Below are 57,671 nucleotides of genomic sequence, written 5' to 3'. Positions count from 1 at the left end.
GGTCTGGTATCGGTTAGTATCTGGGGCACGAAAATGATGTAGAGCGATGGAAGTGATGCTGAAAATAGCGATCAATGGATTTGGGCGCATCGGTCGCAACGTGTTGCGTGCGGTGTACGAAAGCGGTAAGAGTCAGCAGATAAAAGTGGTCGCCGTGAATGAACTGGCGCAACCCGACGCGATGGCGCATCTGCTTCAGTATGACACCAGCCACGGCCGTTTCGGCAAGAAAATTTCCAATGATCAGGAACACATCTATGTTCATCATGACAGTGGTGAATTCGATTCGATCCGCATTCTGCACCTGAGCGATATTGAACTGTTGCCGTGGCGTGATCTTGACGTCGACATTGTCCTCGACTGTACCGGCGTCTTCGGCGCTCAAGCGGATGGTCAGGCCCATATTGCCGCTGGTGCGCGTAAGGTGTTGTTTTCCCATCCGGGCGCCAGCGATCTCGACAACACCATTATCTATGGGGTGAACCACGATACGCTGCAAGCGACGCACAAAGTGGTGTCCGCTGGATCTTGTACCACCAACTGCATTGTCCCCATCATCAAAGCGCTCGATGACGCGTTTGGCATTGATTCCGGGACCATCACCACGATTCACTCGTCCATGAATGATCAGCAGGTCATTGATGCATACCATACCGACTTACGCCGTACCCGGGCAGCCAGCCAGTCCATTATTCCTGTAGACACCAAGTTGCATAAAGGAATTGAAAGAATCTTCCCGAAATTTTCCAACAAGTTTGAGGCTATTTCGGTGCGGGTGCCCACAGTCAATGTCACTGCCATGGATTTAAGCGTCACAATTAATACAAATGTGAAAGTTAATGACGTAAATCAAACCATAGTTGACGCTTCTCAGTGTACATTACACGGCATTGTTGACTATACTGAAGCTCCGCTTGTTTCCATCGATTTTAACCATGATCCGCACAGCGCGATCGTCGACGGTACCCAGACCCGGGTCAGTAATGGCCGACTGGTGAAAATGCTGGTCTGGTGTGATAACGAATGGGGCTTTGCGAACCGCATGCTGGACACAGCGCTCGCAATGCAGGCCTCAGAAAATCCGAGTGACTGAGGCGTGGAGAAATATTTATTTTTAACCTTGAAATAAATAAGCCGTATCTCCATATCAAAAGTAGTTTGAAGAATTTACAAGTTCGGCAGGGTGGCCGGGCTTTCCAAAAACTTTAATTATTTATTATTTGAGAGGACACAACATGTCTGTAATCAAGATGACTGACCTGGATCTTGCAGGTAAACGCGTATTCATCCGTGCTGATCTAAACGTGCCAGTAAAAGAAGGCAAAGTGACGTCAGATGCTCGTATCATCGCATCACTGCCAACGATCAAGCACTGTCTGGAAGCGGGCGCGAAAGTAATGGTGACGTCTCACCTGGGTCGCCCAACGGAAGGTGAATACGCAGAAGAGTTCTCTCTACAGCCTGTTGTGAACTACCTGAACGACGCTCTGAACTGCGACGTGAAACTGGCGAAAGACTATCTGGATGGTCTGGAACTGAACGCGGGTGAACTGGTCGTTCTGGAAAACGTTCGCTTCAACAAAGGCGAAAAGAAAAACGAAGAAGAGCTGTCTAAGAAATACGCAGCCCTGTGTGACGTATTTGTGATGGATGCATTCGGTACGGCTCACCGCGCTCAGGCATCGACTCACGGTGTCGGTATGTTTGCGCCTATTGCTTGTGCAGGTCCTCTGCTGGCGAACGAACTGGATGCACTGGGCAAAGCGATGGACAACCCAGCACGCCCAATGGTGGCTATCGTTGGTGGCTCTAAAGTGTCAACCAAACTGACGGTGCTTGAGTCACTGTCTAAAATCGCTGACCAACTGGTTGTTGGCGGTGGTATCGCCAACACGTTCATTGCCGCTGCCGGCCACAACGTTGGTAAGTCTCTGTACGAAGCCGACCTGGTGGATACCGCGAAGAAACTGATGGAAGAGTGTGCCATTCCAGTTGCCACTGACGTAGCGTGTGCCAAAGCGTTCGATGAAAACGCAGAAGCTGAAATCAAACACGTTTCTGAAGTGCAAGACGACGACATGATCTTCGACCTTGGCCCAGACTCAACCGCCGCTTTGGCTGAAATCCTGAAAGGTGCGAAAACCATTCTGTGGAATGGCCCGGTTGGCGTATTCGAGTTCAAGAACTTCGAAGCCGGTACCAAAGGCATTTCTGAAGCGATCGCCGCTTCTGAAGGTTTCTCTGTTGCTGGTGGCGGTGACACGCTGGCTGCGATTGACAAGTTCGGCATCAAAGCGGACGTGTCTTACATCTCGACTGGTGGCGGTGCGTTCCTTGAGTTTGTTGAAGGTAAAGTACTGCCAGCAGTAGAAATGCTGGAAGCACGCGCTAAAGCGTAATGAATCAATGAAAGCGGGGGAAATCTCCCGCTTTCTTGTTTGCTGCACGCAGGGGGCTTCTCTGCTAGAATAGCCCTAGTTGTGAGCAAACGTTTGCAAGAATTTAAACTTAACAAGTTTTATTTTTAAAACGACAGATAAATAGGACTCTATCCATGTCTAAGATCTTCGACTTCGTAAAACCAGGTGTTATCTCTGGTGATGACGTTCAGAAAGTATTTGAAGTTGCTAAAGAGAACAACTTTGCACTTCCAGCGGTTAACTGTGTAGGTACTGACTCTGTAAACGCAGTACTAGAAGCAGCAGCGAAAGTTAAAGCACCAGTTATCGTTCAGTTCTCTAACGGTGGCGCAGCTTTCTTCGCTGGTAAAGGTCTAAAACTTGAAGGTCAAGAAGCACAAATTCTGGGTGCAGTAGCGGGTGCAAAATTCGTTCATACTGTGGCTGAAGCTTACGGCGTGCCTGTTATCCTGCACACTGACCACGCAGCGAAGAAACTGCTGCCTTGGATCGACGGCCTGCTGGATGCTGGTGAAGAGTACTTCGCGCAAACTGGTAAGCCACTGTTCTCTTCTCACATGATCGACCTGTCTGAAGAGTCTCTGGAAGAAAACATCGAGATCTCAGCTAAGTACCTAGAGCGCATGGCGAAAATGAACATGACTCTGGAAATCGAACTGGGTTGTACTGGTGGTGAAGAAGACGGCGTAGACAACTCTCACATGGACGCGTCTGAGCTGTACACTTCTCCAGAAGACGTAGCTTACGCGTACGAGAAACTGAACGCGATCAGCCACCGTTTCACTATCGCAGCGTCTTTCGGTAACGTTCACGGCGTTTACAAGCCAGGTAACGTGGTTCTGACTCCAACTATCCTGCGTGATTCTCAAGCGTACGTTTCTGAGAAATTCGGTCTGCCAGCGAACTCTCTGAACTTCGTGTTCCACGGTGGTTCAGGCTCTTCTTTGGAAGAGATCCGTGAGTCTATCTCTTACGGTGTTATCAAAATGAACATCGACACTGATACTCAGTGGGCAACTTGGGATGGTATCCGTCAGTACGAAGCGGACAACCACGATTACCTGCAAGGCCAAATCGGTAACCCAACCGGTGAAGATGCGCCAAACAAGAAATACTACGATCCACGCGTATGGCTGCGTGCGGGTCAGGCGTCTATGGTTAAGCGTCTGGAGCAAGCGTTCGCAGACCTTAACGCGGTTGACGTACTGTAAGGCGTTGACTTAACGCATTCAAAGCCCGCGGTAACGCGGGCTTTTTTGTGCCTGTGATATACCAAATATGCAAAAAATCACACTTAAAGCTCGCCACGCTATGGCGAAATGGAAAAACATTTCTTACTCTTGTAACACGTGCGAACTAGACTCGGTCGAAATGTCTTGATTTACAACTCTTTGCAAAATTCTTACTTTGCAAAACGTCACTTTTAAGATATCGTGCCAAAATTCTGACGCATGTTTGGCAAACTGATCATTTGCTCGCCCATTCCCTGGGTGTATTGCAGCACATTTAATAAAAATTCTATTGTTAGAGGATACGTATATGGCAGGGGAATCTGCGGAGGTTCAAACTCCACTTATTGATGGTTTGGCAAGTGCTGAATCATGGCTGACAAATAACTCTGATCTGCTGATCCAGTACGGAGTTAATATCATTTCTGCACTGCTGATCCTGTTTATCGGTAACCTGATTGTGAAAGCAGTGGCGGGCAGTGTCTCTAAAGTCCTGAAGAAAAAAGACATGGATCCGGCTGTTGTCGAGTTTGTACATGGCCTGGTTCGTTACCTGCTATTTGTGATCGTACTGATCGCGGCATTGGGTCGTGTTGGCGTACAAACTGCTTCCGTGGTTGCGGTTATCGGTGCGGCAGGTCTGGCCGTTGGTCTGGCCCTGCAAGGTTCCTTGTCTAACTTTGCGGCGGGCGTACTGATTGTCGCTTTCCGTCCGTTTAAATCTGGCGACTACGTTGAAGTCGCTGGTGTGGCGGGCTCGGTGGATTCTATCCAGATTTTCCAAACGATCCTCAAAACACCAGACAACAAGATGATTGTTCTGCCAAACTCTGCCGTTATTGGTGGTGCAATCACCAACTATTCTCGCTACGACACTCGTCGTGTTGATTTCCTGATTGGTGTGTCTTACAACGCGGACCTGAAAAAGACCAAACAAGTGCTGCGTGAAGTGGTTGAAAGTGACCCTCGCGTTCTGAAAGATCCCGCAGTGAATGTCTCTGTGCATGCGCTGGCGGATTCTTCCGTGAATCTGGTAGTACGTCCTTGGGTAAACAGCGCAGATTACTGGGCAGTGTACTGGGACCTGACTCAAGCGATGAAAGAAGCGCTGGACGAAAACGGTATCGAAATTCCATTCCCGCAAATGGACGTTCATCTGAACAAAGTCGACTAAATAGACGATGCATTAAAAAGCGAGGCTCCGGCCTCGCTTTTTTTATCTCTTTAGCACACGTTATATTTCATACAGTGGGTTTGGCAGCGCCTGTAAGACGTTGGCCAGTTCGGCACCGGAAATGCCAAAGGTCATGTCCGGATAGCCGGGGGTATAAAGCACCTGCGGATGCTGGTAGAGACGGGTATCGACGATCACGCTGACCTGTTCTGGCATCCCAAATGGACACACAGCACCAGGCACACAGCCGAGCTCGCGGGTCATTTCGTCATCGCTGCAGATGGATGGACGCTTGCCCGTTGCGGCCTTGATGGCTTTGGTGTCGAGTCGCGAGTCTTTGTCGGTCAGATACAAGGCGTAATCACCGCCTTTAAGTTTAAGAAACAGGCTTTTGCTGTGCGTGCCACTCCAGCCCAATTCTCTGGCTACCCGCTCATCCGTGACAAAGTCCAGAATGGGTTCATGCTGCCATTGTGCATATCGGATGTTGAGCTGTGTCAGCAAACCAACGTTGCTTTGATAGATCTTTTCCAGTGATGACATATTAACCCCAATATTGCGTAATCAACTCTTGGCTGAGTGAGGCGGCGATAAGCAGCATCATACCCGCCACCGCCAGATCAATTCCTTGCTTCACTCGCGGTTTTGATAATGTCGGCCCGAGTTTGGCGGCACCGATCGACAGGCTGTAGAACCAGACAAACGACGCGATGATGGTGCCAAGCGCAAACGCGATTCGATCATGCCCTGCAAATTGTCCGCCGATTGAGCCGAGAATCACCACGGTATCGAGATAGAGGTGCGGATTTAACACCGTTACTGCCAGAGCGCCGAGAATGACGGTGCGCCGTCCTCTGGCCATCGCTTCCGACGGGCTCGTATCGTTGCCGCCTGAACTGAAAGCACTTTTTAGTGACAAGCCGGCATAGAGGGTAAGAAACGCAATGCCGCCGAGCGTCACCAGAGTCAGCAGGGTTTCATTCTGCGATAACAAGGCACCACCACCGAATATACCGAGAGAAATAAAGAACATGTCCAGTACGCTACAAACGGTGGCTGTGGTCAAATGATGGTGGCGATTAATCCCTTGATTGAGCACATACGCATTTTGCGCGCCGATAGGAATAATCATGGTTGCTCCTAAGCCAAACCCTTGTAACATCAACCAAAAATTCACTTTTTTCTCCTTTCATCATGGTCTTTGTTGTGAATGCCTGCCACCTTAAACCGGATATCTTTATAAGTATAATTAATGATTTTAATCTATTATAAGTTTGTCTAATTTTATGGGAGCAGGGCCATGCGCGGGTTGGATTACAAATGGATAGAAGCGTTAGAGTCGGTGATCACGCAGGGCAGCTTTGAGCGAGCTGCCGATAGTCTGTATATCTCGCAATCGGCGGTCTCACAGCGTCTTAAGCAACTGGAAAAGTTTCTCGCTCAGCCAGTGTTGATTCGCGAGCAGCCGCCAAGAGCCACGCCGGTGGGAAAAAAGCTGCTTGGCCTCTATCATCGCATCCAGTTGTTAGAGAGTGAACTGATGCCGGAATTGACCAATCAGGAGCATGAGCGGCCGCTACCTGTGTCGATTGCAACCAATGCAGACAGTCTGGCGACCTGGTTGCTACCGGCACTGTCGCCAGTGATGAAACAGCGTCATGTCGAGTTGCATCTGGTGGTGCATGGTGAAGCCCGCACCATTGAAAAGCTGAAAAATGGCGAAGTAACAGGGGCCATCAGTCTGGAAGCAAACGCGTTGCCGGGTTGCAATGCGGTGTACCTTGGCCGGATGGACTATGTGTGCGTCGCCAGTCCGGAATTCTGTCATCGCTACTTTCAAGCGGGGGTGAATCGGGAGACGTTACGCCGGGCGCCGGCGGTGTCGTTTGATCAGCACGACGATCTGCATCATCAGTTTCTCAACCAGCACTTTAATTTGTCGCCAGATTGCGTCACCAACCATAGAGTGGCCAGCTCAGAAGCGTTTGTGAAACTGGCGTTGTCCGGGGCGGCGTATTGCCTGATCCCCAAATTGCAGATTCTGGATGAGTTGCAAAGCGGCGCGCTGGTGGATTTGATCCCGGGCTTTTTGATCCCTTACCGGATTTACTGGCATCACTGGCAACTGGAAACCGGGATCCTGCAAACCATCTCGGAAGCGATCACCGGCTACGCAGCGCAGATTTTACCCAGATAGACGTCGGTCAAAGTTGTGTCAGATCGTCGTTTAAAAGCTAGTCAATCCGGAGTAAAAAACTATGATGTATGGGAATCAGTTAGATAAGGTGAACGTATAACTATGAAGATGGTATCTCGCTTTGTACTTGTGATCTCCGGATTGTTCAGTGCGGTAGCGTTGGCGGAAGCGCCAAGCTTTCCCCATCTGGTGACCACAGGTTATGGAGAAATTGTAGCCAAACCGGACATGGCCGAGTTTTCGGTGCGAGTGGTGGAGTCCACTATGACCGCAGAGCAGGCGAAGCAGGCAGTCGATAAAACGGTCGACAGCTATCTCAAAAGTCTCGCCGATCTGGGGGTGAAGCCCGAGAGCATCAGCAGCTCGAATCTGTATCTCGCACCTCAGTACCACTATCCAAAATCGGGTAAGCCGGAGTTGGTGGGCTATCGAGCGTCGCGCAATATCACCGTGACCGTCGATGATCTGGCCAATTTAAATCAATATTTGGATCTGGCACTGAGTGACGGCGTTAACCAAGTGGATCAGATCAAACTCAAAGTGCGCGATGAGAGCAAATATCAGGCTCAGGCGCGTCAGGCGGCGATTAAAGATGCCATGAACAAAGCCGCGTCTTTGGCGCAGGGCTTTGATAAAAAACTTGGTGATATCTGGCGCATCGATTACAACACGCCGAATGTCCAGCCTGTGCTGATGCGCTCAATGGCGATGGATTCCGCGCGCAAAGAATCGAACTCGTACCAAGACTCGACACTGGTGATCCATGACCGTGTCGACGTAATTTATAAATTAAAAGATTAACTTCTTACCGGGTACGATTTAACCCTACAGTTTTTGCTGGAATGAGAACCCACTATCAGTTTTGACGATTGATAGTGGGTTTAATTTAGACACCGATTCCAAGTAGTATAATCTTTTCCGTTTTTGCTGGAAGAGACGATAGCGTAATGAAGTACACCAAAATCGCAGCCTATTTGCTGGTGACGTGTTTTGTTTTCGCCGTCATTGTTTCCGCCTACTACTATCATCGTTACCTGACACTGCAACACAGCGTGGTGGAAAAAACCGCCCAGGACGCCCTCAATCAACTGACGTACAGTGAACGGGAATACGACACCCTCAAAGGGCAGTTGCGCTCGACGGTCAAACTGCTGGCCAACAGTCAAAGCATGTTTGATTACGCGATTTTACCCAATACTGAGCACCGCCAGGTGCTGGAGAATATTTGGGAGTCGGTGGCCACCAGTCAGAAATGGTATAAGCAGATTCGCTACATCAGTCGAGCCGGAAAAGAGCTGATCGATGTGGGCTACACCCGCAACCCCGGACATTCTTTTGTGCGCAATGCACTTCAGAATAAAGCCTCCCGTGATTACTTCAAATATGCTCAGTCGCTGGAAGCCGGTGAGGTGGCGCTTTGGGGGATTGATCTGGAAACCCACGACGGGGAATTGGTCGTGCCCTATACGCCGGGGTTGCGTCTGATTTCTCCGGTTACAGTATTGGGGAAACGCATGAGCTATCTGGTGCTCAATGTGGATGTGAGCTATCTATTTTCACGCATGAACTACTCCCCGGACAGCGACTTCAATCCGGAATTGCTGAATCAGCAAGGCTACTACCTGTCGAGTGACAACAAGAGCAAGTTGTTTGGTCATATCCTGAGCGAGCGTCAGCAGTACAATGTCGCCAACCTGTTTCCCGCCGTGTGGCAAAAGATGCAACAGCAGCCCTACGGCTACGCCAGGGAGCAGGGCGGGATCATCGCGTTTCGTCGGATTGAGCTGGTGCCGGGAAACAGCATGTATCTGATGGCGCATGTTGATCGGCAACAGATCCTGCAACGCCATGCGCGTGACTTTGACGACTTATTGCAAGAAGCGATTTTTGTCTTGATGATGGTGCTGTTTTTTGCGCTGCCCATCGCTTCGGTAGGGTTGCATTACCACCGGCGTAACATTGAAAGCCAGCTTGCCCGTGCCGCACTGAGCGGCATGTCCGCCGTGATGATTTCTGACGCGCACCACAGTGTCATTATGACCAACGATGCGTTTACCAAACTGACCGGACGTACACAGAAACAGGTGCAGGGCCGCAATGCGCTCAAAGTGTTGTTTGGTGAAAAGCGGTTGGAGTCGATGCTGAAAATTGTTGACCGGGTTGGTCAAGAGCGCCGCTGGGAAGGTGAAGTGGAGTTCGATATCAACGATCAACCAGGGCCGGTGACGGCCATCATGCGGGTTCAGGCGGTGTTGTCGGAAAACGGCAAAATCAGCTATTACATCACCTCGCTGGTCGATATTTCCGATCGCAAAGCGCTTGAGTTTCAGCTACGTGAACTGAGTGAGAAAGATGAACTGACCAAGTTGTGGAACCGACGTAAGTTTGAAAATGAGCTTAAGCGCCACGCTTTGATGGTGGAGCGTTACCCGGAACGCAATCGGGTGTGCTTAGCATTGATCGACATCGATCATTTCAAGCGCATCAATGATCAAAAAGGGCACGATGAAGGCGATCGAGTGATCCGAGCGGTTGCAGAGGTCATGACAGACACGCTGCGTCAAACCGACTTTATTGCCCGGATTGGTGGTGAGGAGTTTGCGGTGATCATGCCGCACACCACGCTTGAAGAAGCTGAATCCGCATTAAACAGGCTCCGTATTGCGGTTGAGCTGGATGCGCGCATTAACACCACCATCAGCGCCGGGTTTACCGATCTGACTCACGATAATACTCGTTGTTACAAATGGGCCGATGTAGCGCTGTATGACGCCAAAGCGTCAGGCCGCAATCAGGTCGCGTACTGTTTGAGCAGCGAAGAGGTGGCGTAAAAGTACAGTTTGATTGCTCTGGAGGTTCAAGCGAGATCGAGCGCGCGCTCCAACTGCTGTTTATGATCAGTCAGTTGTTGCTCAAACAGAGCGGTCGCTTGTTCGGTGTCTTTGGCCAGTGCGGATTTCATCAAACGCTCATGGGTGTCGATATCGAGTCGGGGAGTGAAATGACGCTGATGCATGGCGTACGATTGATAGCGTTTAACCTGATTAAACGTCTGATTGAAAAACTCACACAACCGCTGCGCGCCCGCACCATCCAGCAGAGAGTGGTGAAATACCTGGCGGCGGTCTTCAAGGGAATGCCAGTCCTCATCGCTGTGGTTTTGCAAGCGGGACAAATGGTGGAAAGCGGTCAGTACTTCCAGCTCCCAGCTTTCATCGCCGTGTTGAATCGATTTGGCGAGCAAAATGCGCGATAGCACACTCAAAGTATCGAATAAGTCGCTCAGGTCGTTTTTGCAGATCGGGGCCACCCAGCAGCCTTTTTGGGGTTCTAGTGTGACGTACCTGGACCAGGACAGCTGGACCAGCGCTTCCCGGATCGGTGATGCCCCCACACAATAACGCTCCTTTAAATCGGCAACGACCAGCTTTTGTCCTGGTTTCAGTTTACCAGCCAGAATGTCCGTACGGATGATTTTTGCGATTTTGTCAGCTAACGTCGGGCTGGGCATACCGGCATTCCTCAAAATAAACGGTAAGTTAATGGTATGAGGTACTTATAAATATTTTTAATGATATAGCGTTCTGAATATGCCAGCAAGAGAGAGAAATAAAAAAAGAGGGCCATAGCCCTCTTTTATGTATCGTTATGTATCTATTCGCGTTTTATAGAACGTGAACCGATGCAGTGTTGGTGGTACCAGACGCAACCAAGGCACCAGAAACCATCACTACGATGTCGCCTTTGTTACCCAGGCCTGACTCCAGCGCCAGCTCTTTACCACGGATGTAGAATGCGTCAGTACTGTCGATGGAATCAACAACAACTGGCATTACACCTTTTGTCAGAACCAGCTGAGCGGCGGTCTTCTTGTTGGTAGTCAACGCCAGGATGTTGGCCGTTGGGAAGTATTTACGTACTGAACGTGCTGATTTACCGCCTTCGGTTGCCACTACGATCAGTGGTGCCGCAAGTTTCTCAGCGGTGTCAACTGCACCTTTACATACAGCTTCAGTGATGCGCAGTCGTGGGCTGTCCAGACGAGAACCCAGCTCGGCTTTCAGAGCAGAGTCAGTGCGGTTTGCGATTTGTGCCATGATGGTCACAGCTTCTACCGGGTATTTACCTTTCGCGGTTTCACCAGACAGCATCACTGCGTCAGTACCGTCCATGATTGCGTTAGCAACGTCACCGGCTTCTGCACGTGTTGGACGTGGGTTCTTGATCATGGAATCCAGCATTTGAGTCGCAGTGATAACCATCTTACGTGCACGGTTACATTTCTCGATCATCATCTTCTGCGCGAAGATAACTTCTTCTGCTGGAATTTCTACACCCAGGTCACCACGTGCAACCATGATACCGTCAGACAGCTCCAGGATGTCGTCGAAGTTATCAACACCTTCCTGGTTTTCAATCTTAGAAATGATGTGGATGTTCTGGCCGCCGTTTGCGTCCAGTACTTCGCGGATTTCTTTCACGTCAGAGGCTTTGCGGATGAAAGAAGCAGCAACGAAATCAACGCCTTGCTCACAACCGAACTTCAGGTCGTTCTTATCTTTCTCAGCCAGTGCTGGCAGATTTACCGATACGCCTGGCAGGTTCACACCTTTGTTTTCACCCAGTGCGCCGTTGTTCAGCACTTTACATTTTACTTCGGTGTCGGTGGTTGAAATCACTTCCATTTCAATCAGGCCATCGTCAACCAGAATGGTGTTGCCCGCAGACAGGTCAGCCGCGAAACCAGGGTAAGTAACAGCCACAGTGTCTTTATTGCCGATCACAGAGGTGTCGGTAGTAAAAGTGAATTCCTGGCCTGCAACCAAATCAACGTCTTCGCCATTTTCCAGTTTTATTGTGCGGATTTCAGGACCTTTAGTATCCAACAGGATAGCCAGTTGCTTACCTGTTGCTTCCATTACTTTACGGAAGTTCGCAATACGAGTGCCGTGCTCTTCGTAGTCACCGTGAGAGAAGTTCAGACGCATTACGTTCATGCCTGCGTTAACCAGCTCGGTCAGTTTCTCTACAGATTCAGTTTTAGGGCCAATCGTACAAACGATTTTGGTCTTTTTCATGGAAGATACTCTCCGCTAAATATAGTTACAATTTGAAACTTGGTTTTGGTCACCAGAGTGGGGGCCGATTGGGCTGACATTTTGGGCCTGTCAGCGTGATTTTGCTTCGGCAGCGCAGCACTCCAGAACTGAAAGTCTTTCATCAAGTTTAGTCATTTTATGACCACGCTGATGGGAATTTATTCGGTAGTTTTGTGACTAACCCCACTTTATATGAGGAAAGTTGCAAAAAAATAACGGTCAATTCTGTAATTTATTTTCTTTTCGGTGGCGAATTCTACCACCGAATCGCCGCAATATCACTGTTTAAGAATTGTCTTAGGACAAGGTTTTAGCGGGAAATATTAATTTTTTGGATCGAAATAAATGGACAAAAAAGTTTCGCTTTGATTATACTTTGTTTCGATTTGAAACTTATAATTTAAAATTAAATGTCGAAACGAAACACTCAACTGCGCCGCCACGCGATTTCAAACTTAGTGAACGACAAGGGTGAAGTCAGTGTGGAAGAATTATCCAGCCGATTCGAAACCTCTGAGGTCACGATTAGAAAGGATTTGGCTTCGCTAGAGAAAAATGGCCAGCTACTGCGTCGTTATGGTGGTGCCATTGCATTGCCGAAAGAAGTCGTAAGCGAGGAATTAAGTAAAAATGTTTCGACTCGAAAGGTGGAGTTGGCCAAAGCCGCCGCAGAACTGATCCGCGATCACAATCGTTTAGTGATCGACAGTGGCAGCACGACGGCGGCATTAATTCAGCAACTCGATCATAAACGCGGTCTGGTTGTCATGACCAACTCACTGCATGTCGCTAATGCGCTTAATGAGTTGGAAAACGAACCGACATTATTAATGACTGGCGGAACTTGGGATACGCACTCAGAGTCCTTTCAGGGCCAGGTGGCCGAATCGGTATTACGCTCATACGATTTTGATCAGTTGTTTATCGGCGCGGATGGTATCGATCTGGAGCGCGGTACCACGACGTTTAATGAGTTGGTAGGCCTTAGCAAAGTGATGGCCGAAGTCTCACGTGAAGTCATTGTGATGATTGAATCCGAGAAAATTGGCCGCAAGATCCCTAATCTGGAATTAGGCTGGCAGAACATCGACGTGCTGGTGACAGACAAACAGGCCAGTGACGAGCAGGTAGCACAAATCGAATCTCATGGCGTACGAGTGATCCGCGCCTGACCCTATTACCCTGTTTCCCCGACGTTCCGGCTTTTGCTTGCTGCCGGTTGGGGAGATAAAGAAATCAAACACGGAGAACAAAACATGTGTGGAATCGTAGGTGCAGTAGCACAACGAGATGTCGCTGAAATTCTGGTAGAAGGTTTACGCCGTTTGGAATACCGCGGGTATGACTCCGCTGGTGTTGCCGTAGTAGATGGCGACCATCAACTGACCCGAGTGCGTCGCCTGGGCAAAGTTCAGGAACTGGCGGATGCTGTGGAAGAAGCGCAGGTACTTGGCGGTACTGGTATTGCGCATACACGTTGGGCGACACATGGTGAGCCCTCTGAAGTGAATGCTCACCCACACATGTCCGGGGATATTGCCGTCGTACACAACGGCATCATCGAAAACCACGAAGAACTGCGCAGCCTGCTGCGTGATCGTGGCTATGTGTTTGAATCCCAAACCGACACCGAAGTGATTGCCCACCTGGTGGAGTGGGAACTGCGTACCTCAGCCAGCCTGCTGGAAGCGGTACAGAAAACCGCCAAACAGCTGGAAGGTGCGTACGGCACCGTCGCGCTGGATCGTAAAGATCCGTCTCGCATAGTGGTGGCTCGTTCTGGCAGCCCGATCGTGATTGGTTTCGGTGTTGGCGAAAACTTCCTGGCTTCGGATCAACTGGCTCTGCTTAATGTCACCCGTCGCTTTATGTTCCTCGAAGAAGGGGATGTCGCGGAAATTACCCGCCGCGAAGTGACTGTGTTTGATGCGAACGGTGAGCCCGTTGAGCGTGAAATTACCGATTCCAATGCAGAGCACGATGCCGGCGATAAAGGTCAGTTCCGTCACTTCATGCAGAAAGAGATTTACGAGCAGCCAACAGCGCTGATCAACACGATGGAAGGCCGTATCAGCGCCGATTCTGTGGTCACAGAGAGCATCGGTGTTAATGCGGTTGAGATCCTCAATAAAGTGGAACACGTTCAGATTGTCGCGTGTGGCACCTCTTACAATGCGGGTATGACGGCGCGCTACTGGTTTGAATCTCTGGCGGGCGTGAGCTGCGATGTGGAGATTGCTTCCGAGTTCCGTTATCGCAAATTTGTTACTCGTCCAAATAGCTTGCTGATCACGTTGTCTCAATCGGGCGAAACGGCCGATACACTGGCGGCACTACGTTTGGCTAAAGAAAAAGGCTACATGGCGGCGATGACGATCTGTAATGTCGCAGGCTCATCTCTGGTGCGTGAGTCTGACTTTGCGTTTATGACTCGTGCTGGGGTGGAAATTGGTGTTGCGTCGACCAAAGCGTTCACTACTCAGTTGTCAGCACTGCTGATGCTGGTGACCGCTCTGGGTAAACAGAAGCAATTGATCGGTAAAGCGCAAGAGAAAGAGATTGTTGAAGCACTGCACGCACTGCCTCAGCAGATCAATGCTGCCCTGTCGTTTGAAAAAGAGATTGAAGCGTTGGCGGAAGACTTTGCTGACAAGCACCACACGCTGTTTTTGGGGCGCGGAGAGTTCTATCCGATCGCGATGGAAGCATCATTGAAGCTCAAAGAAATCTCTTACATTCATGCCGAAGCGTACGCCGCAGGGGAGCTGAAACACGGCCCTCTGGCATTGATTGATGCCGATATGCCAGTGGTAGTGGTCGCACCGAGCAACGATCTGCTTGAGAAGCTAAAGTCGAACATCGAAGAAGTGCGTGCACGTGGCGGCTTGTTGTACGTGTTTGCTGACAAAGATGCTGGTTTTGAAGCGGATGAGAACATGAAGATCATCACCATGCCACACGTGAGTGAAATTACGGCGCCGATCTACTACACCATCCCAATGCAGCTGCTGTCTTACTATGTGGCCTTGATTAAGGGCACCGATGTCGATCAGCCTCGTAACCTGGCGAAAGCGGTGACGGTGGAGTAACTCGCCAAACCTCCATCCTTAGATAAAACCGCCGACTGGACAGCATTCAGTCGGCGGTTTTTTTATAAAGATAGAGTTTTCGGTGTTTAATAAGCCTCAACTTCTTTAGTTTCGATAACTTGGTTAACCGCCTGGGTAAATGCCGCGTGCAGTTCGGGCGTGGCTTCATAGGCAGAGGTATACTGTCCTTCCATGGAAAAACGAGTGCTTTCATCGAACGGATAGGCAGCTAAATCGGGCGTTAGAAAGTACGTGGTCACATTATTTTTATGACTTGCGACGCTGCGCTTTTCGTCGAGATATAAGATGCCATCGATAAATGGTGTGATCTCCACTTTGGGCCGATTGACCACGCCTACCATTTTAAACGACATCAGTAGACCCGCACCGGCGCCAACAAAGGCCATCGGCCCCACAAACATCACAGCCACCACTGAAATCGCCACTCCGACGTAGCCGGAATAGCGCAGTGCGGCATAGCACGCATCAGGTACTAATTCTAAATCGCTGACAATAATGCCTTTTTCGGTTAGGGTGACTGTTTGTTGAATGTTGGGGTTACCTGCGTAGTAAATATATACACCTAGTGGAGCGATAAGAAATAGCACTAACAAGATGTACATCCAGCCACCCAGTGAGCCAATCCAGATCAATATAACGGCGGTGATAGAGCACAAACAGATAGTAAGGTAATCTGTAAAAGGCTCTTTAATTAGTTCAAACTGGTGCAGCACATCTGAATCCAGCACCGCTTGTTGCTGCTGTTGTTTGTATTCGTCACTAAGCGTTGGCAATGCGGTTAATAATGTAGCCACTAAATGATGTTCCTAAGATCTAAGATGGTTCTGTTATTTGTTTTTTAGTAAGGTTCGACTTCTTTAGTTTCGATAACTTGGTTAACCGCCTGGGTAAATGCCGCGTGCAGTTCGGGCGTGGCATCGTAGACGGAAGCGTACCGTCCTCGTGTTGAAAAGTGAGTGTTTTCATCGAACTGATAAGGCGTTAAATCGGGCAGTAGAAAATAGCTGGTTACGTTATTTTTATAGGTTGCGACTCTGCGTTTTTTATCAAGGTATGAGATGCCGTCTATAAATGGCGTCACCACCATTTTTGGCCGATTGACCACGCCTGCCATTCTAAACGACATCAATAGGCCCGCACCGGCGCCGACAAAGGCCATTGGCCCCACAAAAATCACAGCCACCACTGAAATCGCCACGCCGACGTAGCCGGAATAGCGCAAGGCGGCGAAGCACGCATCAGGTACTAATTCTAAATCGCTGACAATAATGCCTTTTTCAGTTAGCGTGACTGTTTGTTGAATGTTGGGTTTACCTGCGTAGTACAGATAAGTGCCCATCGCACCAACAAAAAAGAGCACCATAACAAACTGAATCCAGTCTCCTAACGTGCCTACCCATAATGCCAATGCTGCGCCGATTAGCCAGATGGTAATGGTGCCATAGTCAGGTAACGGTTCTTTAATCAGTTCAAACTGATACAGCACGTCTGAATCCAGCACTGCTTGTTGCTGCTGTTGTTTGTATTCGTCACTAAGCTCTGGTAATGCTGCCGTTGATGTCGACATTAACTTGGCTGGTACGTTGCTACTTTTCGAGTATTAACAATCTGATTTAAAGCCTTCATAAAATCAGCCTGCGATTCAGAGTCGGCATGGTACACCACTTCATGGAATACCCTCATCTCATTATGCGCTTCATCGCTCAATTGATAGGGATCGATATCAGCCGATAAGTAGTACGAGGTAAGGCCGTGCTTAAACCTGAGTTCTCCTCGCTCCTCCAGATAACCTATCCCCTTGATAAATGGCCTGATTTGCACTCTAGGTCGATTGACCACGCCTGCCATTTTAAACGACATCAATAGGCCCGCTCCGGCGCCAACAAAGGCCATCGGCCCCACAAAAATAACTGCGATAACAGAAATCGCCACACCAACATAGCCGGAATAGCGCAAGGCGGCGAAGCACGCATCGGGCACTAGTTCTAGATTACTAACAATAATGCCTTTTTCAGTTAGCGTGACCGTCTGCTGAATGTTGGGGTTGCTTGCATAATAGAAATATACGCCCATTGGAGTAATAAGAACTATCATTAGCAGGACATACATCCAGCCTCCTAATGAACCTACCCAGATTAAGAACGCTACTAATGCAACACCTAAACAGTTAGAAATGTAGTCTGTAAAAGGCTCTTTAACCAGTTCAAACTGATACAGCACGTCTGAATCCAGCACCGCTTGTTGTTGCTGTTGTTTGTATTCATCACTAAGTTCTGGCAATGCGGTTAATAATGTAGACACTAAATGATGTTCCTAAGATCTAAGATGGTTCTGTTATTTGGTTTTTAGTAAGGTTCGACTTCTTTAGTTTCGATAACTTGGTTAACCGCTTGGGTAAATGCCGCGTACTGTTCAGGCGTGGCATCGTAGACTGAAGCGTACCGTCCTCGTGTTGAAAAGTGAGTGTTTTCATCGAACTGATAAGGCGTTAAATCGGGCAGTAGAAAATAGCTGGTTACGTTATTTTTATAGGTTGCGATTCTGCGTTTTTTATCAAGGTATGAGATACCGTCTATAAATGGCGTCACCACCATTTTGGGCCGATTGACCACGCCTGCCATTTTAAACGACATCAGTAGGCCCGCTCCGGCGCCAACAAAGGCCATCGGCCCCACAAAAATCACAGCCACCACTGAAATCGCCACGCCGACGTAGCCGGAATAGCGCAAGGCGGCGAAGCACGCATCGGGCACTAGTTCTAAGTTACTAACAATAATGCCTTTTTCGGTTAGTGTGACCGTCTGTTGAATGTTGGGATTGCTAGCGAAGTAAATATATATGCCTAATGGAGTCATAAGAAACAGCATTAACAAGATATACATCCAACCACCCGTGAACCCAACCCAGAGTAAGATAGCTGCTATGACTGTGCACCAACAGATAGTGATGTAATCTGTAAAAGGCTCTTTAACCAGTTCAAACTGATACAGCACTTTTGCTTCCAACACCGCTTGTTGCTGCTGTTGTTTGTATTCGTCACTAAGTTCTGGCAATGCTGCCATTGATGTTGACATTATCTTGGAACCTCTATTTCAATTATGGTGTGTTGACTCAGGTTGATTGCGTCCAGTTTTACCATCTCCTGAGTTTCATTAACACCGGCGGCAAACTGTGTCTGATAAATACTGCTGCTTGTTGCGTCCGAGTTGATCTGATAAGGGTTGTCCATATCTTTCAATACAAAAAGCCGAATTGTGGGTGGCTCTGTGCTCGCGTGGTAGCTGACCGTTTGACGAATTGGGCTGGGCAACGCGAGCTGATACGAGTAAGTACTCGGTTCATTCGGGTCTTGTTGCCATTGACCAGCCGCAATCTCGTGCGCACTGAACGGTTGTGCGGCTTTACCTGCTGGTTTCACCTCGATGCCCAGTGCGATGGTGTCTCCGGCATAGGTATTAGGCAGGGTGAAGGTTAGTCGCTGCTCAATCTCTACTTGTGTCGTGGTGTGATAAGGCGAGGTCAGCGGGATCACGTTTCGGCTGAGTACCTGAGTGTGTACTGACGGCTGATTGATCAAGGTAATCAGATTGAAGAACTCATCTTCAGCGCTCAAAGCTGGATCCGGCTCCTTGCCCCACACCGAATGTTTTAGCCATTTTTCTAACGGTGTTTTTTCCGTTAGCAGCAGCATTACGGTAACTAATCCATACAGAGCGGCGCCCCAGAAGTTGGCTGCCAGCATCCATCCCTGCAGCACATTACCAACGGCTAGTCCCGAGAAACGTGAGATTAATGCTCTGCTAGCCAAGATTCCCCAGCTGCCCCCCTGAGTAGCCAGCGCGAATGTTTTTGCGCCAAGTAATGTTCTTTCTGTGCTGTCTTTGGATTGATTAAAGTCCTCAATGCTCTGCCAGCCTTCTAGACCTGCGGCAATGACGCCGGCCACACCCGCAATGAAAGAACGCGCGATATATTGTTCGGCATGAACAGCTTGCGCTAAGGTTGTCCCTTGGCCGGATTTTATCTCGTTTAGCGATAGTTTCAGCAGCTCAACGTCATTATTGAATTTATTTAGCGACAACCCTTTTAAGTTGGAACCTACCGCATTAATAAACCAGGCGGTGCTGTAGGCCAGAGTCAGCTCCTGGCGGCGAGTGTCCGGGTATGGCACAGATTCGACGATCTGTTGCAGCGACATCATCTGATTAAACACATTGATCAGGTTTAAGCTCGAGACCACAAAGTCCATACGGCCTACGTTATCCCACTTTTGCGACAGGTTTTGCGCTTTGCTGGAAAACACATGTTTGCCAACCTGGTGGTCCTGATAGGCCTCGAAGACCAGTGGGGTTTCATCAATAAACTGGCTGACCCTCTGGTTCAGGTCTTTGAGTTCTGTGCTGGTTTTCACGTACTCTGGTGAGCCTTTCATTTGCGTTTTTAAGGTTTTTTGCAATACTCCGGCTTCGATTGACATGTGATGATAGATATTGGTGCCAAATCTGTCTGCGTGTGACAATTTATTGAGTTGCACTTTGCCCCCTCTGAGATAGAGCTGCGCCCATACGGCCATGGCCATGCTTCTTCGGGCTGCAAGACCGGGAAGTTTCATCACACGATTTAGAATTCTGAAACGCAGCATCTGCATGGCATGCAGAGCTTTATCTCCTTTGACGGCGGTCGCTTTTTTGGCGTTCTCGATGATGGTATCCAGCGAGACCAGCAACCCTTTGGTCATGGTGAAGAGGGGAGAGTTCGGGTCATCAAAGCCAATAATATCGTTAAAGGCGGACATAAAGCCCCCAATTGGGATTCGGCTGTTCTCCGCAAACTGTGAGAAATCCAACTGGCTGATCAAGTTTTCTGTTTGAGCGTAAATTTCACTGGAGAAAAAGCTGGTTGTCAGCCCCAGTAAGTTTTCAGGGGCAATAATAAGTTGATCAATGTGCTCATGGAGTTCAGGGCAAGATTGCGAGCTGAGATCGAGATCGTTCAGGATGCAATCGAGCAGGGTATTTAAGGTTATCTGATGATCGTGCTGAGCGATGTCGATCCCCAGGCGGAGCGGATCATTGCCCAAGGTTTCCAGAGCGCTGATCAGGATAGGAACGTCACGCAATATCCCCGTTTGCGCCAAGGCTTGGGTTTCAATATAGGTTTTGTAGTACTTATCCAGTCCTTTCCAGTCAACCTGACGATGTGCTTTGCGCCGCTGGGTGTATTCATCCAGACGTTTTTCTAGCAGTGCAGGCGCAATGCCTTTTGCTGCTAAGCGGGCTTTGGCTTGCGGGTATGCGAGTACTGTCGATTCCGCTTCTGCCCAAATGGCCGCTTTTGCGTCACCACGAGGCGCATTGGCTTGGGTCATTTGGGTTTGGAAATAGTGGTATTCCAGGCAAGTATCGATGTCCTGCTCCACTTCAATCCAGTCTTGCGGGGGAATGACACTCATGCTCTCCGTTGGCAGAGAAATACGCACCAGAGAGCGGATGGTTTCCGCAATGACCGTTTGACGACGGGCGGCGTCGTCTTCAATCGTGAGCTGCACCGACTGCGATAAGCGCAGATACAGGTCGACGATATCTGCCATGGGATCATCCAGAGCGACCAGGTCATGAGCTGCGTGACTGGGCACCTGGTATTGATAATTTTTGAGGTTGCGCGATACCAGAGGTGCGACTAATCCGGTGGGATCCTCTTCTTCGAGCTGTGTGGTAGCGCAGCTCCAGTCAAACTGGGTTAAGTCGCACTGGCCCACATCGGCGACGCAGGTTTCAATCTGATCGATTGGGGTGCGGTGCGTTCCGGCATTGACGTCGCGTAGCCAGTCATTTCGGGCTTGTTCATTACTTTGATAAAAATCGACGATGCGATCAGTCCAGCGCTGGCTGGCGTACCCCAGATAATACGGACACTCTGTTCGGATCATCAGGTGGGATTGCGGAGCTTCGGGTTCCGCTTCCAGCCGCGCTGCTGCATCATCACCTTTACAGCGATAAAATTCGCCCTCACGCACCTGATACTCTTCGAGTTGCCAAGCGTCACCTTCAGGGGGCTGGTGCAAGGTATACAGCCATCCATCACGCAACTGACGTAACGTATACGGGACTTTATCCGATACAAACACACCACCTGAAAAGTTTTGTTTGTCTTCAATCGGGTGGACACCTTCAGCCACCTCTTTCTCTAAACTTTCAGGGACGATATTGTCGATGGCGTATCGGACCGGCGCGATCGCAGCAAAACTGTTCTGGCTCGATTGTGCGACGCGAACCACAGGAAAGGTGGCCTGTTCGCTGATGGAGCCCATCGACAATATGTCTTGGATCAGCAGGGCGGTGTTGCTCTGGTAGCCGACGTCTTTGCCGTGGTTATATTGGCTAACGGGTTCGAGATACAACACACTGCCGGCTTCCGGCTGAGCATCATCGCCGCGCCAATAGGGGTTCAGCGTTTTCAGATCTTCGACGGTGATGCTTTGTTGTTCCGCGACCTGATCCAGCGTTTCTCCCGGCGCTACGATGTGTTTTTTTCGTTTGGCTTGCCCTTCGGTAAGTGGGATTAACTCGCCCATATCCAGTTGTATGCCATGCTCGTCAAGAAAGGCATGGTCCACCAACGCCACTGCGTTGTCATCCAATGGCTCTTTGCTAAAAAGCAGATACTGATTATCAACGGTTTGCCCATTTCGCTTCCACAACGCAAGGATAAAATCGGTTTCGCTGGCGTTGGACGGTGCGCTGTTCATGCTACCCGCCACACTTTGGGTGGCCACAAAGCGATATTTTTTATTGCCCCCGAAGCGGTATTCGTTCAACAGTTTGTCGTCTAAAAAGTGATAGAGAAAACCTTCGGTCGGCAAACCGAGCTGAGAGCCCACTTGGATGGCTGGCCGGAGAGGAATAAAGGCCTCTTGTATCGTCACGCTGTCTTTTGGATGAGGTATTACGTTATCTAATTGAAATGGAACAACGTGATGCTTACCGACCTGAAGGGCTTTGGCTTCTTCCACTTCGATGCTGCAGGCGTAGTGGGTTGTCTGCTTAACTGCCTGTTGACGCCACTGCTTGATCGCCGGCTGACCGGAAGAAGATTTAAGCAACATTTCAAGGTTAGGGGCAACAGACTGTTTAAACAGCGGCTCTTGGCACGCAAACTCAAGAGTGTAGGCAAATTCAGGTTCAGTTTGAGTGGTTTCAACCGGTGTTGAATGACGATGAACCGGCGCCGTGTCGGTAAGAGGTTTATAGCCCGCTTGATAGACTTTGCGGGTCTTTGACATTTTTAGAGACATAACAACTGAATATGAGCAAAAAATAGGCCCAAATTGTACCCGCAAACGGCGGATTCATACTCTAGTTATATGCACTTATTTGCTCTTCTTTTTCGCTAAGCTGCCAGTGAAAAGCTCATTGATAGAATTAAAACCGCCATATCGGCGTTTCGAACGTATTGATGGCGTTGTCTTCAGAGTTGTCCTCGCTGAGCGAGACGATGTTTCCGATATAAGTGACCGGTCAGCAGAATGCTGATGATACTTAGAATACTGATGAAGAATGTGGGGCGGGAACTGGCGATCTTGGTGCTAAAGTTGGCGTCACTCGAGTTACAAGCCACCCGAACTGGGTGGCTTTCTTTAAGCGGTTCAGCGGGCGTGCTGGCTGAGATACTCAGATGCGGCCAGCGGTCCCATATAGCGGGCGAGTGTTTTCTCGGCGACGGTGCGAAGATCAACCACAATCAGTCCGTCGAGCGCATTGTTGAACGCAGGATCGACATTGAAACACACCAGTTTACCGTTCAGACCCAGATATTGACGCAGCAGTACAGGGACGCCTTTGCCGTCATCAATGCGGGCAATGACCCGAGACAGAAGCTGCAAGTCGCCAAGCGCCGTCAGTAGACTGGTGTTCCATGAGCTGGCATGGCTCGGCAGTGGGTTAGACGCCTCAACGTAGTGGGCACTGTCGGCATCGTAATGATGCAAGGTCATGGTCTGAGCCAGCAGTTGACGGGCTTGCTGACTGTAATCATTACTGATGCTGACCGGCCCGAACAGGTGGGTAATGTTCGGGTGGCGTGAGACGTATGTCGCTATGCCTTTCCACAGCAGCAATAGGGCACTCATGCTGCGCTGGTACTCAGCCGCAACCACGGAGCGGCCCATTTCAACCGCCGTCCCCATTTTATTCAGAAACCGCTGATCGTAGTGGAATAAGGTGCGTGAGTAGAGACCATCCAGACCTCGCTTGGCGGACACCTGTTCAACCAAACCGAGGCGATAAGCGCCAACCAGACACCGTTTGTCGCGATCCCAGACAAACAGATGCAGATAATCCTCATCGAATTCATCCAGGTCGAGCGCCAGTCCGGTGCCTTCACCGACCGCTCGGAAATTCAGCTCACGCAGGCGCCCGATCTCATGCAACAGAGAAGGAATATGTGCGGCACTGGTGCAGTAAACGTCAAATTCGTTGCTGCTCAGCAGGTGGTGTTCCGCTGGGAGATTATGGATATCCTCCAACCAGGCTTCGGTGGCTAACGCCGGCGCGACGGGGTGTGGCGGCGATGCTTCGACCGTTTGTGTGCTGTTCACCGGGGCGGGCTGGAGCAGGTAGGTATTCAGGCGCAGGTAATTGACGACCTGGGTATCACTCAGGCCATTAACCTCTTTGTACTTGATGGCGTCGCCGACGGCGATCCCGATTGGTTGAGATTGTTTGTTGAGCAGCTCACGTCCGAGCATCAGGGTACGCAGCAACGGGTGGATTTTCCCGGCCATATAAAAGCGTTGCGAGTTCTGGCCGTTAATGAAGACGGGAACCGTAGTGGCTTTGTGTTTACGAATCAGTGCGCTAACAGAGCGGCTCCACTCTTTGTCTTCCAGTTTCTGGGCTTTGCGGTCAACCAGATGCGACACTTCGCCAGCCGGGAACATCAGCAGTAATCCACCTTGTTCAAGGTGTTTGTTGGCGCAGCGCAGCGCTTTCATGTTGGCTCGGTGGGCGGATTCGCCATCAAAGACATCCACACCAATGAACAGTTTGTCCAGTTCGGGAACGGTTTTAAGATATTGATTAGCAAGGATCTGTACGTCGTCGCGGAGCATCAACAACAATTCCGCGAGGATCACACCTTCGACGCAACCAAGTGGATGATTGGCAACCACAATCGTGGCCCCTGAGGTGGGGATTTTATCCAGACTGCCGCGCGTGATCTGATAATCGATGCCTAGCACATCGAGCGTAAAACGCAGGAATGCCTGGGTGTCGCCACCGGCTGGCCGCTGAGCGTAAAATTTGTCGAGCTTGCTCAATCCGGTTGCCCATTCAGCGATGTTTTCTCCCCAACCAAACGGCGTTTTCCTTGGCAGACGAAAAGGGCTGGTGATATCCATAATGACCTCAGTTTGATGTACTCTGGAGAGAATCTTATGGCGATTAGATGTCAGTCAGGCTTCAGTTTGATGAGAAAAGCATGATAGAAAAGTGACGATTTGATGAACATGCGTTACGGCCTGAGATATCAAACTGAATTAATATGTAACAGCCAGGCCGGTGCGCCTTTAAATTACGTATCGCTCACAAAATGTACTAATTTCATACCGTACTGAAAGTATACCTGCTAGCTTAGATTTTGCGGGTACACGCACAATAACAAGTCAATTGAACCTTTGCTTAATGTTGCTCTGGAATAACGGGAACCGGATCGGTTCCCGTTTTTTGATCGCACACAGTGTCATCAAATCATATCTTGGGTGAGCAGTGGATCATCTATGGAATCGGTTGTATAAATGATGAGGCTGAATCAGGAGTTCTATTATGAAAGCAACAGACAACCGCACCGCTCTTATCCTTGGCATCAGCTTGATCTTAGGTTTGGCGGTACTGGGCTACTTTGTTCAACAGACGGCGTTAAGTTACCGTGGTTTTGAACGTGTCGTGACCGTTAAAGGGCTGGCCGAAAAGGAGTATCCGGCCGACACTGTCATCTGGCCGATTCAATTTTCCGTTGCTGGAAATGATCTGCCTGAACTTTTCGCTACCCTCGACAAACAGTCACAGGCCATCAACGCATTCCTGGTGTTGCAGGGGATCGACAAAACCGGTATTTCGTTCTCTTCACCGACGGTGATCGACAAAAAAGCTCAGCAGTACGGTGGCGAGAGTAGTATTGAATTCCGCTATCTCGCTTCTCAAACCATGACGGTTTACAGCCAGCAGGTGGACTTAGTGCGTCAGGCTATCACTAAACTGGGGGAACTGGGTAAACAGGGGATTGTGTTCAACCAGGATCCGTACAGCAATCCCATCGAATACAGTTTCAATGGCCTGAACAAAATCAAGCCTGACATGGTGGAAGAAGCCACGAAAAACGCGCGTGAAGTCGCGCAGAAATTTGCCCGTGATTCGCAAAGTTCGCTCGGCAAAATCAAGCGCGCTTCGCAAGGACAGTTTTCGATCGTCAGCCGTGACAGCAATACTCCCTATATCAAAAAAGTCCGGGTGGTTTCCACCGTCAGTTACTACCTGAATGATTGAGTTTCGGCCAAGCGAGGTGACGTGGATTAGTGCTGAGACGCTATTTTTGTAGCAAAGATAAGACTTTTTTCGTAATTGATTAAAAATTGCCCGCATTGGCTGGATTGTGGAGCAAAACGATTTCGCCGGACAAAGTCGGTGATTTATTATGCAGCCCAATCTGTTCGGGAAAGCATTTTCGGATCGGCTCCGAGCCGATCCGCTCACTTAATAATAATCATAATTTCCCGCCACACTGAAGTATTTACCCATCTAGGGAATAGTAATAATGTTGCAATTTCATAAACTTATGATTGCACCTCTGCTCTTCTGGACATTGCTGTGTTCGTTCCAGATCCAGGCTGCGGGTGCAGAGCCAAAAGACAAATTCCTCCAGTCTCTGGAAGGCATCGAGCGTCAGGTTTACGCCTTGCCGCAAAAATCGCTGGCGCAAATTGAGCAGTTGGAAGAAGACTCACTACTGCAAAACCAGCCGAGAGAGTTGCTGGTGCGTTACTACCTGGCCAAATCGACGGTACTGGAACTGCTGGGGCGACAAAAGGAGAGTTCAGCGGCGGCAAAGAAAGGGCTGAGCCTGGCGCCAAAACAGAGCCGTGAACACCTGTTGCTTGAGTTGCATCAGATTCAGGCGATGATGGGCAAAAACGACATCAACGAAGCCGTCTCTTCATTGGATACGCTACTGAAAACGTCACGTGCGAATGGTGATAAGCAGCTGGAATCGGAAGTGCTGTTGGTCAAAGGGCGCTACTACGAAGTTCAGGGGGATTTTAAAAAGTCCTATGCAGCGATCATGTCTTCGCTTGAGGCGGCAGAGTCTTCCGGTGTACAAGGACAGGTAGAGCGTGCTGCATTAGGGCTGGGTGATGTACTGGTCAAAATTCAGGGTTATGGCCGCTCGGAAACGGTGCTGAACCAGGCGTACCGCTATTTCAAAGAGCGGCGTATGTCGTTCAATGAGTTGCTCAGTGTGCTGACCATTGCCAAATTGCACAAAGCGCAGTTCCAGTATGATAAAGCGATTGACGCCTATCAGGACGCGCTCAAACTGGCGCAGATCATCGGCGATGGCCGTTTTCGTTTCCGCATCAACCTGGAGCTGGCTTCTCTGTACCGCGAGACCGATAACGACCGGAACATGCTGCGCCACCTGAGACTGGCGGAAAACCTCCAGTATCGTGAAACGTCGAGTGCCTATCTGGCGACTTTCAGGTTGCTGCAAGCGCAGTATATGCTGGAGCAGAAGAAGTTTGACGAGTTGCTGGCTATGATCACGCCAATGCTGCCGGAGATCATCAAGAGCCCGCACATTCAGCAGCAGCAACTGGAGCTGCTCAAAGTGGCAGCCCAGGCCTACGCTGGCGCGAACAACTTTCAGCAGGCGTACCAGTCTTATGGTCAGTATCACAATAAATTCATTCAGTTCAGCAACGATCGCGAGATGGAAAAACTCGAGCGTCAACAGATCCTGTTTGAGCTGGAGCGACTGGAATATGAGAACCAGGATCTGAACTGGAATAACGTTTTGCAACGGATGGAACTGGAGAACAATCGCCGGACTTTCTACTTGCTGGGGGAAATTGTGATTGCACTGTTGGCTGTGATCCTGTTGCTGGCAGTCGTGTTCCTGGCCGTCAACCGTTCGCGTATCCGTATGCGTCGTTTAGCGAAAACGGACACGCTGACCGGTTTGTTCAACCGTCGTTTCCTGGAAGAGTGGTTTATGCAGCCGATCACGGAACAGGCTACACCTAAGCCGGAAGTGAAACCACAATCGCTTCCGGGTAAAGTGACGTACCACTTACGTCAGCAATGGAAACGCGTCCAGTCAGGTTATGCACAGCTCAACAAGTGGCTGGAACGTAAACTGGACAAAAAAGTGGTGGTGAGAAAACCGGAAACGGGGCCCATCACGATGGTGATGATCGATGTCGACCACTTCAAACAGGTGAACGATACCTACGGACACGTGTTTGGCGACGTGGTTTTGACTGGTGTGGCTAAAGTACTGGAATCGTCGGTGCGAGATAGCGATATTGTCGCGCGCCTCGGCGGAGAAGAGTTCGTTGTGGTGCTGCCAAAAACCGATCTGGAAGAATCCGTGGCGTTAGCAGAACGCCTGCGTGAGGCGGTGGCTCAACAAGGATTCGTGACTGAGAGCGAACAAGCCGTCAATGTCACGTCGAGCTTCGGTGTATTGACGACCCATCAGGTGGACATGGAGTTTGAGGCGCTGTGTAATCAGGCCGACAAACTGCTGTATGAAGCCAAGGCCAGTGGACGAAACTGTGTGAAAGCACTACAGCTAAGCTGATAATGTGAGACAAGCCCGCCGAATGATGTCGCGGGCTTTTTTATGGCTCTTTATGGTCGTGCTTTGATGTGGGCTGCGCATTGTCGTTGTCATCTGCTGACGGGTCTTTACGGCTTGAAAACAGGTTCAGCAGTTTATCCCACCATAAACGCATAGTCGCAAGACCCGCGACGACCGTCGCGATAATCGCTTGCAGGATCACGCTGCCCGTACCGGGATCCAGATACGCTTGTGCCGGAAAACTTGCCATCAGGGTCAAGGCCACTAAGCCCAGTTTGTGGTGCGTGCGGGAAAGCATAAAACACTCCCTATCTGGTTATTGATAAAAAAGAGATTAGTTCAACTGTAGTCAGGCGGCGTTCATTCAGCAAATGCAGATTAGGCTATAGTTATGAGTATTCCAGCTCTGAGTGACCTTAAGTGACGATGAACTATGCAGAATATTGAAGTGGATGACTCTTCTTTCCGTGACAGCAGTGGTTTTGTGTTTCGCTATCAAGGGACGCTGTATCGTCAGGTGAACCAATGCTTTGCCAATGCCTTTGATGCTTATCTGGATAGTGGCCTGCATCAGGCTCTGACGGAGCGCAACTATCTGGTCCGCCATCGCGAGCAGCAACTGGACGGTTATCGCTCTGATCTGGCACACAAAATCCTGAAGCCAGAGCGTATTCCCTACATTTCGTATCCGTATGAATGGTGCTTTGGCCAACTTAAAGACGCGGCGTTGTTGACACTCGACATTCAGTTGCTTGCACTGGACTACGGGTTTAGTTTGAAAGACGCCAGTGCGTTTAACGTCCAGTTTCATCAGGGAAGGCCAATTTTCATTGATACCTTGTCCTTTGAGCCTTATGAACAGGGCACATGGGTGGCCTATCGCCAGTTTTGTCAGCACTTTTTGGCGCCGCTGGCTCTCAAAGCCCATTGCGACCACCGGTTGGGAAAACTGGCTGAGCTGTATATTGATGGGGTGCCACTTGATCTGACGAGTCGACTGTTGCCCAAACGCACCTGGCTAAGCTTCAATATGCTGTCCCATATTCATCTGCACGCGAAAATGCAAACCCGTTACGGTGACAAGGCGCATCAGACGCAAGCCGCGCTGAAAGGGGCAGATGCAATGAAGGTGGACAAACTGCGCGCCATGCTCAAGGGGCTGAGAACTTACATTGCATCGCTGCACTGGCATACGCCTTCGTCTGAGTGGGGGGAGTATTATCAGCACACTAATTATCAGGACGCAGCGATGCAGGGTAAAATCGCTTTGGTTGAGGGCTATCTTAGCCAGCGTGGTACGCCAGCCTCTCTGCTCGCGGACATTGGCGCCAACTCAGGTCAGTTCAGTCGCTTAGCCAGCCGTTACACCGAGCAGGTGGTGGCGTTTGATATCGACGAAGTGGCCGTCGAGCACAACTATCAGCAAGTTCGTGAGTCCGGAGAGAGTCATATTCTGCCACTGGTGTTGGATCTGTTTAATCCGTCGGCCGCCATCGGCTGGGCGAACGGCGAGCGCAGCTCGTTTGTATCGCGCGGTGCGTTTGATGTGGTGATTGCCCTAGCGCTGATCCATCACCTGGCGATCAGCAACAACACGCCGCTTGAACACATCGTCAGGCTGCTGCATCACATCAGCCGTCAACAAGTGATCATAGAGTTTGTCCCCAAGGAAGACTCCCAGGTACAGCGTTTACTGGCGAGCCGCAAAGACGTCTTCCCACAATACCATCAGGCGGGGTTTGAAGCGGCACTGGCCGGCTATTTTACCATTGAAGCCAAAGACCAAATTCCTCACTCTTGTCGCACGCTTTACTGTCTGACGAAACTGTCTTAATTCAGCTGTGCTGGCAGCATCGAGACATCATAGCCCATCTCACTCAGGTGTCGGGTTAACATCTGATAGGCCTGTTGCTGGCTCAGAGCACGCTGACCACAGCGGTTATCGGGTGGGTGTACCAAGGTGTGTGTCAGCGCAACGGCCTCGGGCTGATTGAGATTGAGCGAGTAAAGCCGACCGCAGAGCGCCATCGACAAAGTCCCCAAGGTATAAAAAGGGGCACGGACACTGGCCGCCGATTTCCATTCTCCCATTCCCACGATCTGCTCATCCGGTGATGTGGCGATAAAAATGGGCTTAGGCACTCTGCTGGTGGCTAAGAGATCCTGACCGTCCATCCACTCCGGAATGGGCAGCGACAAGTAACCCAGCAGGGTCGGGGCGATATCTACCCGTTGCGAAGGCTGTACAACCACTCCGCTTGGCTCGCGATGTGGAAAGCGGATCAACAAAGGCAGCGTTTGATCAATGCTGTGGCCGATACCGTGATCACTGGTGAAAATCAGTATGGTGTTGTCCAGTTCGCCCCGTTCAATCAACAACTGATAGATTTCTTGAGCATACGTATCCCACTGACGAATCGCGTTGTCGTAGTGATCGAGCATCCACATTTGGGGCTGATGTTTGGTGTCGGTAAACACCGGGGTTTCATAGGAAAATTTATTACCGTGTGGGCCGAGCAGGTGAACATTAGCAAAATATGGACGTGGTGCGGTAGCGATGTGGGTTATGAGTTGATTGACCCGATCGCGATCGCTGAATCCCTTGGGAATGTCCAAGCCACCACTAACCAGTTGATGTGGGTACGCCATTGGTGCATGGCCCGTCAGATGAGCTAACCGTTGATAGAGGCGTTGCCAGGTTTCCTCCCAGAACTGCACACTGTCTGGCCAGCGCTGAACAATAACCTCCCGAATGTCGTTATGGCGCGAAGAGACATGGCGGCGATTGGCGTAATCAAAACCGTTTCTGATCTTGAGATCCACCGGATCAACGTAATAGCGCAGGGTGATATCGATGTTGAAATATCCCGCCTGTTTCAGCAACCCCGGCAGGTGCTGGTACATGTCCTGACCGCGAAACGTATCCGGGCGGAAGATCACCCGGGTTCGAGTCGGGTATTTGCCGCTCAGCATCGCTCCCATGGCGCCGGTGGTTTTGGCGGAGTTGGTCCAGTGATGATGAAACACCATGCTCTCGCGGGCGATCTGCTCTAAAAACGGTGTGGTTTGGCGCGCGTAACCGTACACCGAAACATGATTGCTGTTCACGCCATCAGCGCTGAACACAATAATATTAGGCGGTGATTCGGGTTGCACCTGCACCGCACTTTGAGCCGGTATATGTACAATAACTTGTGGTGACTGATAAGACAGCCACACCATCACCAAGGAGAGGCTCAGAAGCACGGCGCAGGTTGTGCTGAGTTGACGCTGCAGCGCGATGTGCGTGGCCAGGTACGACATGGCTGGCATCAGGCGGCGCACAAAATAACCTACTAAACCAATAAAAAGCAGCCAATACACTGATTTAACCAATAGGCTGTTTGCCGACGGTGAGGCAAAGCGAAGCAGGGTATAGGTAAAATTATCGATCAGTAGAAAAGTGGTACAGGCGAGAATCAAGCCGGGAATCAACAGGGCGATGTGTCTTAGCGGCAACCCAATCAGCGGGATAGTCCCCGGTGCGCGCAGCATAAGCAAAGTCAGCAGCAATACGGCCATAACGCCTATCACCACTAAGGGCAATGGCGCTACCAGCGCAACCGCGACACTGTGTATCACATCAAGATAGCTGAACATCGACGGACGAAAGTAGAAAAACAGCCACTCCATCAGGTAGTACAGATACCCGCACAATAGAGTGATGATCCCAAGGCTAAGCAGATCCGCGCCCGTTGCCGGAGTGTGGGTTTGGTCCATAGCGCTTCCCGTACACAAGATGAGTTTTGAGTATAGTCAAAGCGTCATCGAGCACAGGTTATGAGCGGTGAGTTCTGGGAGCTTTTGGATCATGGGTGTCCTTCCCGAGATGGAACTCGATATTTATCTCATATTGAGATGGATAACTGGCATTAATCGACCAGAGCATACCGGAAGTCATCACTGTTGAGGAAAAAGGAGCTGAATACGGAAGGCCAGAAAAACAAAGGCCCGTAGATTTCTCTACGAGCCTTCTGCAATATGGTGGCCCCTCGCAGACTTGAACTGCGGACCAATCGATTATGAGTCGACTGCTCTAACCACTGAGCTAAGGGGCCAAATTAGGACAACGATTATAGGGGAAGCTTGCCGGGGTGTCTAGCCGCAGATATTACCAATTGCGCTTAGTTTTTATCCACTTAGAACGTTCGGGTACAAAAAAGGTGAGCCATTGCTCACCTTTTTTCATGCTTGGTTGATTACTCGTCCAGGAAGCTGCGCAGAGTTTCCGAGCGGCTTGGATGACGAAGCTTACGCAGTGCTTTGGCTTCGATCTGACGGATACGCTCACGGGTAACGTCGAACTGCTTACCAACCTCTTCCAAAGTGTGGTCGGTATTCATGTCGATACCAAAGCGCATACGCAGTACTTTCGCTTCACGAGGCGTCAGGCCTGCCAGTACGTCACGAGTCGCCACTTTCAGGCTGGTAGAAGTCGCAGAATCCAGCGGCAGTTCTAGCGTGGTGTCCTCGATGAAATCACCCAGATGCGAATCTTCGTCGTCACCGATTGGTGTCTCCATTGAGATTGGCTCTTTGGCAATTTTCAGTACTTTACGGATCTTGTCTTCCGGCATTTGCATGCGCTCTGCCAGCTCTTCCGGTAACGGCTCACGGCCCATCTCTTGCAACATTTGACGCGAGATACGGTTGAGCTTGTTGATCGTTTCGATCATGTGAACCGGAATACGGATCGTACGAGCTTGGTCAGCGATTGAACGAGTGATCGCCTGACGGATCCACCAGGTCGCGTAGGTCGAGAATTTGTAACCACGACGGTACTCAAATTTGTCGACCGCTTTCATCAGACCGATGTTACCTTCCTGGATCAGATCCAGGAATTGCAGACCGCGGTTGGTGTATTTCTTAGCAATCGAAATAACCAGACGCAAGTTGGCTTCCACCATCTCTTTCTTTGCGCGGCGAGCTTTGGCTTCACCGATAGACATACGGCGGCTGATGTCTTTGATGTTCTGAACCGTCAGTGACGTTTCTTCTTCGATCGCTTTCAGCTTCAGGATAGAGCGACGGATGTCGTCTTCGCTGCGTTTGATCTTTTCAGCGTAAGGTTTGTCTGAAGACAGAACTTCATCCAACCAGGCTTCGCTGGATTCATTGCCGGTAAACAGAGCAATGAAAGATTTCTTCGGCATTTTGCCGTATTCAACCGTCGAGCGCATGATCAGGCGCTCTTGCGTGCGTACGCGATCCATAGCGGTACGCAGTTCTTCCACCAGGTAGTCAAACTGTTTTGGTGTCAGACGGAATTCTTTGAATACGTCGATAACCAGTGCGTGCGCTTCGCTGGCTTTGTTGCTTTCACGACCGTGTTCGTTTACTGCCAGACGGTAGTTCTGGAAGGTGTTGCGCAGATCGGTGAATTTCTCAAGCGCCAACTCAGGGTCGATGCCGGTATCTTCTTCTTCAGAAGAGTCGTCATCTTCCTTGTCTTCATCTTCGTCTTCGTCGAGATCTTCGTCGTCTTCGTCCGCCAGTTCTTTTTCTGCCAGTTCCGAACCGATGTGAGTGGCCGTTGGGGCGCTGGTCTCTTCATCGTTTGGATCTACGAAGCCGGTGATCAGGTCGGTCAAGCGCAGTTCTTCGGCTTGAACTTTGTCGAACTGTTCCAGAATGTATGGAATCGTACCTGGGTATTCTGCGACAGCGTTCTGAACCTGGTTGATACCATCTTCAATACGCTTCGCGATATCGATTTCACCTTCACGAGTCAGCAGTTCTACCGTACCCATTTCGCGCATGTACATGCGCACCGGGTCGGTGGTACGGCCGATTTCGTTCTCTACACTGGATAGTGCAGCCGCGGCCGCTTCGGCAGCGTCTTCGTCGGTGATGTTGTTGTCATCGCTAAGAGCAAGGTCATCGGCATCAGGAGCGGTTTCCACTACCTTAATACCCATGTCATTAATCATCTGAATAATGTCTTCTACCTGCTCGGAATCGACGATTTCTGCGGGCAGGTGATCGTTAACTTCGGCATAGGTCAGATAGCCTTGTTCCTTGCCCTTAATGACAAGTTGTTTTAGCTGTGACTGCGGATTTTGATCCATAGACGGTATCCAACTTCGTATCTGGTGAAGGAATTAGTATGCGAAATGCAAACCACGAATACTAACAAATTTATTCATTGCTGACTAATCAAACAGGGTTACGCTTTCAAATCTAGCATTAAGGCTAGCAGCTCCCTTTTCTCTTCGGCTGATAAACCGACACTTCTTGCTTTGGCCTGCAGGTTTTCAATTTGTTTTTCAACGCACTGAGCAAGTATTTTGTCCAATGAGTCTAAAAATATATCTTCTTGATTGTCTTCAGCGAGCGGGATCTCCCAGCTGGCAAGACGAGACAGAAGCGCCTCATTTTTGTTATTACGCCAGTGTTCAAGCAACTGGCCGGTGTTGATATGGGGGTGGGACTGACAATAATCAAGTACTTCCACCAATAAACCCAAACCAGGCAACGCCAATCCCCGGACACTGGACAGGTCCGGTACCATTTCAGCATAGCTTGGATTCTGAATAAGCAAAGCGATCACTTCTCGCATCGGTGTGCGCTTGATCTCTTTATGAGGCTGGGGACGTGCCGCGGCCTCACTGGTGCTTTTTTTGTTCAAGCTAGACTGAATCGCGTCAGAGCTCAGGCCGGTTCGCAGCGATAGCTCTTCCCATAAATATAGCTTTAATGACTCATCTCGTACCGAGTTGATGAGCGGTTCGGCCAGATGGACCACCCGAAAGCGACCTTCTCGGCTGCTGTTGTCGACCACTTTTTCCATTAAGCCACTGAACAGAAAGTCAGAAAACGGCGTGGCCTGCTGGACATGCTGCTCAAATGCTTCGGTGCCGTTCTGGCGGATAAATGAATCGGGATCCTCTTTATCCGGCAGGAACATAAACTTAAGAGTTTTGTTCCCGTTCAAATAGGGTAGAGCATTTTCCAACGCGCGCCAGGCAGCCTGACGACCCGCGTTGTCGCCGTCGTAACAGCAGATCACGGCACTGGTCTGGCGAAACAGCACTTGCAGGTGGTCGCCGGTTGTGGATGTCCCCAGAGACGCCACGGAGTAATCCACTCCGTATTGTGCCAGTGCCACCACATCCATATAGCCTTCAGTGACCAGTATCTGCGGCGGCTCTCGGTACGCCTGCAACACTTCGTACAGGCCGTAAAGCTCTTTGCCTTTGTGAAAGATCGGCGTTTCCGGAGAGTTGAGATATTTGGGGGTGCCTTCGCCGAGCACCCGGCCTCCAAAGCCGATCACGCGGCCACGTCGATCGCGGATTGGGAACATGATCCGCCCGCGGAAACGGTCATAGCGATGGCCGTTGTCGTTCTCAACCAGCATACCCGCTGAGGTCAGCATCTCTTCTGCATCGCGGCCGCGGGCAAAGTTCTTGCGCACGCTGTCCCACTCGTCGGGGACATAGCCGATACCAAACTTCTGCACAATTTCACCGGATAAGCCGCGGCCCTTGAGGTATTCGATGGCTACCTTACTGGACGAGAGCTTGAGCTGATCACGATAGAACTGAGCAATACTGCCCATCAAATCATAGAGGCTGCGTTTTTGTTCGCTGTTGGCGCGTGGCTGCTGATTGAAATTGCTGCCGCTGCGCTGTTCCCGTGGCACATCCAGGCCGAGAAAAGAGGCCAGTTCTTCAATGGCTTCAGGAAATTCCAGCCGCTCGAATTCCATCATAAAATCGATGGCATTGCCGTGTGCACCGCAGCCAAAACAGTGATAGAACTGCTTTTCCTGGCTGACGCTGAAAGACGGGGTCTTTTCGTTGTGGAGCGGGCAACAAGCGCTGTAGTTTTTGCCTTTTTTCTTCAGTTTTACGCGTGCGTCAATGATATCGACAATATCAAGCCGAGCAAGGAGGTCATCAATAAAGCTGCGAGGGATGTGTCCTGCCATAAAACCGAATAGAAAGCCTCAATGTAGATAGGATAGATACAAACAAGCCGTGCGTTCCAGTGGATAGCACGGCTTGCTGCAAATGGGGTTGGTTTAAGCGAGTTTAGCGCGAACTAAACCACTCACTTTCCCCATGTCTGCACGCCCTTGAATTTGCGGCTTGAGCACGGCCATCACTTTCCCCATGTCTTGCATGCCCGCTGCGCCAGATTCGGTGATAGCACTGTCAATCAGTGCTGCGACTTCATCTTCGTTCAGTGGTTGAGGCATAAATTCCTCAAGGACAACGATTTCCGCTTGCTCAGCGTCTGCCAAGTCTTGACGACCTGCAGCTTCATACTGCGCAACAGAGTCGCGACGTTGTTTGACCATTTTTGTCAGCACAGCGAGAATATCGTCGTCGCCCAGAGTGATCTGTTCGTCAACTTCACGTTGTTTAATGGCCGACAGAGCCAAACGAATAGTGCCAAGGCGCGTTTTGTCCCTGGCTTTCATCGCTAATTTTTGCTCTTCTTTGAGTGTGTCAATCAGAGCCATAACTCAATTCCTTTACTGAATTAAGTTATTAGTACAGGCGAACGCGACGAGCGTTTTCGCGAGCTAGCTTCTTAGCGTGACGCTTTTGAGCTGCTGCTTTAGCGCGTTTGCGAACGGTAGTTGGTTTTTCGTAGTGCTCACGACGACGCACTTCAGAAAGGATACCTGCTTTTTCGCAAGAGCGCTTGAAACGACGCAGAGCTACGTCGAACGGTTCGTTTTCACGTACTTTAACTACTGGCATATGCCTTTCACCTCAGGGGTTATTCGTTAATGCTGGCCTATAACAGTCAAACATGAATTGCTTGGACGCTAACCAGCTTGATCAAAAATGGTGCGGAATTTTAATCCGATCACATAGCCATTGTAAAGCCTTTTATTGCCTATTGTCTGTACAAAATTTGTTTGAAAAGCCAAGGCGAGGTAAGATTGCGCCAAATTTTGATTGTGGATACGGGTGTACCGAGAAAAATATGCGCATTATTGGCATTGAAACCTCCTGTGATGAAACGGGAATCGCTATCTATGACGATGAAAAAGGCCTGTTGGCGCACAAGTTGTACAGTCAGGTAAAACTGCATGCCGACTACGGTGGTGTGGTACCGGAACTGGCCTCGCGCGATCACGTGAAAAAGACCATTCCGCTGATCAAAGCGGCGATGGCTGAAGCCAACCTGACACCCGCGGACATTGACGGGGTTGCCTACACCGCTGGCCCGGGATTGGTGGGCGCATTGCTGGTGGGCGCGACCATCGGGCGCAGTATTGCGTATGCCTGGAATGTGCCGGCTGTACCGGTCCACCATATGGAAGGCCACCTGCTGGCGCCAATGCTGGAAGATAACGTGCCGCCGTTCCCGTTTGTTGCGGTGCTGGTGTCTGGTGGTCACTCGATGATGGTCGAAGTGAGAGGCATCGGTGAGTACAAGATTCTTGGCGAGTCGATTGATGATGCCGCTGGTGAAGCGTTTGATAAGACCGCGAAACTGATGGGGCTGGATTACCCGGGTGGACCGCTGCTGTCGAAGCTGGCGGAGAAGGGCACGCCAGGGCGCTTTAAGTTTCCGCGACCGATGACCGATCGCCCGGGACTGGACATGAGTTTTTCCGGGTTGAAAACTTTCACCGCCAACACCATTGCAGCCAACGATGATGACGAGCAGACCCGAGCGGATATTGCGTACGCGTTTGAAGAAGCCGTCTGTGAGACGCTGGCGATCAAATGTCGCCGCGCACTGGAGCAGACAGGCATGAAGCGTATCGTGATAGCCGGCGGTGTGAGCGCGAATAAGCGTTTGCGTGCTGAGCTGGAAAAACTGGCGAACAAAATCGGCGGTGAAGTCTATTATCCGCGCACCGAATTTTGTACCGATAATGGCGCCATGATTGCTTACGCGGGCATGCAGCGTCTGAAAAATGGCGAAGTGGCTGACCTGTCGGTACAGGCGACGCCGCGCTGGCCGATTGACCAGTTGGAACCGATTGCCTGATTTACCAGTTATGAAAAAGCGGTCGCCCTGTGCGGCCGTTTTTTTATCGCTGCGTCTGGCGACAGCTCCGAGTGGTGATTGATAGTAATGATGATAGGATAACGACAAAAATTACAACAATACCTTTGATGGACACTGTCATGATGAAAAAATTTACCATAGATGGACAACAGCTCGCTTATCTGGATGTGGGGCAGGGACCTGTTTTGCTGCTGGGTCACAGCTACTTGTGGGATCACCAGATGTGGGCACCACAAATTGAAGCGCTCAGTCAGTCATATCGCTGCATTGTGCCGGATCTTTGGGCGCACGGTGAATCCGATCCGGCGCCACAGAAAACCCGTTCATTGCAGGACATTGCGGCAGATATGCTGGCGCTGATGGATCATATCGATGTGGCACAGTTTGCGGTTGTCGGGCTGTCGGTCGGCGGCATGTGGGGCACGGAGCTGGCGCTGATGGCGCCCGGACGAGTGACGGGGCTGGTAATGATGGACACCTTTGTCGGTCTGGAGCCGGAGGTGACTCACCAAAAATACTTTGCGATGCTGGAAGCCATCAGCATGGCGCAGATGGTACCCGCACCGATCGTCAATGCGGTGGTACCAATGTTCTTTGCCCGTAACGCGGCGCAGAACTCTCCGCAATTAGTGAACAAATTTTCGGCTCAGCTTTCGGCGATCAAAGGGCAAGATGCCGTGGAAATCGCACGTATCGGCCGCATGGTGTTTGGTCGTCGCGATCTGATCGAAGAGCTGGAAACATTGGCGTTGCCGGTTTTGATCGCCGTGGGTGAGGAAGACACCCCGCGTCCGGTACTGGAATCGTTCCTGATGCAAGATTGCATCGCGGGCAGTGAGTTGGTGCAAATTCCCGCAGCGGGACACATCAGTAATCTGGAGCAGCCACAGTACGTGACACAGATGCTGGAGCGCTTTCTTGCCGAGCACGTTTAATCGAAAGACCTCTCAGTAGGTCTTTTTTATGTCTTTCTTTTCGCCGACTTTGGGCTCGGTGCCATCGAACAGACGGCGGATGTTCTGGTGATGTCGAAACACGATCAGGCAGCACAACATGGCTACCGGCAGGGTATATTGTGGTTTGATCAGCCAGGTATATAAGGGTGCCAGCAGTACCGTGATCAGTGCGGCCAGCGAGGAGTAGCGGAAGATCAGTGCGATCACCAGCCAGGTTGCTATGATCAATAACGTCAGGTCCCAGCCAATCGGAGCAATTGCGCCCAGCGCCGTCGCCACTCCTTTTCCTCCTTTAAAATGGAAGAAAATCGGATACATATGTCCGAGACAGGCCGCAATGGCCACCACCCCGAGAATGATCGGATCAATATCGAGAAAATAGCCGCCCCACACCGGAATGGTGCCTTTCAACATGTCACACACCAGCACCGCTACCGCTGCTTGTTTACTACCAATGCGCAGCACGTTCGTGGCACCGGGGTTTTGGGATCCGGCGCTGCGAGGGTCCGGCAGACGCAGTACCCGGCAGATCAGCACGGCACTCGAGATCGACCCCAGTAAGTAGGCAGAAATGATCAGGATGAGGGCGAGTGGTGTCATGGATACTCTTAATGGCTGAAACGTATGCTCTATGTTGCTATCATATCGCGAAAATTTGACTCAAACTACCGAACCCGTTGGCGGATGTGTGAGCAGAAGCTGAGTTTTTAATGATATGTGTTTTGTTTTAGTTTGGGTATCCGACCTCTGAAGGAAATGGCTATCACCATGGATAAAGTGTTTATTGAGCAGTTAGAAGTGATCACCACGATCGGTGTATACGACTGGGAGCAGGAAATTAAGCAGAAGCTGGTGCTGGATATCGAAATGGCACACGACAACCGCCCGGCGGGTCACAGCGATGATGTGGCGGATGCTCTGGATTATGCTCAGGTCAGTCAGGCAGTTCTGTCGCATATTGAAAATGGTCGCTTCCTGCTGGTGGAACGTGTCGCGGAAGAAGTAGCGGCACTGATCATGACCCGTTTTGCTGTCGCGGGCGTCCGCATTCGTCTGACCAAACCTGGTGCCGTACCTCAGGCCAAAGGTGTGGGTGTCGTCATTGAGCGGGGCCAGATGTGATCACCAGTTACATCGGTGTCGGTACCAACCTTGAACGACGCAAACACGTCGAAGCGGCGGTACGTGAGTTATCGCAACTTGGCCAGCAACTGCGTTTGTCTCAGGTGTATGAGTGTGATGCACTCGGATTCGACAGCCACCCGTTTTATAACCTGGTGATCGAGCTAAAAACGGAGCTGACTTTCACGCAATTTTCACAGGCGCTGCGTAACATAGAGCTAAAGTGGGGACGCCGGCCCGACGCCGGTAAACTGGAAGACCGGACGCTCGATCTGGACATCATCTTATTCGGTGAGATGGTGTCGGACACGCAACCGGAAATTCCCCGCAGCGACATTTATAAATACCCTTTTGTACTGCAACCGCTGTATGAGTTGTGTCCGCAACGGGTCGTGCCGGGAGATGGCCGCACCATCGCGGCGTTGTGGCAGGCAATGCCTTCTTTTCAATCGTTAACCCAGATTGAGCTGTGGTTCAATCCTGACCTTTTTTGAGTATCTCATGAGTTATTATGAAGCCTTTATGCTGGCGCTGATCCAGGGCCTGACTGAGTTTTTGCCAATTTCCAGTTCGGCGCATCTGATTTTGCCTTCGGCGATTTTGGGCTGGGCCGATCAGGGCCTAGCGTTTGATGTGGCGGTCCATGTCGGTACGTTGGCGGCGGTGGTGATCTATTTCCGTAAGGAAGTCATCAGTTTATTAAGCGCTTTCTTCGCTTCCATTTTCCGGGGCGATCGCAGCAAAGAAGCGAAACTGGCGTGGTTGATTGTACTGGCGACCATTCCGGCGTGTATTTTTGGCCTGCTGATGAAGGATGTGGTGGAAACTTACCTGCGCAGTGCTTGGGTGATCGCCACCACGACCATCGTGTTTGGCATACTGCTGTGGTACGTCGACAAACACGCGACGCAAAGCGATGATGAGTATCAGGCTACCTGGAAATCGGCGCTGTTTGTTGGTCTGGCTCAGGCGCTGGCGATCATTCCCGGGACTTCCCGCTCGGGCGCTACCATTACTGCGGCGTTGTATCTGGGCTTTACCCGTGAAGCGGCGGCCCGTTTTTCCTTTTTGATGTCCATTCCGATCATCATGCTGGCGGGGGGCTACCTGGGAATGAATCTGGTCACCAGTGGCGCGCCTGTTCACCTTGGCTTCATGCTGACGGGGATTGTGACCTCGTTCATCAGTGCTTACCTGTGCATCCACTTTTTCCTCAAGTTGATTGCCCGTATGGGAATGATGCCGTTTGTCATTTATCGCCTTCTTCTGGGTGCCGGGTTGTTCGCCTTTCTGATGATGGGTTAACCCTGTCCTGTTAACATCCTGACACGATTAGTGAAAAGACTACTGAGTGCCGCCTCGCCTGACTCCGGGCGTTGTGGTATAAAGTAGTCTTTCTTTTCCTCGTTAATGTCAGGTGATATGCGAATTTTTGCTCTTACCCTCATCGTGCTGCTCGGCTGGCTGCAATATGAATTGTGGCTCGGTAAAAACGGCATTTCTGACTTTAAAGCCGTGAATGCTGAAATCGAAGTTCAGGAACAGGTGAACCAAAGCCTCCACTCACGCAATACTGAAATGTTTGCTGAGATCGATGACTTGCGCCAGGGGCTGGACGCGATTGAAGAGCGTGCCCGCCACGAGCTGGGAATGATCAAAGAGGGGGAGACCTTCTACCGCATCGTCGGGGAGGAAACCAAATAGCATGTCAGACATCGCCTCTGTGATCGCCGTGGTCCCCGCAGCCGGGGTCGGCAGCCGTATGCAGGCCGATAGGCCAAAACAGTATTTGCCGATTGCCGGTCACACAGTGTTGGAACACACCGTACACAAACTGCTTAGTCATCCTAAAATCTCAAAGGTGGTGGTGGCCGTAACCGATGGCGACCCGTATTTTCCGGCACTGGCGATTGCAGCGCATCCTGACGTGGTGCGGGTCTCCGGTGGAGGTGAGCGTGCAGACTCGGTGTTGTCTGCACTGAAATACATTCAGGCCCACGCGTTATCTGAATGGGTAATGGTGCATGATGCGGCCAGGCCGTGCATTACACACGCCGATCTCGACGCTTTGATAGCCGCGGTGGCGCAGCATGAAGTGGGCGGCATTCTGGCGAGCCCGGTACGCGACACCATGAAACGCGCGGACGCGGCATGCAACATTGACCACACCGTGGAACGGCAGGCGCTTTGGCACGCTTTGACGCCACAAATGTTTAATACTGAGCAATTAACCGACGCACTGGCTAAAGCACTGGCTCAAGGTGTGATGATCACCGACGAAGCGTCGGCGCTCGAATGGCTGGGTTATAAGCCTGCGTTGGTGAAAGGGCGGGCTGACAACATCAAAATTACCCAGCCCGAAGATCTTGCGCTGGCCGAGTTTTACTTGCGCCGCGATTGAAATTCAGTAAGTAAGGAAGGGTTATGATTCGAATTGGTCACGGTTTTGACGTCCATAAATTTGGTGGACCGGGCCCGGTGATTATTGGTGGTGTGGCGGTCCCGTACGAGCAAGGGTTGATTGCTCATTCCGATGGTGACGTCGCGCTGCACGCATTGTGTGATGCGCTGCTGGGTGCGATTGCCGCCGGAGATATCGGCCGCCATTTCCCGGACACCGACGACAAATGGAAAGGCGCAGACAGTCGTGAACTGCTGAAAGATGTCTATCGCCGGGTGCAAGCGCAGGGTTATGTGCTGGGAAATGCCGACATTACCATTATCGCCCAGGCTCCGAAGATGGCGCCGCACATCGAAGCCATGCAGACCACCATCGCGGCGGATCTGGGCACTGACCCAGGCAATATTAATGTAAAGGCCACCACGACGGAACGTCTCGGTTTTACCGGGCGTAAAGAAGGCATTGCTACCGAAGCGGTGGTGTTGCTGATGAAAGCGTGATGGCGGATGAGTAGAAACTGAATATGTCCGATATGTTATCCCCTCTGGCCTACCTGAATGGTGTGCCAAAAGCCAAAGCCAAACTGAAAGCACAACCACAGCATTTTCAGGTCCGGGAAGATCTGGGTTATGAGTTGTCTGGTCAGGGCGAACACTTGATGGTGCGGATTCGCAAAACCGGTGAAAACACCAGCTTTGTGGCCAATGAACTGGCAAAAGCGTGCGGCGTGAAATCGAAAGATGTCAGTTGGGCGGGTCTGAAAGACCGTCATGCTGTGACAGAGCAATGGCTGAGTGTCCATCTGCCTGGTGGCGACGCACCGGATTTCGATGCCTTTCTGAAGCAATACCCAAGCATTGAAATTCTGGCGGTGACACGTCATCACAAAAAATTGCGCCCCGGCGATCTCAAAGGGAATCATTTTACGCTGACTTTGTCTGAAGTCTCTGATACAGAAGATGTTTTGCAACGTTTGTCTGCAATTGCTGAGACTGGCGTACCGAACTATTTCGGCAGTCAGCGGTTTGGTAACCAGGGGAACAACGTCAATGAAGCCCGTCGCTGGGGGCGTGAGAACGTTCGTACCCGTAACCAGAACAAGCGCAGCCTGTATCTGTCGGCGGCCCGTTCGTGGATCTTCAACCATATCGTGTCTGCGCGGATTGAGCAGGGAGCGTTCGATCGAGTTGTGGAAGGCGACATTGCGCTGACAGGCGAGGGATCGACGCTGGTGGAGGCCGACCAGGTGGCGGCGTTCAATCTTCAGCTTGAGCGCGGTGAAGTACAAATCAGCGCGGCGATGGCGGGCGATAATGCGCTGCCGACGCAGGCGCAGGCACTGGCTCTTGAACAACCACAACTGGACGCTGAGCCGGATCTGATGGCGTTGATTCGGGGTAACCGGATGCGTCATGAGCGTCGACCAGTGGCGCTAAAAGCGCAGGACCTCAGCTGGCAGGTCGACGGCAACAATATAACCCTGCACTTCTCTTTGGACGCGGGTTGCTTCGCAACGGCGATTGTACGAGAGTTAGTGGAAGAAATTCCGGTAGAGCGTGTGTACTAAGTCATGGAAAGACCACTAAAAATTTTAATCAGTAATGATGATGGTGTGTATGCGGAAGGGATACATGCCTTAGCACAGGAGTTGCGTGATCTGGCGGAAATTACCATTGTCGCGCCGGATCGTAACCGCAGTGGCGCCTCGAACTCACTGACGCTTGAGCAGCCGCTACGTGTCACCCAAATCGCTGAAAGGACGTATTCAGTGCAGGGAACGCCGACCGACTGTGTCCACTTTGCACTCAATGAGTTGATGAAAGATGATCTGCCAGATCTGGTGTTGAGCGGCATCAATCATGGCGCCAATCTTGGTGACGATGTGCTCTATTCGGGAACCGTGGCGGCGGCGATGGAAGGACACTTTCTCGGAGTGCAGGCGATTGCGTTCTCGCTGGTCGGTAAACACCATTTTACCACCGCAGCCCGGGTTGCCCGTCAACTGGTGGAACAACACATTGAAAAACCGATTCCGACCAATCGTTTACTCAATGTTAACGTTCCGGATCTTGCCAGTGCGGCCCTGAAAGGGGTAAAAATAACGCGTCTGGGTGCGCGTCATCATGCGGAAAACATGATTAAACAACTTGACCCTCGCGGTCATGACATCTATTGGCTTGGTCCGCCGGGCAAAGAGCAGGATGCCGGCGAAGGGACGGATTTCCATGCCACTGAACAAGGCTGGGTATCGGTCACTCCGTTGCAGGTCGATTTGACCGCGCATGAGTCTTTGCAGAGTATGGATAACTGGCTGAAGGACCGATGATCATGACCAACCCACATGCCGACAAATTAGTGGAACGCCTTGTCGCCAGTGGCATCCAGGATCCGCAGGTACTGAATGCGATCTATACCTTGCCACGCGAGAACTTTGTCTCGCAGGCAATGTTGCATCAGGCCTATGACAATAACGCACTGCCGATTGGCCACGGACAAACCATTTCTCAACCTTATATCGTGGCCAAAATGACGGAAATGCTTGCGCTTAAGCGCACCAGTAAAGTTCTGGAAATCGGGACTGGCAGCGGTTATCAGACCGCCGTGTTGGCGCAACTGGTGGAGCATGTGTATTCCGTCGAACGGATTAAAGCCCTGCAATGGGATGCGAAGCGGCGCCTGAAACAGCTCGATATTTACAATGTCTCGACCAAGCACGCCGATGGCTGGCAGGGCTGGGCCGCGAAAGCGCCGTTTGATGCGATCATCGTAACGGCCGCGGCAGAAACCCTGCCGCAAGCCTTGATGGCGCAACTTAATGACGGTGGTGTGCTGGTGATCCCGGTCGGCACTGAAGAACAAGCCCTGATGAAAGTCACTCGCCATGGCGATGAGTTTACATCGGAAGTAATTGAAATGGTGCGTTTCGTACCCCTGATAGCAGGTGATCTCGCGTAACCCATGAGTATGTGGTCTAAATCGATACTGATGTTTGGCCTTAGCAGCACATTGATTGGATGTGCTGCGCATTCCCCTGCGCCAGTGTCTGGATTGAAACGCGACTACAACTCTGTGGAGCGAGGTAGTTACCGTGGCAGCTACTACCAGGTTGAACGTGGCGATACGCTGTATTTCATCGCCTACATCACAGGCAAAGATGTAAATGATCTGATTCGTTACAATAACTTGGATGCGCCTTATACCATTCACCCTGGACAGAAACTCAAGCTTTGGCGTCCGACTTACGTGCCACCGGCCTACGGCGGAACCGGCGCTGGGGCAGCGAAAGAAACCACCAGTGTTGCAGCCGCTACGGCTGTCGTGGCTTCAGCCGCGGCTACTAGCGCTGGCAGTACAGCCGCCACCAAACCGGTTGTGACCAATTCGAGTAAAAACTCGAATCAAAAGGTTACGTCTACGGGTTCAAAAAATAACCAAAAACAGGTCAAAAAAGAACCAGAAAAGAAGGTTGAACAATCCAAACCAAAGGAGTATGTTGGCAGTACAAGTAAACAAAATGTTAACAAAACTGTCAGCAGTTCGACACCAAAAAACGACAAAGTAACCAAATGGTTATGGCCAACAAAAGGGAGAGTGATTAAGAACTTTTCTGCAGGAGATCAGGGCAACCGAGGGATAGACATCGCAGGGCAGCGTGGTCAATCCATCACATCGACTGCAGCAGGCACCGTAGTTTATTCAGGTAATGCGCTCCGGGGTTACGGTAATCTGGTGATTATAAAACATAATGACAACTATCTGAGTGCGTATGCCCATAATGATCGGTTGCTTGTACACGAAGGACAGAGTGTGAAAGCAGGCCAAAAGATTGCGACCATGGGAAGTTCGGGTACCAACAGTGTGCGCTTGCACTTTGAAATTCGCTACCAGGGTAAGTCGGTGAATCCAAAGCGCTACTTACCGTAGATTTACTTGTACTGAGTAATGAAGCGACATTAAAAGCGGTAATGTCTTGCTAGCTCGCCAGGGGGAGGCACTATGAGTATCAGCAACACAGCAACAAAACTCCAAGAATTCGATGCAGATTCGGATACCGAAGCGATGGAAATGCTTGAGGTAGAAGAGAGCGCCGAAAACAATTCTAGTAACAATTCATCCACTGATGACACCAAAGAAGAGTTTGAGGTTACCAGCAAAAGCTTGGACGCCACACAACTCTACCTCAGTGAAATCGGCTTTTCGCCGCTCCTGACTGCTGAAGAAGAAGTGCTGTATGCTCGTCGGGCGCTACGAGGCGATGAAGCAGCCCGCCGACGTATGATTGAAAGTAACTTGCGCTTGGTGGTGAAAATTTCCCGTCGTTACAGCAACCGTGGCCTGGCGCTACTGGATCTGATCGAAGAGGGGAATCTGGGGCTTATCCGCGCGGTCGAAAAATTCGACCCGGAACGCGGCTTCCGTTTTTCAACATATGCGACCTGGTGGATCCGTCAGACCATTGAACGGGCCCTGATGAACCAGACGCGCACCATACGTCTGCCGATCCACGTGGTCAAAGAACTCAATATCTATCTGCGTACTGCGCGTGAACTGTCGCAGAAACTGGATCACGAGCCCACCGCAGAAGAAATTGCCACTCAACTGGACAAGCCGGTCGATGACGTTAGCAAAATGCTGCGTCTCAACGAACGCGTCAGCTCTGTCGACACGCCGATTGGCGGTGACGGTGAGAAAGCACTGCTGGACATTATTCCGGACGTGAATAATTCCGATCCGGAGCTGTCGACTCAGGATGACGACATCAAAACCTCGTTGATTGACTGGCTGGATGAACTGAACCCGAAACAAAAAGAGGTGCTGGCTCGCCGCTTTGGGTTGTTGGGGTATGAACCGTCGACGCTGGAAGAAGTCGGTCGTGAAATTAACCTGACTCGCGAGCGCGTGCGTCAGATTCAGGTTGAAGGGTTACGTCGTTTACGCGAAATCCTGGTCAAGCAGGGGCTGAATATGGAAAACCTGTTCAGCGTTGAAGACGAGTAACGGGCGACATAGGAAAAGGGCGATGGTGAACCATCGCCCTTTTTTGTGCCGTTTTAGAGCAGTTTTTTCAGTCGGTACAACTCTTCCAGTGCCTGACGAGGCGTAAGATCGTCGGGATCTATGTTCGCCAGAGCTTCTTCCACTTCGCTTGGCTCCGGGATCAAACTGAGTTGATTGGCGATATCAACGCCGTTGCCTTTCGCCGGCGTGTCACCGAGGTGGCTGAGTTGTTCTAACTGATGCAGCTTAGTACGCGCATTTTTGATCACGCTTTTCGGTACACCCGCCAGGCCGGCCACCGCTAGACCGTACGATTTACTGGCGGCCCCTTCCTGCACTGCGTGCATGAAGGCAATGCTGTCACCATGTTCGACCGCGTCTAAATGTACATTCGCCAGGTGCGGCAGTTGCGCCGGTAATTCGGTTAGTTCGAAGTAGTGCGTGGCAAACAGGGTCATAGCACCGATTTGTGTCGCCAGCCACTCCGCGCTGGCCCAGGCCAGTGACAGACCGTCGTAAGTACTGGTACCACGACCAATTTCATCCATCAAGACCAAGCTGTTCTGTGTCGCGTTGTGCAGGATATTGGCCGTTTCCGTCATCTCGACCATGAAAGTAGAGCGCCCGGAAGCTAGATCGTCCGAGGCGCCAATACGGGTGAAGATACGATCAATGGAACCGATTTGCGCTGCTTCCGCTGGCACATAGGAACCGATGTGTGCCATCAGAGCGATCAAGGCAGTCTGGCGCATGTACGTCGACTTACCGCCCATGTTCGGACCGGTAATGATCAGCATCTTACGTTGTGGATGCAGTTCGATCGGGTTGGCGATAAACGGTTCGTCCATCACCTGTTCCACCACGGGGTGGCGGCCAGCTTGAATATGGATGCCCGCTGCCTGCGTCAGGCTCGGGCGGCAGTAGTCGAGCGAGTCAGCACGTTCGGCCAGGTTTTGCAGGACATCCAACTGAGACAGAGCCGAGGCTAAGTTCTGCATCTGCTCGAGATGGGGCATCAGCAAGTCAAACAGCTCTTCCCACAGCTGTTTTTCCAGCGACAGCGCCTTGGATTTGGAGTTCAGCACTTTGTCTTCGTGTTCTTTGAGCTCCGGAATGATGTAACGTTCGGCGTTTTTCAGTGTCTGACGGCGAACGTAATGCGGCGGCACCAGATGGCTTTGCCCACGGCTGACCTGAATAAAGAAACCATGCACGTTGTTGTAGCCGACTTTGAGGCTGTCGATGCCATGGCGTTCTCGCTCTTCCGCCTCCATCTGGTCGAGGAACTCGGTGGCACCGTCCGCCAGATTACGCCACTCGTCCAGCTCTGCATTGTAGCCTTCGGCAATCACGCCACCATCACGAATCACCACCGGTGGATTCTCTTTGATTGCGCGTTCCAGCAGACCGCACACTTCGTTCATCGGAGCGGTGAACTGGGCCAGTTTACCCAGATAGGGATGGCGGACGCTCTCGAGCAGTCCGCTCAGTTCCGGCAACTGCTGCATGGCATTTCGCAACCGGGCCATGTCGCGGGGACGGGCACTGCGCAGGGCCAATCGGGCAAGAATACGCTCGATATCGCCGATCTGTTTTAGAACCGGGTGCAGATCCGCAAACAGCGCCTGATCCCGCAGTTCTCCGATCGCATCCAGACGCTGATTAAGCGTATCAATGCAGCGCATCGGCTGATGCAGCCAGCGCTTGAGCATGCGGCTGCCCATTGGCGTCGCCGTGCGATCCAGCACATCGGCTAAGGTGTTGTCCGTGCCACCGGACAGGTTTTGCGTGATTTCCAGATTGCGCCGGGTAGCGGCATCCAGAATGACCGAATGATCCTGACGATCAAACGTCAGAGAGCGGATGTGTGGCAGTGCTGTGCGTTGTGTGTCTTTGACGTATTGGATCAGGCACCCAGCCGCACACAGGCCGAGTTTGGCGTGCTCCACACCAAAACCAATCAGATCCCGGGTGCCAAACTGCTGGTTGAGTTGTTGCTTGGCGGTATCGAGTTCAAACTCCCACACCGGACGACGACGGTTGCCGTTGCGGTTCGACATCAGGTGAACCGGTTCAAAGTCTTCCGGGAACAGCAGTTCACGAGGTGAGGTACGCTGCAATTCTGCCTGCATGGCTTCTTCGCTCTGCGGCTCGCTCAACTGGAAGCGACCTGAGGTAATATCCAGCGTGGCATAACCGAACTGGCCATCGTGATAGTAGATCGCCGCAATCAGGTTATCGACGCGCTCAGACAGCAGCGCTTCGTCGGTGACGGTGCCCGGAGTGACAATTCTGACCACTTTGCGCTCTACCGGGCCTTTACTGGTCGCCGGATCGCCGATTTGTTCACAGATGGCCACCGACTCGCCCAGTTGCACCAGTTTGGCCAGATACCCTTCCACGGCGTGAAAAGGCACGCCAGCCATCGGGATCGGTTCACCGGCGGAAGCGCCACGCTTGGTCAGAGAGATATCCAGCAGCTGTGAAGCGCGCTTGGCGTCGTCATAAAAAAGCTCGTAGAAATCTCCCATGCGGTAAAACAGCAATATCTCCGGATTCTCAGCTTTGAGCTTGAGGTATTGCTGCATCATTGGAGTGTGTTTTTGATCAGCTTTCACGGGTTACGTCTTTTGTTTATTTTCATAGCGGCTTAGGATACGTGAATCCTAATCGGGCGAAAAGGCACAAAGAGGTTTTTCAGTCATGGAATTACACATCTCACTCAGTCAGAAATTGGGCGCATTGCTGCGCGATAATCAGCACGTGATGACCACGGCTGAATCCTGCACGGGAGGAGGAGTTGCCAGCGCTGTGACCGATGTTGCGGGTAGCTCACAATGGTTTGATCGCGCGTTTGTCACCTACAGCAACGCGGCAAAAATGGAAATGCTGGGGGTCAGTGAGGCAACACTGGCGCAGCATGGCGCCGTCAGTGAGCCTGTGGTCAAAGAAATGGTGCTGGGGGCGCTCCAGCATTCTCATGCCACCATCGGGGTGGCGATCAGCGGTATTGCGGGTCCTGATGGCGGCAGTGAGGACAAACCTGTAGGAACGGTCTGTTTTGGTTTTGCCGATCAGCCGGGCTGGTTGCAGATTGAAACTTGTCATTTTGCAGGCGATCGTGCCACGGTGCGCGCCAAAGCGGTGACACATGCGCTGAACGTGATCTGCCAGCATCTTGAAGACTAACGCTGCGAAAGAGCGATCCGCTGGCTTTGGCCACGGAGCACGCGCAGCCGCACAACTTTTTTTCATACAGCTATGGACACTGTATGAATCAACAGTATAATAAACAACAATTCAACTCACCAATGTGAGTTCAACCAGATTCAGTTCGCCACCGTCTGGGTGTGCACAACGGAGAAAGTGATGGACGAGAACAAACAGAAAGCGCTGGCCGCCGCGTTAGGTCAGATTGAAAAACAATTCGGTAAAGGCTCAATCATGCGCCTGGGTGACAACCGTACGATGGATGTTGAAACCATCTCGACCGGTTCACTTTCTCTGGACATCGCTCTGGGTGCGGGTGGTCTGCCAATGGGCCGTATCGTTGAAGTTTACGGTCCTGAGTCGTCTGGTAAAACCACGCTGACTCTGGAACTGATCGCCGCTGCGCAACGTGAAGGAAAAACGTGTGCTTTTATCGATGCCGAGCACGCACTGGATCCGATTTACGCTAAGAAGCTGGGCGTAGACATTGATGCGCTGCTGGTGTCTCAGCCGGACACGGGTGAACAGGCACTGGAAATCTGTGACGCATTGGCACGTTCTGGTGCGATTGACGTGATGGTGGTGGACTCGGTTGCCGCACTGACACCAAAAGCGGAAATCGAAGGTGAGATGGGCGACAGTCACATGGGTCTGCAAGCACGTATGCTGTCTCAGGCAATGCGTAAGTTGACGGGTAACCTGAAACAGTCGAACTGTATGTGTATTTTCATCAACCAGATCCGAATGAAGATTGGTGTGATGTTTGGTAACCCGGAAACAACTACCGGTGGTAACGCGCTGAAATTCTACGCCTCTGTGCGTCTGGATATCCGTCGTACCGGCTCCATCAAAGAAGGCGATGAAGTGGTTGGTAACGAAACCCGCATCAAAGTGGTGAAGAACAAGATCGCGGCGCCATTCAAACAAGCCGAAACACAGATTCTGTACGGTCAGGGTTTCAACCGTGAAGGTGAACTGGTTGATCTGGGTGTGAAACACAAACTGGTGGAAAAAGCTGGTGCATGGTACAGCTACAATGGCGAGAAAATCGGCCAGGGTAAAGCAAACGCGTGCAAGTTCCTGAGAGAGAACACCGAGGCGGCTAAAGCCATCGATGCGAAGTTGCGTGAGATGCTGCTGACGCCAGCGTTGGCGGAAGAGCCTCAGGCTGGCGCCGGTGAAATGCCGGAGCAGGAAGAAGAGTTTTAAGCACTTTCCAAATAGTCAAAGCCCTGCCTGTGCGGGGCTTTTGTTTATCTGAGCAAGCAAACTATGTATCAGAGAAATACACCACCGACCTTGTCGGTCAAAGAAGCCGCGGTGCAACTGCTGAGCCGTCGTGATCACGGTGAGTATGAGCTGTACCAGAAGCTGGCGGTCAAAGGTTACCCGAGTGAAGAGATCGAGGCGGCTATCCTTTTCTGTCTTGAGCACCAGTTTCTCGATGATCTGCGTTACGCCAAAAGCCAGATCCGTCAACACGTCTACAAAGGCCATGGTGAGCGCCGGATCCGTCAGGAACTGAAGCAAAAGCGGGTAGCCGATGCGGTGATCGACGAAGCGTTTGAGCACGAACCCCAAGACTGGTTTGAACTGGCCAGACAGACCGCAGAGAAAAAATTCAAAGGTGTCGTTCCCCAGGATCAGAAAGAATACGCCAAACAAGTCCGTTTTCTGCAGTATCGCGGGTTCAGCTTTGAGCAAATCAGTTATGCCTTGACCGCGCAGCCGGATTAACGGTACCAATTCTCCCACCGCATTTCCGCAACTTAGCGGGTTCATACCCGGCAATTGTAGCTTTTCTGCAAGAAAACTAGTCGAAGAGTTCGCCATGATCTACAATACGGCAAAATTTTCACTCGACTATTTTCAGGAAGAGCTGCATGTACATGAGCACTGATGAGGTTCGTAACGCGTTCCTCAAATTCTTTGAGAGCAAAGGACACCAAATCGTAGAAAGTTCATCTTTGGTTCCACACAACGACCCAACCCTGCTGTTTACAAACGCAGGGATGAACCAGTTTAAAGACTGCTTCCTGGGTCTGGAAAAGCGAGCCTACACTCGAGCGACTACGGCACAGCGCTGTGTACGTGCTGGTGGTAAACACAACGACCTGGAAAACGTTGGTTTTACTGCCCGCCACCATACTTTTTTTGAAATGTTGGGTAACTTCAGTTTTGGCGATTACTTCAAAGAAGACGCGATTGCGTTTGCCTGGGAGTTTCTGACTGAAGTACTGAAGCTGCCGCAAGAGCGTCTGCTGGTGACCGTGTACGAAACCGATGACGAAGCTTTTGATATCTGGAATAAGAAAATCGGTGTTCCTGCTGATCGCATCGTACGCATCGGTGATAAACCTGGTGGTAAAGCTTACGAGTCTGATAACTTCTGGCAGATGGGGGATACCGGTCCTTGTGGTCCATGTACTGAGATCTTCTACGATCACGGTGAGCACATCTGGGGTGGCCGTCCGGGTACACCGGAAGAAGATGGTGACCGTTTCATCGAGATCTGGAACAACGTATTCATGCAGTTCAACCGCCACGCTGATGGCACAATGGAACCGCTGCCAAAACCGTCGGTGGATACCGGTATGGGTATCGAGCGCATCTCTGCCATCATGCAAGGCGTTCACTCAAACTACGAAATCGACGTATTCCAGACACTGATCAAAGCGGCGGCTGAAGTCATTGGTTACCAAGACCTGTCGAACCAGTCTCTGCGCGTTATCGCAGACCACATCCGTTCATGCTCATTCCTGATCGTGGATGGCGTGATGCCTTCCAACGAAGGGCGTGGTTATGTGCTACGTCGTATCATTCGTCGTGCTGTCCGTCATGGAAACAAGCTCGGCGCGCAGGGAGCATTCTTCTACAAACTGGTCGGCGTACTTGCAGACATCATGGGCACTGCCGGTGAAGAACTGAAACGCCAGCAAGCGGTAGTCGAAAAAGTCCTGCGTATCGAAGAAGAAAACTTCGGTCGCACACTTGAGCGCGGCATGGCGATTCTAAATGAAGCGCTAGACGGCCTGGATGGCAAAGTGCTTGACGGCGAAACCGTATTCAAACTGTACGATACTTACGGCTTCCCAGCTGACTTAACCAACGACGTTGCGCGTGAACGTGAGTTCGCGATTGATGAAGAAGGTTTCGAGAAAGCCATGGAAGAGCAGCGCCAGCGTGCGCGTGAAGCGGGTCAATTCGGTACAGACTATAACGCAGCCATCAAAGTTGATACGCAGACTGAATTCTGTGGCTACGCGGGGACAAAAGGTTCTAGCTCAGTGGCTGCAATGTTCGTTGAAGGCAACGAAGTGGATTCTCTATCTGCGGGCGACAAAGCGATCATCGTGCTGGGTGAAACACCATTCTACGCCGAGTCTGGTGGTCAATGTGGTGATGCGGGTGAAATCCGCACTGAAGCCGGTGTATTCCGTGTAGAAGACACTCAAAAACTAGGCAACGCAATCGCCCACCACGGTGTTATGGCGGAAGGCGTTCTGGCCAAAGGCGATGAAGTCGCCACTATCGTTGACGCAGAGCGCCGCGCGGCTATCTCGCTAAACCACTCAGCAACGCACTTGTTGCACGCTGCGCTGCGTCAGGTTCTGGGTGAGCACGTAACGCAAAAAGGCTCTCTGGTGAAAGCAGAAAACCTACGTTTTGACTTTTCACACCTAGAGGCCGTAACGGCAGCAGAGCTGAAAGAAGTTGAGCGCCTGGTCAACGCGCAAATTCGTCGTAACCACATTATCGAAACCAACGTCATGGACATTGAGTCTGCGAAGAAGAAAGGCGCAATGGCGCTGTTTGGCGAGAAATACGATGACGAAGTACGCGTTCTGTCCATGGGGGATTTCTCGACAGAGCTTTGTGGTGGTATCCACGCAGCTAATACGGGCGATATTGGTTTGTTCAAGATCACATCTGAGAGCGGTATCGCGGCAGGTATCCGTCGTATTGAAGCGGTAACTGGTGAAGCGGCTCTGGATGCGATCGAAGCGCTACAAATGAAATCGGAAGAGAAGCTGTCTGAAGCGGCCGCCAAAGCGAAAGCGTTGGAAAAAGAAATTCAGCAATTGAAAGACAAACTGGCGTCACAAGCCAGTGCCAGTCTGACGGATCAGGTGAAAGACATCGCAGGTGTGAAAGTGTTGGTGGCGCAATTAGACGGCGCGGACAACAAAGCGCTGCGTGGCATGGTGGATGAGCTGAAAAACCAATTGGGTAGCGGCATCATCATGCTGGGCAACGTCGCAGGCGATAAAGTGGGCCTGATTGCCGGTGTCACCAAAGATCTGACTGGCAAAGTGAAAGCGGGTGAACTGGTCAACATGGTGGCGCAGCAAGTTGGCGGCAAAGGTGGTGGCCGTCCTGATATGGCTCAGGCTGGTGGTACGGATGCAGGAGCTTTGCCATCCGCACTAGAGTCTGTAGACGCTTGGATTGCCGAGCGTCTGTAATCACATAAAAACCTACGCTCAATCAATAAATTTTGATTGGGCGTAATTTTTTTCTGACAACCAAGTGGTTTAATTGGTGAAAATTTCGTCACGCCAATTATGCTGCTTGGTTTTTGTTATAACAGACCGTCTGAATACCCAATTTATTGCGTATAAGGCGGTCCCAATGAGACGTATGTCTTGGGAAGGTGAAGACTGGTGAAAAAGCCCCTTATCGTGCAAAAGTTTGGCGGAACCTCAGTGGGTTCAATTGAAAGAATCCACACGGTCGCTGAACACATCATTAGAGCGAAGAATGATGGTAATCAAGTTGTCGTGGTGGTATCGGCAATGTCTGGTGAGACTAATCGTCTGATGGAACTGGCCAAACAGGTAGACAGTGTACCCACCGCACGCGAACTTGATGTTTTGCTCTCTGCCGGTGAGCAAGTGTCGATGGCACTGCTGGCGATGACGCTCAATAAATTGGGCTATGCCGCACGCTCTCTGACCGGAGCACAAGCGAACATTGTGACGGACAATCAACACAATGACGCAACGATTAAGCATATTGATACCGCTACCATTGATGACCTGCTGGCGCAGGAGCACATCGTAATTGTGGCTGGATTCCAGGGTATCAATGAAAATGGGGACATCACCACGTTAGGACGCGGTGGCTCAGACACCACAGCCGTGACACTGGCTGGCGCGCTGAAAGCCGATGAGTGTCAGATCTTTACCGATGTTGACGGTATATACACCTGCGATCCCCGTGTCGTGAAGCAGGCTCAGAAACTGGATGTGATAGACTTCCCATCGATGGAAGAGATGGCACGTAAAGGGGCGAAAGTCCTGCATCTGCCATCGGTGCAGTTTGCCTGGGCGAACAATGTGCCGTTGCGGGTGTTGTCGACGTTTGACGTCAATGCCGGCAGTCTGGTGAAAGGGGAAGTTTGCCCGAAAGCGGTCTGCGGTTTGGCTATCCAGCGTGATTTGGTCACCTTGGATGTTGAGGCCGAACATTTGTCCGGCATGCTCACGCAGTGTCAGATGTTGGGGATTGCGGTATGGAATGTGATCGAACATCCAGAACAGACAGCGATCGTCATAAAACAGGATGCGTGCGCTAAGTTGGGGCTGGTTTTCGGCGATAAAATCCGCAATAGTGAACCGGTTAGCTTACTGACGGCGGTCGGGTTGCAGGTTAGCAGTATGCTGGATAGCGCCTATCAGTTGTTGGCTGAGCAGGGGATCGATGTGTTGCAACATCACTGTGCCCAGCAGTCACTGATGCTGGCCCTGTTGCCAGAATGTGTCGACAAAGCGGCTAACATACTGCATGATGCGTATATTACCTCAAATGAAGCGATAGAGATCCAACAAAAACAAGTCTTTTTGGGTTGATTTCTCGTTCCAAGAGAGTTTACGAAAATATAACTTTTGTTGGATAATAGCTTCGTAGCAAGAAATATCAGAGATTACTCAAGGAGCAAAGAATGCTAATTTTGACTCGCCGTGTAGGCGAAACTCTAATGATTGGTGATGAAGTCACAGTAACAGTGCTGGGTGTGAAAGGTAACCAGGTACGCATCGGTGTAAACGCTCCGAAAGAAGTTTCTGTGCATCGCGAAGAAATCTACATGCGCATTCAAGCTGAAAAAGGTAATGGTAACGTTGCGTCTGGCAACTACTAATTACTCAGAGAGGCTGGCCGGTTGGCTGGCCTTTTTTGTCTCTGTAGATTGGAGATTTATAACGAAAAGTGTGAATAACCGCCGCTTTGATTAAATAGCCAACGGTTAAGCGACTTTTTCCTTTTTTTACCAAGAAAATGTTTGACTTATTTTTGGTAAATCGTAATATGTGCCTCCGCAAGACGGTGAGGTGGCCGAGAGGCTGAAGGCGCTCCCCTGCTAAGGGAGTATACGGTTTGTAGCCGTATCGAGGGTTCGAATCCCTCCCTCACCGCCATTCTTGCACTGCTTAATGATATTAAGCCACAGCGCGTCCGTAGCTCAGCTGGATAGAGTACCTGGCTACGAACCAGGCGGTCGGAGGTTCGAATCCTCCCGGACGCGCCATATTTCTTCTGGAATATGAAAGTGGTGAGGTGGCCGAGAGGCTGAAGGCGCTCCCCTGCTAAGGGAGTATACGGTTTGTAGCCGTATCGAGGGTTCGAATCCCTCCCTCACCGCCATTTATTGACGATTGAGTCAATTTTTTTGTTCCAAAAGAAGTTGATTGTGATATAGTTCACAACCTTGCGCGCTCGTAGCTCAGCTGGATAGAGTACCTGGCTACGAACCAGGCGGTCGGAGGTTCGAATCCTCCCGAGCGCGCCATTATTTCAGTTTGATGAGTTTGCAAAAGCTGATTGAACATCCCGTGCGTCCTTAGCTCAGCTGGATAGAGTACCTGGCTACGAACCAGGC

The 57,671-nt window shown here is 51.0% G+C and carries 49 protein-coding genes and 5 tRNA genes; 35 read left to right on the top strand and 19 right to left on the bottom strand.

Annotated features, from left to right (window positions below):
- The first annotated feature begins 55 nt into the window (after window positions 1-55).
- From epd to mscS, 4 genes are all read left to right on the top strand, one after another.
- Window positions 56-1,093 carry an erythrose-4-phosphate dehydrogenase gene (epd, locus tag CAG64_RS09610; protein WP_161488612.1) on the top strand — a complete coding sequence of 346 codons (1,038 nt, stop codon included), beginning with the start codon at window positions 56-58 and terminating at the stop codon, window positions 1,091-1,093.
- A 142-nt stretch (window positions 1,094-1,235) separates the two neighbouring features.
- On the top strand, window positions 1,236-2,399 hold the full coding sequence (locus CAG64_RS09605) for a phosphoglycerate kinase (protein WP_161488568.1): 1,164 nt from the start codon (window positions 1,236-1,238) through the stop codon (window positions 2,397-2,399).
- 155 nt (window positions 2,400-2,554) lie between these two features.
- Window positions 2,555-3,631, top strand: a complete 1,077-nt coding sequence (fbaA, locus tag CAG64_RS09600; RefSeq protein WP_161488569.1) for a class II fructose-bisphosphate aldolase — start codon at window positions 2,555-2,557, stop codon at window positions 3,629-3,631.
- 328 nt (window positions 3,632-3,959) lie between these two features.
- Window positions 3,960-4,823, top strand: coding sequence for a small-conductance mechanosensitive channel MscS (gene mscS / locus CAG64_RS09595; RefSeq protein ID WP_161488570.1), 864 nt, complete (start codon window positions 3,960-3,962; stop codon window positions 4,821-4,823).
- Window positions 4,824-4,883: 60 nt separating this feature from the next.
- Here the strand turns inward: mscS and CAG64_RS09590 are convergent, their stop codons facing one another.
- On the bottom strand, window positions 4,884-5,366 hold the full coding sequence (locus CAG64_RS09590; RefSeq protein ID WP_161488571.1) for a YbaK/EbsC family protein: 483 nt from the start codon (window positions 5,364-5,366) through the stop codon (window positions 4,884-4,886).
- Window position 5,367: 1 nt separating this feature from the next.
- Window positions 5,368-6,000 (bottom strand): LysE/ArgO family amino acid transporter, encoded by a 633-nt coding sequence (locus CAG64_RS09585; RefSeq protein ID WP_021707325.1) that lies wholly within the window; start codon window positions 5,998-6,000, stop codon window positions 5,368-5,370.
- A 123-nt stretch (window positions 6,001-6,123) separates the two neighbouring features.
- Between CAG64_RS09585 and CAG64_RS09580 the strand changes: the two genes are divergently transcribed.
- The 3 genes from CAG64_RS09580 (at window position 6,124) to CAG64_RS09570 (ending at window position 9,851) form a co-directional block, all read left to right on the top strand.
- On the top strand, window positions 6,124-7,020 hold the full coding sequence (locus tag CAG64_RS09580) for a LysR family transcriptional regulator ArgP (RefSeq protein ID WP_161451906.1): 897 nt from the start codon (window positions 6,124-6,126) through the stop codon (window positions 7,018-7,020).
- Window positions 7,021-7,122: 102 nt separating this feature from the next.
- Window positions 7,123-7,821 (top strand): oxidative stress defense protein, encoded by a 699-nt coding sequence (locus CAG64_RS09575; protein ID WP_161488572.1) that lies wholly within the window; start codon window positions 7,123-7,125, stop codon window positions 7,819-7,821.
- A gap of 146 nt (window positions 7,822-7,967) precedes the next feature.
- Window positions 7,968-9,851: a sensor domain-containing diguanylate cyclase gene (locus tag CAG64_RS09570; RefSeq protein ID WP_161488573.1), complete on the top strand. Its 1,884-nt coding sequence runs from the start codon at window positions 7,968-7,970 to the stop codon at window positions 9,849-9,851.
- Between the two features lie 26 nt (window positions 9,852-9,877).
- On the opposite strand, the gene CAG64_RS09565 is transcribed toward CAG64_RS09570, so the two are convergent.
- Window positions 9,878-10,531, bottom strand: coding sequence for a GntR family transcriptional regulator (locus CAG64_RS09565; RefSeq protein WP_161488574.1), 654 nt, complete (start codon window positions 10,529-10,531; stop codon window positions 9,878-9,880).
- 154 nt (window positions 10,532-10,685) lie between these two features.
- Complete coding sequence (pykF, locus tag CAG64_RS09560; RefSeq protein ID WP_021707330.1) at window positions 10,686-12,098, bottom strand: pyruvate kinase PykF; 1,413 nt, start codon at window positions 12,096-12,098, stop codon at window positions 10,686-10,688.
- Between the two features lie 431 nt (window positions 12,099-12,529).
- On the opposite strand from pykF, the gene CAG64_RS09555 reads away from it, so the two are divergent.
- Both CAG64_RS09555 and glmS read left to right on the top strand, forming a co-directional pair.
- Window positions 12,530-13,291: a DeoR/GlpR family DNA-binding transcription regulator gene (locus CAG64_RS09555; RefSeq protein WP_021707331.1), complete on the top strand. Its 762-nt coding sequence runs from the start codon at window positions 12,530-12,532 to the stop codon at window positions 13,289-13,291.
- An 84-nt stretch (window positions 13,292-13,375) separates the two neighbouring features.
- Window positions 13,376-15,208, top strand: coding sequence for a glutamine--fructose-6-phosphate transaminase (isomerizing) (gene glmS, locus CAG64_RS09550; RefSeq protein WP_161488575.1), 1,833 nt, complete (start codon window positions 13,376-13,378; stop codon window positions 15,206-15,208).
- A gap of 86 nt (window positions 15,209-15,294) precedes the next feature.
- Here glmS and CAG64_RS09545 read toward each other — a convergent pair whose 3' ends face one another.
- The 6 genes from CAG64_RS09545 to CAG64_RS09520 all read right to left on the bottom strand — a co-directional run bounded on the left by CAG64_RS09545 (window position 15,295) and on the right by CAG64_RS09520 (window position 24,626).
- Window positions 15,295-16,023, bottom strand: a complete 729-nt coding sequence (locus CAG64_RS09545) for a hypothetical protein (RefSeq protein ID WP_161488576.1) — start codon at window positions 16,021-16,023, stop codon at window positions 15,295-15,297.
- A gap of 44 nt (window positions 16,024-16,067) precedes the next feature.
- Window positions 16,068-16,796, bottom strand: a complete 729-nt coding sequence (locus tag CAG64_RS09540; protein WP_161488577.1) for a hypothetical protein — start codon at window positions 16,794-16,796, stop codon at window positions 16,068-16,070.
- On the bottom strand, window positions 16,796-17,530 hold the full coding sequence (locus CAG64_RS09535) for a hypothetical protein (protein ID WP_161488578.1): 735 nt from the start codon (window positions 17,528-17,530) through the stop codon (window positions 16,796-16,798). The genes CAG64_RS09540 and CAG64_RS09535 overlap by 1 nt, the downstream gene beginning before the upstream one ends.
- A 44-nt stretch (window positions 17,531-17,574) precedes the next feature.
- On the bottom strand, window positions 17,575-18,303 hold the full coding sequence (locus CAG64_RS09530; protein WP_161488579.1) for a hypothetical protein: 729 nt from the start codon (window positions 18,301-18,303) through the stop codon (window positions 17,575-17,577).
- Window positions 18,303-22,511, bottom strand: coding sequence for a LysM peptidoglycan-binding domain-containing protein (locus tag CAG64_RS09525; protein ID WP_161488580.1), 4,209 nt, complete (start codon window positions 22,509-22,511; stop codon window positions 18,303-18,305). The genes CAG64_RS09530 and CAG64_RS09525 overlap by 1 nt, the downstream gene beginning before the upstream one ends.
- A 363-nt stretch (window positions 22,512-22,874) precedes the next feature.
- Window positions 22,875-24,626, bottom strand: coding sequence for a lysophospholipid acyltransferase family protein (locus CAG64_RS09520; RefSeq protein ID WP_161488581.1), 1,752 nt, complete (start codon window positions 24,624-24,626; stop codon window positions 22,875-22,877).
- 424 nt (window positions 24,627-25,050) lie between these two features.
- Between CAG64_RS09520 and CAG64_RS09515 the strand changes: the two genes are divergently transcribed.
- Together CAG64_RS09515 and CAG64_RS09510 are read left to right on the top strand one after the other, a co-directional pair.
- Complete coding sequence (locus CAG64_RS09515; protein ID WP_161488582.1) at window positions 25,051-25,770, top strand: SIMPL domain-containing protein; 720 nt, start codon at window positions 25,051-25,053, stop codon at window positions 25,768-25,770.
- Between the two features lie 268 nt (window positions 25,771-26,038).
- Window positions 26,039-28,084 carry a GGDEF domain-containing protein gene (locus tag CAG64_RS09510; protein WP_161488583.1) on the top strand — a complete coding sequence of 682 codons (2,046 nt, stop codon included), beginning with the start codon at window positions 26,039-26,041 and terminating at the stop codon, window positions 28,082-28,084.
- A gap of 40 nt (window positions 28,085-28,124) precedes the next feature.
- Here CAG64_RS09510 and CAG64_RS09505 read toward each other — a convergent pair whose 3' ends face one another.
- Window positions 28,125-28,382 carry a hypothetical protein gene (locus tag CAG64_RS09505; RefSeq protein ID WP_021707342.1) on the bottom strand — a complete coding sequence of 86 codons (258 nt, stop codon included), beginning with the start codon at window positions 28,380-28,382 and terminating at the stop codon, window positions 28,125-28,127.
- Window positions 28,383-28,517: 135 nt separating this feature from the next.
- Between CAG64_RS09505 and CAG64_RS09500 the strand changes: the two genes are divergently transcribed.
- Window positions 28,518-29,918 (top strand): class I SAM-dependent methyltransferase, encoded by a 1,401-nt coding sequence (locus CAG64_RS09500; protein WP_161488584.1) that lies wholly within the window; start codon window positions 28,518-28,520, stop codon window positions 29,916-29,918.
- Here CAG64_RS09500 and CAG64_RS09495 read toward each other — a convergent pair.
- The 6 genes from CAG64_RS09495 to rpsU form a co-directional block, all read right to left on the bottom strand.
- The gene (locus tag CAG64_RS09495) at window positions 29,915-31,843 is read right to left on the bottom strand and encodes a sulfatase-like hydrolase/transferase (RefSeq protein ID WP_161488585.1); all 1,929 of its coding nucleotides are present in this window, start codon (window positions 31,841-31,843) and stop codon (window positions 29,915-29,917) included. The genes CAG64_RS09500 and CAG64_RS09495 overlap by 4 nt on opposite strands.
- A gap of 262 nt (window positions 31,844-32,105) precedes the next feature.
- Window positions 32,106-32,181 (bottom strand) — tRNA-Ile (locus CAG64_RS09490).
- Window positions 32,182-32,322: 141 nt separating this feature from the next.
- Entirely contained in the window at window positions 32,323-34,191 is a 1,869-nt protein-coding gene (rpoD, locus tag CAG64_RS09485; protein WP_161453810.1) for an RNA polymerase sigma factor RpoD, read from the bottom strand.
- A 98-nt stretch (window positions 34,192-34,289) separates the two neighbouring features.
- On the bottom strand, window positions 34,290-36,056 hold the full coding sequence (gene dnaG, locus CAG64_RS09480; RefSeq protein WP_161488586.1) for a DNA primase: 1,767 nt from the start codon (window positions 36,054-36,056) through the stop codon (window positions 34,290-34,292).
- Between the two features lie 93 nt (window positions 36,057-36,149).
- Window positions 36,150-36,593, bottom strand: a complete 444-nt coding sequence (locus CAG64_RS09475) for a GatB/YqeY domain-containing protein (protein ID WP_161488587.1) — start codon at window positions 36,591-36,593, stop codon at window positions 36,150-36,152.
- A 28-nt stretch (window positions 36,594-36,621) separates the two neighbouring features.
- Window positions 36,622-36,837 carry a 30S ribosomal protein S21 gene (rpsU, locus tag CAG64_RS09470; protein WP_001145625.1) on the bottom strand — a complete coding sequence of 72 codons (216 nt, stop codon included), beginning with the start codon at window positions 36,835-36,837 and terminating at the stop codon, window positions 36,622-36,624.
- 229 nt (window positions 36,838-37,066) lie between these two features.
- Between rpsU and tsaD the strand changes: the two genes are divergently transcribed.
- Together tsaD and CAG64_RS09460 are read left to right on the top strand one after the other, a co-directional pair.
- Window positions 37,067-38,083 (top strand): tRNA (adenosine(37)-N6)-threonylcarbamoyltransferase complex transferase subunit TsaD, encoded by a 1,017-nt coding sequence (gene tsaD, locus CAG64_RS09465; protein ID WP_021707349.1) that lies wholly within the window; start codon window positions 37,067-37,069, stop codon window positions 38,081-38,083.
- A gap of 143 nt (window positions 38,084-38,226) precedes the next feature.
- A complete protein-coding gene (locus CAG64_RS09460) occupies window positions 38,227-39,039 on the top strand; it encodes an alpha/beta fold hydrolase (protein WP_161488613.1) in 813 nt (270 codons plus the stop codon).
- 12 nt (window positions 39,040-39,051) lie between these two features.
- Here the strand turns inward: CAG64_RS09460 and plsY are convergent, their stop codons facing one another.
- Complete coding sequence (gene plsY / locus CAG64_RS09455) at window positions 39,052-39,660, bottom strand: glycerol-3-phosphate 1-O-acyltransferase PlsY (protein ID WP_161488588.1); 609 nt, start codon at window positions 39,658-39,660, stop codon at window positions 39,052-39,054.
- Between the two features lie 168 nt (window positions 39,661-39,828).
- Here plsY and folB point away from each other — a divergent pair, with 168 nt between their 5' ends.
- From folB to rpoS, 11 genes are all read left to right on the top strand, one after another.
- Window positions 39,829-40,182: a dihydroneopterin aldolase gene (gene folB, locus CAG64_RS09450; protein ID WP_161453822.1), complete on the top strand. Its 354-nt coding sequence runs from the start codon at window positions 39,829-39,831 to the stop codon at window positions 40,180-40,182.
- Window positions 40,179-40,676, top strand: coding sequence for a 2-amino-4-hydroxy-6-hydroxymethyldihydropteridine diphosphokinase (gene folK, locus CAG64_RS09445; protein ID WP_021707353.1), 498 nt, complete (start codon window positions 40,179-40,181; stop codon window positions 40,674-40,676). The genes folB and folK overlap by 4 nt, the downstream gene beginning before the upstream one ends.
- A 7-nt stretch (window positions 40,677-40,683) precedes the next feature.
- A complete protein-coding gene (locus tag CAG64_RS09440; RefSeq protein WP_161453814.1) occupies window positions 40,684-41,487 on the top strand; it encodes an undecaprenyl-diphosphate phosphatase in 804 nt (267 codons plus the stop codon).
- A gap of 117 nt (window positions 41,488-41,604) precedes the next feature.
- Complete coding sequence (gene ftsB / locus CAG64_RS09435; RefSeq protein ID WP_040903273.1) at window positions 41,605-41,886, top strand: cell division protein FtsB; 282 nt, start codon at window positions 41,605-41,607, stop codon at window positions 41,884-41,886.
- Between the two features lies 1 nt (window position 41,887).
- Window positions 41,888-42,583, top strand: a complete 696-nt coding sequence (gene ispD / locus CAG64_RS09430) for a 2-C-methyl-D-erythritol 4-phosphate cytidylyltransferase (RefSeq protein WP_161488589.1) — start codon at window positions 41,888-41,890, stop codon at window positions 42,581-42,583.
- Window positions 42,584-42,606: 23 nt separating this feature from the next.
- The gene (ispF, locus tag CAG64_RS09425; protein ID WP_021707357.1) at window positions 42,607-43,083 is read left to right on the top strand and encodes a 2-C-methyl-D-erythritol 2,4-cyclodiphosphate synthase; all 477 of its coding nucleotides are present in this window, start codon (window positions 42,607-42,609) and stop codon (window positions 43,081-43,083) included.
- 23 nt (window positions 43,084-43,106) lie between these two features.
- Window positions 43,107-44,150, top strand: coding sequence for a tRNA pseudouridine(13) synthase TruD (gene truD / locus CAG64_RS09420; RefSeq protein WP_161453816.1), 1,044 nt, complete (start codon window positions 43,107-43,109; stop codon window positions 44,148-44,150).
- Between the two features lie 3 nt (window positions 44,151-44,153).
- Window positions 44,154-44,909 carry a 5'/3'-nucleotidase SurE gene (gene surE, locus CAG64_RS09415; protein ID WP_021707359.1) on the top strand — a complete coding sequence of 252 codons (756 nt, stop codon included), beginning with the start codon at window positions 44,154-44,156 and terminating at the stop codon, window positions 44,907-44,909.
- Window positions 44,910-44,911: 2 nt separating this feature from the next.
- A complete protein-coding gene (locus tag CAG64_RS09410; RefSeq protein WP_040903252.1) occupies window positions 44,912-45,538 on the top strand; it encodes a protein-L-isoaspartate(D-aspartate) O-methyltransferase in 627 nt (208 codons plus the stop codon).
- 3 nt (window positions 45,539-45,541) lie between these two features.
- Window positions 45,542-46,507, top strand: a complete 966-nt coding sequence (gene nlpD / locus CAG64_RS09405; RefSeq protein WP_161488590.1) for a murein hydrolase activator NlpD — start codon at window positions 45,542-45,544, stop codon at window positions 46,505-46,507.
- A 72-nt stretch (window positions 46,508-46,579) separates the two neighbouring features.
- The gene (rpoS, locus tag CAG64_RS09400) at window positions 46,580-47,581 is read left to right on the top strand and encodes an RNA polymerase sigma factor RpoS (RefSeq protein WP_021707362.1); all 1,002 of its coding nucleotides are present in this window, start codon (window positions 46,580-46,582) and stop codon (window positions 47,579-47,581) included.
- 53 nt (window positions 47,582-47,634) lie between these two features.
- Here the strand turns inward: rpoS and mutS are convergent, their stop codons facing one another.
- A complete protein-coding gene (gene mutS, locus CAG64_RS09395) occupies window positions 47,635-50,199 on the bottom strand; it encodes a DNA mismatch repair protein MutS (protein WP_161488591.1) in 2,565 nt (854 codons plus the stop codon).
- Between the two features lie 85 nt (window positions 50,200-50,284).
- Here mutS and pncC point away from each other — a divergent pair, with 85 nt between their 5' ends.
- From pncC to CAG64_RS09345, 10 genes are all read left to right on the top strand, one after another.
- Entirely contained in the window at window positions 50,285-50,770 is a 486-nt protein-coding gene (gene pncC, locus CAG64_RS09390; protein WP_161453820.1) for a nicotinamide-nucleotide amidase, read from the top strand.
- Window positions 50,771-50,950: 180 nt separating this feature from the next.
- Complete coding sequence (recA, locus tag CAG64_RS09385; protein ID WP_021707505.1) at window positions 50,951-52,000, top strand: recombinase RecA; 1,050 nt, start codon at window positions 50,951-50,953, stop codon at window positions 51,998-52,000.
- Window positions 52,001-52,063: 63 nt separating this feature from the next.
- Window positions 52,064-52,528, top strand: a complete 465-nt coding sequence (gene recX / locus CAG64_RS09380) for a recombination regulator RecX (protein ID WP_161452733.1) — start codon at window positions 52,064-52,066, stop codon at window positions 52,526-52,528.
- Window positions 52,529-52,674: 146 nt separating this feature from the next.
- A complete protein-coding gene (alaS, locus tag CAG64_RS09375) occupies window positions 52,675-55,257 on the top strand; it encodes an alanine--tRNA ligase (RefSeq protein WP_161488592.1) in 2,583 nt (860 codons plus the stop codon).
- A 198-nt stretch (window positions 55,258-55,455) separates the two neighbouring features.
- A complete protein-coding gene (locus CAG64_RS09370; protein ID WP_161452737.1) occupies window positions 55,456-56,643 on the top strand; it encodes an aspartate kinase in 1,188 nt (395 codons plus the stop codon).
- 92 nt (window positions 56,644-56,735) lie between these two features.
- Complete coding sequence (gene csrA, locus CAG64_RS09365) at window positions 56,736-56,933, top strand: carbon storage regulator CsrA (protein WP_004415691.1); 198 nt, start codon at window positions 56,736-56,738, stop codon at window positions 56,931-56,933.
- A 184-nt stretch (window positions 56,934-57,117) separates the two neighbouring features.
- Window positions 57,118-57,210: transfer RNA gene (locus tag CAG64_RS09360), tRNA-Ser, on the top strand.
- 33 nt (window positions 57,211-57,243) lie between these two features.
- Window positions 57,244-57,320, top strand: a tRNA-Arg gene (locus tag CAG64_RS09355).
- Between the two features lie 23 nt (window positions 57,321-57,343).
- Window positions 57,344-57,436: transfer RNA gene (locus CAG64_RS09350), tRNA-Ser, on the top strand.
- Between the two features lie 68 nt (window positions 57,437-57,504).
- A tRNA-Arg gene (locus tag CAG64_RS09345) sits at window positions 57,505-57,581 on the top strand.
- Window positions 57,582-57,671: the final 90 nt, after the last annotated feature.

The sequence above is a fragment of the Vibrio sp. V38_P2S17PM301 genome, from assembly GCF_009904845.1.
Lineage (GTDB): Bacteria > Pseudomonadota > Gammaproteobacteria > Enterobacterales > Vibrionaceae > Vibrio > Vibrio proteolyticus.
Note: the sequence above shows the minus strand (reverse complement) of the source record. Positions and strands in the feature narration are given on the sequence as shown.

Coding starts and splice junctions, on each gene's coding strand:
- epd (WP_161488612.1), top strand. CDS start 56: ATGCTGAAAATAGCGATCAATGGATTTGGGCGCATCGGTCGCAACGTG.
- CAG64_RS09605 (WP_161488568.1), top strand. CDS start 1,236: ATGTCTGTAATCAAGATGACTGACCTGGATCTTGCAGGTAAACGCGTA.
- fbaA (WP_161488569.1), top strand. CDS start 2,555: ATGTCTAAGATCTTCGACTTCGTAAAACCAGGTGTTATCTCTGGTGAT.
- mscS (WP_161488570.1), top strand. CDS start 3,960: ATGGCAGGGGAATCTGCGGAGGTTCAAACTCCACTTATTGATGGTTTG.
- CAG64_RS09590 (WP_161488571.1), bottom strand. CDS start 5,366: ATGTCATCACTGGAAAAGATCTATCAAAGCAACGTTGGTTTGCTGACA.
- CAG64_RS09580 (WP_161451906.1), top strand. CDS start 6,124: ATGCGCGGGTTGGATTACAAATGGATAGAAGCGTTAGAGTCGGTGATC.
- CAG64_RS09575 (WP_161488572.1), top strand. CDS start 7,123: ATGAAGATGGTATCTCGCTTTGTACTTGTGATCTCCGGATTGTTCAGT.
- CAG64_RS09570 (WP_161488573.1), top strand. CDS start 7,968: ATGAAGTACACCAAAATCGCAGCCTATTTGCTGGTGACGTGTTTTGTT.
- CAG64_RS09565 (WP_161488574.1), bottom strand. CDS start 10,531: ATGCCCAGCCCGACGTTAGCTGACAAAATCGCAAAAATCATCCGTACG.
- pykF (WP_021707330.1), bottom strand. CDS start 12,098: ATGAAAAAGACCAAAATCGTTTGTACGATTGGCCCTAAAACTGAATCT.
- CAG64_RS09555 (WP_021707331.1), top strand. CDS start 12,530: ATGTCGAAACGAAACACTCAACTGCGCCGCCACGCGATTTCAAACTTA.
- glmS (WP_161488575.1), top strand. CDS start 13,376: ATGTGTGGAATCGTAGGTGCAGTAGCACAACGAGATGTCGCTGAAATT.
- CAG64_RS09540 (WP_161488577.1), bottom strand. CDS start 16,796: ATGTCGACATCAACGGCAGCATTACCAGAGCTTAGTGACGAATACAAA.
- CAG64_RS09530 (WP_161488579.1), bottom strand. CDS start 18,303: ATGTCAACATCAATGGCAGCATTGCCAGAACTTAGTGACGAATACAAA.
- CAG64_RS09525 (WP_161488580.1), bottom strand. CDS start 22,511: ATGTCAAAGACCCGCAAAGTCTATCAAGCGGGCTATAAACCTCTTACC.
- CAG64_RS09520 (WP_161488581.1), bottom strand. CDS start 24,626: ATGGATATCACCAGCCCTTTTCGTCTGCCAAGGAAAACGCCGTTTGGT.
- CAG64_RS09515 (WP_161488582.1), top strand. CDS start 25,051: ATGAAAGCAACAGACAACCGCACCGCTCTTATCCTTGGCATCAGCTTG.
- CAG64_RS09510 (WP_161488583.1), top strand. CDS start 26,039: ATGTTGCAATTTCATAAACTTATGATTGCACCTCTGCTCTTCTGGACA.
- CAG64_RS09505 (WP_021707342.1), bottom strand. CDS start 28,382: ATGCTTTCCCGCACGCACCACAAACTGGGCTTAGTGGCCTTGACCCTG.
- CAG64_RS09500 (WP_161488584.1), top strand. CDS start 28,518: ATGCAGAATATTGAAGTGGATGACTCTTCTTTCCGTGACAGCAGTGGT.
- CAG64_RS09495 (WP_161488585.1), bottom strand. CDS start 31,843: ATGGACCAAACCCACACTCCGGCAACGGGCGCGGATCTGCTTAGCCTT.
- rpoD (WP_161453810.1), bottom strand. CDS start 34,191: ATGGATCAAAATCCGCAGTCACAGCTAAAACAACTTGTCATTAAGGGC.
- dnaG (WP_161488586.1), bottom strand. CDS start 36,056: ATGGCAGGACACATCCCTCGCAGCTTTATTGATGACCTCCTTGCTCGG.
- CAG64_RS09475 (WP_161488587.1), bottom strand. CDS start 36,593: ATGGCTCTGATTGACACACTCAAAGAAGAGCAAAAATTAGCGATGAAA.
- rpsU (WP_001145625.1), bottom strand. CDS start 36,837: ATGCCAGTAGTTAAAGTACGTGAAAACGAACCGTTCGACGTAGCTCTG.
- tsaD (WP_021707349.1), top strand. CDS start 37,067: ATGCGCATTATTGGCATTGAAACCTCCTGTGATGAAACGGGAATCGCT.
- CAG64_RS09460 (WP_161488613.1), top strand. CDS start 38,227: ATGAAAAAATTTACCATAGATGGACAACAGCTCGCTTATCTGGATGTG.
- plsY (WP_161488588.1), bottom strand. CDS start 39,660: ATGACACCACTCGCCCTCATCCTGATCATTTCTGCCTACTTACTGGGG.
- folB (WP_161453822.1), top strand. CDS start 39,829: ATGGATAAAGTGTTTATTGAGCAGTTAGAAGTGATCACCACGATCGGT.
- CAG64_RS09440 (WP_161453814.1), top strand. CDS start 40,684: ATGAGTTATTATGAAGCCTTTATGCTGGCGCTGATCCAGGGCCTGACT.
- ftsB (WP_040903273.1), top strand. CDS start 41,605: ATGCGAATTTTTGCTCTTACCCTCATCGTGCTGCTCGGCTGGCTGCAA.
- ispD (WP_161488589.1), top strand. CDS start 41,888: ATGTCAGACATCGCCTCTGTGATCGCCGTGGTCCCCGCAGCCGGGGTC.
- ispF (WP_021707357.1), top strand. CDS start 42,607: ATGATTCGAATTGGTCACGGTTTTGACGTCCATAAATTTGGTGGACCG.
- truD (WP_161453816.1), top strand. CDS start 43,107: ATGTCCGATATGTTATCCCCTCTGGCCTACCTGAATGGTGTGCCAAAA.
- surE (WP_021707359.1), top strand. CDS start 44,154: ATGGAAAGACCACTAAAAATTTTAATCAGTAATGATGATGGTGTGTAT.
- CAG64_RS09410 (WP_040903252.1), top strand. CDS start 44,912: ATGACCAACCCACATGCCGACAAATTAGTGGAACGCCTTGTCGCCAGT.
- nlpD (WP_161488590.1), top strand. CDS start 45,542: ATGAGTATGTGGTCTAAATCGATACTGATGTTTGGCCTTAGCAGCACA.
- rpoS (WP_021707362.1), top strand. CDS start 46,580: ATGAGTATCAGCAACACAGCAACAAAACTCCAAGAATTCGATGCAGAT.
- pncC (WP_161453820.1), top strand. CDS start 50,285: ATGGAATTACACATCTCACTCAGTCAGAAATTGGGCGCATTGCTGCGC.
- recA (WP_021707505.1), top strand. CDS start 50,951: ATGGACGAGAACAAACAGAAAGCGCTGGCCGCCGCGTTAGGTCAGATT.
- recX (WP_161452733.1), top strand. CDS start 52,064: ATGTATCAGAGAAATACACCACCGACCTTGTCGGTCAAAGAAGCCGCG.
- alaS (WP_161488592.1), top strand. CDS start 52,675: ATGTACATGAGCACTGATGAGGTTCGTAACGCGTTCCTCAAATTCTTT.
- csrA (WP_004415691.1), top strand. CDS start 56,736: ATGCTAATTTTGACTCGCCGTGTAGGCGAAACTCTAATGATTGGTGAT.